This is a genomic window from Kitasatospora sp. NPDC127116 (assembly GCF_042677365.1).
Lineage (GTDB): Bacteria > Actinomycetota > Actinomycetes > Streptomycetales > Streptomycetaceae > Kitasatospora > Kitasatospora lactacystinica.
Window position 1 is genome coordinate 1 of sequence record NZ_JBHXTL010000005.1, and the last position, 55,922, is coordinate 55,922.

A 55,922-nucleotide genomic window follows, 5' to 3' on the forward strand; every position below is an offset into this window, starting at 1 on the left:
GGGCGGGTGGGGCGGTTACGGTTTGGGGGGTGGCCGGGGGCGGGGGCGGGGCGGGGGCTATGCCCAGGGCCCGGGCGCCGACGGGCGGTCCGTCCCGGGTTGCTCACCGGTTCGCGGTGGGCGCCCCCTTGCCCGACACGACCTCATTGCCGAATACGCCGACGCCGGAGACGGAGTGGGAGCCGGTGTCGGCGAAGGCCGGGGCGGCCGTCGCGGCGCCGCCCGCGACCAGTGCCGCGGTGAGCGCGACCGTCGGGGCGAGGCGACGGGCCTGGTTCAGGACACGGCTGTTCTTGCGCATGCGAATTCCCCCTTTTGGTGACCGAGTGATGCGCGGCCGGTTCCGGCTTCCGGCCGCTCACTCATCAGACGTGCGGGGGGTGTGGAGGTTGCAGGTGGACCCGGAATTCTTTCGGGATCCGCTCCCTCACCTCCTCCCGCACTGCCTGGAGCGCCGCGACCAGCGCACCGCGCCGAGCGCGATCGCCGCCACTAGCCCTTGGTGGGACTCGCCGAGCTGCCCCTGGTGGCACCGGCGGTTGACCAAGCCGTAGCCGATTCCGTGAGACATCAGCCGCTCCCCGCCGCTGGCGGACGGGCCTCCAGCGGGGGGGATGGACGCACGAGAGCTGACTCGTATGGCAGGGTTCATGGAAGTGAGCACTCCGGTGGCAGGGACGGTCGGGGCCGGGGAAGGCCGAGGTCGACGACGGGCCGGCGGCTGCGGCGGCTGGCTTCGTCTCTCTTGCCGCGCAGGAAGGTGAGGGTGAGGTCGATACCTTCGATCTCACCGATCCAGCCTTCGGCTTCAGCGCGCTGACGCCGGTCGAGGAGGTCGTGCTCAAGCTCGTTCAGGCGAGGCAGCATTCAAGTCCTCGGCGGAGGCCATCTCCGAGGTGACAAGCCTGCTGGCTCCCAAAGACGCCCGACGCTGACCGATCCGCCCGCCGCCGAGGCCGCCACCCGGCTCGTCACTGAAGCCGGCGGAACTTGGAACCGATACGCGCTCGGAGACCACACGCGGTGACAAGGCAACCGCCATTCCCGAAGGCTCGAAGATCGCGTTCGAGTCACGACGCCGATGTTCAGGAAGGTTCACCTGAACCGAGGCGAACACCAATGGACTTAACCGACAGCTTGCCGATGCAACTCAAGGAGGTGGGCTGCATCGAGGGATAGCGCCCGGGCGAGCGCGGCAACCGTCGCCGCAGATGGCGCCGGCCTGCCTCGGGCGAATGCCTCATGTACGGTGGTTCGCCCCAGACCAGAGCGCGCCGCAAGCTGCGTCTTGGTCTGTCGAACCTGGGCCAGCCTGTCGGCCAGCAAGACTCGCAGCTCGGCCAATGCTTCCTCGTCAGGTACCCGAACGGGCTCTGGCTGCTGCACTGCAGGCGTGACCTCAACATCCACAGCCCTCGCGGGCCTACCGCCCCGCAAAGCGGCCAACTGTTCCTCGACGTCGCGTCGTAGCTTTTGCCACTCGGTGATGCCTTTCTCTCCCCGCGGGTGCCATGCGGACACCATCGCGCACAGCGTGTTCATCGACGCCAATCGAGTCCCGTTGAGCGAGGCGTAGATCGCCGTCCGACTCGTTACCCACTTGCCGCTGGCCACCCTGTCGATGCTGATCTCCCGAGCCGCTTGGCTGCCTCCTGCTCGCGCTATGGCGCTCTCCTGCAGTTCGGAAAGCTGAATGGCGAACCTGCCCAGCGGGTGTGAGCGATCGATAGTGCGTCGCCGATTCGGCACGGCTCCCCCTTAACGAACGTCGGGCCAAATCCCGGGAAGTCCCACTTGGTCGCGCTTGGTTCCGGGCTTTGAACAGTCCGCTACCCAGCGTGCTGACATTGAAGCGGCCCGCCGGAAAGGCGTCCAACCAACACCGACGGGCCACTCAGGATCCAGCCTTCGAGAGGGGACCCAGATGCCCAACGCTACGCGCCCGCCAGCCACTGAGGCCAGGACCAGCATCGCCCTGCAGCTCATCGGGCAGGCCGTCCGTGGAGCCTTCACCGGCGCTTCCCGCGCCATCACCGAGCGGCTGATCAAGCTGCTCTCGGAGTAGTCATCACCTTCCCGGCTGCAGACTCTCGCCACGCAGCCGGGAAGGTTGCCGACCAACTGGCTGTTGCTGCTCGCTGAGACCATCACTCATCGTGGTTGCAGCGCTGACTTTATGGGTGGATACGCGACACCTCAACATGCGCGCCTACCAGTCTCAACCCCCGTGGTGGGGTCGGCCCGCGGCCCGGGCACGCCGTCGGCGCCTCGTCGGGGGCCACCAGGTGCTGCAGGACGTGGTCGGCGGCCGGGGACAGCCCCGCGGTCCCGCGCCCGATGAGTGTCCGGGCGGCCGGTCAGTTCCGGTCGGCGACGCCGGCCTCCAGGACGGAGACCACGGCGAACAGCGAGAAGCAGACGGCGCCGAGGCCGACCAGGACCCGGGCCGCGACCGTCACGTCCGGGTCGGCCGACTCGAACAGGAACGCCGACATGAACAGGCACAGCAGTGTGGTGCCGACCGGGACCAGCGGGGCGCGGCCGGCCGGCGGCGCGGCACGGCGCCAGCCGAGGGCGAGCAGCAGCACCGCGCTCAGCACTGTCCAGCACAGCAGACCCAGCCCGATCTGCACGTACCCGGTGGCCAGTTGACCGGGCCGGGGGTCCAGGGCGACGACGACCAGGCCCCCGGTGATGTCCATGGCGCCGAGCACGGCGGCCGGGACGAGCCACCAGACCCGCTCCCGCCGGGTGTACGTGTTCCGGATCTGCCGCAGCAGGGTGATCACCAGCCCGATCAGGGCGGTGCAGACGATCGCCTGGTCGACCACCACGTGCCCGGCCGTGAAGCGCCCGTCCGAGTCCCCGCCGCCCCCGTTGGCCAGCATGACGATCGCCCACGCCCAGGCGGCGGCGGCCGCAAGGACCGGGACCGCCACCAGCGCCCGGGCCGCGGACCGGCCGAACGGCGCGGGCGAGCGCGGCGGGGAACCCTCCGGCAGGACGGCGTTCTGCCCGATCAGCGTGAAGCGGGTGGCGACCGCGGCCACCGACGAGACGCACACGCAGACCAGGCCGATGCCGAGGACCACGCTGCCGGCCACGAAGTCGGCCACCGGCCGGTGGCTCTCCGCCAGCAGGCCCAGCCCGTAGCCGACGGCGGCCCCGGCCACCGCGAAGCCGAACGCCGGGTAGCCGATCCGGTCCAACGCGCCGAAACGGCCGATCAGTTGCCGCACGACGGTCGCCGCGACGGCGAACAGGCAGAGACAGACGGCGGCCAGGAAGACCAGCGTCAGGCCCGCGACCCGGGCGCTCGGCCCGGTGGAGTGCGCGAGGACGTAGCCGCCGAGCGCGGCCGACACCGCGCCCATGAGCAGCGGAATCGCCCGGAGCAGCACGCTCATTCCGTGGTTCACCAGGTCTCCTCGTTCCCTCGCGCTCGCCGGTTCCGGGCGGCAGTCAGTGTTCAGCCCGCCGGGTCTCCGGCCGGGACCCCGGCGGCGAGTGTCCACGGATTTCGTCCGATCGGCTCACGGCGACACCCGCCGTGCGGGACCCCGGCAGTGGCCTTGTGAGTGGGTGGGGTGGTGTCAGTCGGATGGTCAGCAGCGTGCTCATCGAGGGGAAGGAGCCGCTGAGCTCGGCTTCTTCTTGAAGAGGGCCGTGGATTTCCGCTGCTACGGGGTGACCAATCTGCTGTCATGACCCGCTGATTGTGCCTAGCACACCAGGATCGGCGGTCCACCGGTTCGTCTCCGGCGCCTGCGGCCGTGGTCCGTCCCGGCGCCGCCCGTCCTGGCTCTCCAGGGCCTTTCCGGGGCTGTCCCTGTCCCGGGGTCCCCGGCTCCGCGCGGGGCGGCTTCGACGGGCCCCGCAAGCCTCTCTGGACTCCTTCGCCCGCCCCGTGCTCCGCGAACCGCCGTCTCGTTGGTCCGGGCATGAGTGACGATTGCGGGTTCGACGGGGTGCGGGTGCACCCGGAGCTGGGTGCCGGCCCGCTGGGCTGCGCCGAGTGCGCGAAGGTGCTGCGGATGTTCCAGATCCTGGCCGGGCCCGGGGTGCTGGCCGCGCCGGGTGCCTGCCCGTCCTGCGGCACGCTCACGAGCGACGCGCATCAATCTGCGCTACACCCTTCATGACCAACCCGTTCCCAGCGCCCGCGCCCCCGGCCCGCACGGTCAGATGTTCGACGACAGTCACACGGCAGGAGCGGCGGACATAACTGCCTACTACCAGGCCACCACCCCTGCACGTCTTGTCGTCACGGGAGCACCGGGAGCGGGCAAGACCGTCCTCGCCCTGGAATTGCTGCTGGGGCTCATCGAGCATCGCGGCGACACCGACCCGGTGCCCGTGCGGATGTCCCTGGCTGCCTGGGACACCGACATTCCGCTGGAAGCCTTCCTGATCGCCCATCTCGTCCAGAACCTGGACTGGCCCCGGGACCGTGCGGCACAGCTGGTCGAGCACGGCCTGGTCCTGCCGATCCTGGACGGCCTGGACGAGATGGACTCCGGCTTGACCGGGACTGTCGGCCAGCCCGTCCGCGAAGCCGGCGGTCGACCCTCATCCGACCCACACCCCCCACGCGCCCGCGCCGCCCTCGCCGCGTTGAACGCATACGGCCGCGGCCGAACCGCAGGACCACTGGTGCTCACCTGCCGCACCACCCACTACGAAGCCCTTGTCGACGCCGCGCAGCTGCGTGACGCCGCCCGCATCAGCATCGAACCCGTCCCTCCGCAGGAAGCTCTCCGCTACCTCGCCGACCGCTCGGGCGGCACTCCCCGGTGGCAGACCCTCCTGGAGCACCTGCGCACCGATCCCACCGGCGTCCTGGCCCAGAGCTTGTCCACGCCATGGCGGCTGTCCCTGGCCGCGACCGTCTACAGCCGCGCCGGCGATCCCATCGAACTCCGAGCCCTGGTTACCCCTCAGGACGTGGACGATCACCTGCTGAACCTCCTCATACCCGCCACTCTCGCTCTCCATCCGCCGAAGCGCCGGTACACGTCCGATGACACACGCCGTTGGTTGACCAGCATCGCCCGCAGCCTCCAACGCCCCGATCCGACATCGGAAACACCGGCGGTGGAGCCACTTGCCGAGCCGCGTACCGAGATCCACATCCACGAGCTGTGGGTCATCGTTGAAGATCGCGTGATCCAATGGGAGTTTCTCCTTCTCGTACCGATGCCGCTTTTCCTCGGGGGTCTGTACGTGCAGGGCTCCCCCTTCCCGTTCCAGACTCTCCTCCTCGCCCTCTGGGGTACCACCACGGGCTTTGTCGCCTGGGGAAACGAGCACCTGCCTCGCCGCCTGAATTGGTCGGCCCTGGAAGTCCCCGAGTTTCGTCAAAATATTGTCGACACGTGCAAGGGGGCGCTTGCCGCATCGATCGGGATCGGCATCGTGACCGGCGTCATCGTTGGTCTCTCGGCTGAGGCCAAGGTCGGAGTCACGACCGGAATCGTGGTCGGACTCATGGGTGTCCTGCTTGGGCTCCTGTCCTCACTCCTCGGCGAACTTGAGGGTCCACCGGCCACTGTCGCCGGCCCGGGAGCCGTCCTCCGGTCGGACATCCTCTACAGGATCACCGTCGGGTTCGTGTGTGCGCTGCTGGCCGGGCTTGCCTTCGGGTCTCTGTTCGGACTCGTCGACGGATTCGCGGCCGGACTCCTCTGGGGGTCCCTTTTCGGACTGACCATCTTCGTCATGAGCGTGGCAACGAGCGCGTACGGGCGATATTTCATATTTCTTTTGTCCCTGCGCCTTTACATGCGGCGCGCTCTGCCATTCCGTCTCAACGCCTTCCTTGCATGGTCCTACGACGCGGGGCTGATCCGACTGTCCGGCAATGCCTACCAATTTCGCCATCGTGAATTTCAGCGCTGGCTCACCTCCCACCCATTTCGTGAGTAGGGCCAGGAACTGATGCGGCAGGTACCACTTCGCTGCTGTCCGCCGTGTCGTTGAAGCGGTGCGCGACCTTCGGGTCACCGGCCCACGAGCGAAGGTCGAGGTCGGGCCGCTGTTCTTGTGGCGGCCGGATCCGAAGGACCGCCCGGCCCGCGGCAGGTACGAGAAGGTGCCCAAGGCGGAGTTCCTGGTGATCGACGGGCAGACGCGGCTCACCGCGTTGCTGGCCGGGCTGGGTGAGCGGCCGCCCCGGTGGGGCGAGACCAGGTGGTACCGCATCGGCGGTCCCGATCTGGAGATCGGTCCGCCCAGACCCGCTGGCGAGCCGTGAATGCGCCCCACCTCGTCGCTCTCGTCCGAGCCGGAGCCCACTTCGAACGCGGCTACCTCGTGGAACGGCCGAACACGACCGCAGCATGAATCATGAACAGGGTGGCGGACCTGCCTCGAAGTTCGAGATCATCCGATCATGTCGGATGACACGCCAGGACAGGACCTCCCAGCCGGCTTCGGGTTACGGCCGTATCGGGGCGACGAGGACCACGGCCCCATGGCCGCGGTGCGGCTGGGATGCGTCGAACGGGACCGGGTCGACACCCGTTCGGTTGTGGAAGGGCTCCCGACAGCGGCCGAGATCGCCGAGGCCTCTGCCAAGCTGGACGAGCCGTCCAAGAACCAGGTCCTGGTGGTACGCGACGGGAGCGTCGTCGGCTACTCGACGATCCGGTGGTGGCAGGAGCGGGACGATACGTGGCTTTACCTGCACCGCGGTTACCTCTTGCCCGAGCATCGCGACCAGGGCATCGGGTCAGCCATGCTGAGCTGGGCCGAAGAGCGGATCGGCCAGCTCATCGAAGACCATGGCACGGCTCGGACTGCAGTGATCGGTGCGAACGCCATGGTCTCCGAGCAGGACGCCACGGCGCTTCTGCTCGCAGCCGGCTACCGACGTGTCTTCAGTCTGGTCGAGCTGGAGCTGGGCAATCTGTGGCAGTTGCCCGAACGAGGCAGCGAATGCCCGGCCGGGATACGGACGGGGCCGATCGGGACCAGCCACTACCGCGCGGCCTGGAGGACGGTCGTCGATTCGTATGCGGAAACCGGTTTCACTCAGAAGTGGACCTTCCAGGACTTTGTCGACACCGCCGACCCGGCATGCTGGAGGGCTGCCTGGAGGGGGCAGGAGATGCTCGGCGTGGCCCTCTGCTCCATCCGCAGCCACGACCACACCGTGGGCGAGGTGGAAGAGCTGAGCGTCCGAACGGACCAGCGACGCCTCGGAATCGGCCGGATCCTGCTGCTGGAAGGGCTGCGAAGCCTTCGCGAGCAGGGTGCGACGACGGCCAGGCTGTACACGGGCACAGCAAATCCCCACCGGTCCTACGATCTTTACGAGAGCGTGGGGTTCCGGAGACAGAACGAGTATGTCCGCTACCGCAAGCCGCTCGCTTGATCGACCAGCCATTGGACCGTCCGGTCGATCCACAGAATTTGACAATTCCCCGGTCAGTCGCACGTGGCGAGCAACCCTTCGATGGCGGTGCGGATGGCTTCGTCCTGGGTGAAACCCCGCCAGCCGCCGCTGCTACGAAGAGGCCACCCCGTACTGCGACCGCGGGTTTGAGGTCGTGGGCGACATCGAGAAGCGGTACATCGCGATGGGTGGCCCCGAAGGATCACTCGGCTGCCCGCTCACGCAGGAGTTGGTCAACCCCGACGGGGTTGGCCGCCGGACGCAGTTTCAGAACGGGACCATCTACTGGTCTCCTGGCAGCGGTGCGTGGCCTGTCTGGGGGGACATCGGCGACTACTGGTGCAGCCAGGGGTGCGAGGCAGGGTGGATGCGCTACCCGACGTCCTACGAGTACGTCGTCGGCAACGAGACCCGGCAGAACTTCCAGTGTTCCGTCGTCCACTGGCAGGCTCTGCCGGGCAACGCCACCAAGACCTGGAGCGACGGCGACAAATGCGTTTGACGTCCAGAGCGCGTCCGTTCGGGGCATGCCGCCGAGAATTGAGCCGTGCGCCGTCGAACACCGAGCCCGCGTCCGCAGTCCCCGACTTGACGCCTTCGCACCGTGAGGTCTCCGGAGGTCACAGCGCGGAGAAGCCGAACTTGGACGCCACTGGGTCGAGCGGGGTGTAGTAACCGGTGGAGAAGCAGGTCGTCGGGGTTGACGTGTCGTTGCACGGGATTTTGGTGTCGGTGTTTCCGGCGATGATGACGCCGACCGGTGCCATGGAGTCGCCCTGCGGGTTGGCCACGGCCGGTCCCCCGCTGTCGCCCTGGGCGACGGCGATGTCCCCGCTGCGGGACCTGACCTCGGTCGCGGCGGTGCGCCCGGACGGTGAGTGGACGCCGACGCGGGTGACCTCCAGCTCGCAGTGGAAGCCGGACACGGCACCGCTGAAGCAGGCGGACTGGCCCGGGTCCAGGCGCGCCGGTCCGTACAGCGGGCGGGAGTCGCCGCTGTTCCAGGAGCCGCTGTAGAAGCGGGCCGCGGTGCTCTTGTCGGTCGTGACGACGGCGACGTCCAGGCCGCTGTCGTAGGCGGTGACCTCCCCGACGACGCGCTGCCCGTTGTAGACGTTCCCGCCGGTCTGGCAGTGCGCGGCGGTCAGCAGGACGCGTTTGTTGCTGACCCAGCCGGGGATTCCGGTGGAGCAGTGGGAGTTGTCGGCAAGGGTGAGGTCGGTTCCGGCGTACCAGGGCGGGGCGTCACTGGTACGGCTGCCCTGGGTGGGTGTTTCGGGGGAGCCGGTGCGGGTGTGAACGGGGATACCGGCGAAGTGTTCGGCCCGGGCTTCGTAGTCGCGGGTCGGGGCGTTGGCCGGCGCGATGCGCCGGGTGGTCCTCGGCCGGTAGGTGAGCAGGAGGCCGCTGCCGTCGTTGGCGGGCGAAACGGACGACCACTCCGATGGGTCCTCGCCGACAGCGGAGACGAACCTGTCGACGGCCCGGTCCATCTCGGAACGCGAGTAGGCCGCGGACCGGTAGCGCACCTCGTAGTCGGGACTCACCGGGCCGGCGGGCTCCTGACGGGCCTGTTCACGGGTACGTGCACGCCAGGCGTCCACGGCCTCGGTGATCACGGCAGGGACCGGACCCTTCCAGTACAGGTCAAGATAGTGCTCGTCACCGTGGAACACGATTGAGGCGAAACCGTCACCGGGCACCTGGCCCGTATCGACCAGCCGGTGAACCTCGTCCGCGACCGGCCTCAAGTGCTTTTCGTGGTACTCGCGGCTCAGCAGCACCGTCGGAGCCATGCGGGTCTCCTCGGCATCACCCTCAGCCGTCCTCGCAACAGCGACCGATGCTGCGCCCAGAAGCAGGATGGCTGCCGAGTAGAGGAGTTTTGATCGGCGCATGGGGACACCATAGGGTGACCGCGCTGCTCACTCAGAGTTATCAGATCGTATGCGTAGACCCGCGGGTGAGGGGCCGGCCGTTGCTACGGTGCGGCGGTGGCCAAGGTGTTGTCGACCAGGACCTCGGGCGCGGGGTCCGCGGCGGAGCGCGCGTGGCGGTGGCCGCGTCCAGCAGCGCGGCGGAGAGCAGCAGCGCGGCTCGGCTGACGGTGTCGGCGGGATCGGGGCCGAGGTCGAGCGGCGCCCACTCGCTGCGGCGGCGCTCGGCGTGCCAGCGCACCAGCCGGTCGAGCCGCCGCCTCGTGCGGGACTTCGAACGGTCCACCAGCAGCGCGGAGGCGGTGGTCTACTGGTCGGCGGCGCAGCTCATGACCCGCCGCCTTGCCCGGCCACGGCCTTCGCGAGCGTGAACCGGCCCGGTGCCGGCTCGGCCAGCCACCCTCGCACTGTCAGCCGCTTCGCCTTCGACCGCAACGCCTCGATCTTCGCGGCCACCGGGTCCAGGCCGAAGCAGGCAGCCATCTCCTGGCACGTCGGCGGCCCCTGGCCGAGACGGTTCCGCTGCGCGAGCAGCTGCAGGATGCGCCCGTGGGTTCGGGGCGGGATGCTCATCAGCGTGCCGCGGCCGGGTTGACGGCCAGGTGGCTGATCGCTGGCTCGGAGGAGGACGACGAGTCCTGTTCAGCCTCTTGCCTTCTGCAGTCGCCGACCGGGGCCGGAGGATCGCGGACGTTCGACAAGATTCTCGACGGCGTCCAGCTCGTCGGTGCACAGCTGGGCGATGGTCTGTTCGGCGGCGTTGGAGAGGGAGACGTGCAGCGGCGCCGGCCGCTGCTGGTCGACCGGATCATTCGCCGGTCACCGCCGGCGGCGTGCACCCGGGCAAGGACCTCGCTGGCCGGATCCACTTCTGCTCGTCCGGGTCGGAGAGGTCAGACCGCCGCCAGTCGCGAACGGACTCCGGCCCGGCGACGGCCCGGTTTCGCCGGGAGGCTGGCGGATCGGTGCCCTGGTCGACCGGTAGCCGGCACACGTCGGACTGGGCGGGAACGGGGCATCCGGATGTCCATCACCACGACGTCGGGGCGCGGCAGGCGGGCGGCGGTGATGGCCTGTTCCCCGTTCTCGGCCTCGCCCACCACTTCGAAGGATGGGTCGGGGGAGAGGATCAGGGACAGGCCGCGCCGCACCAGCGGCTGGTCGTCCGCGATGAGAACCCGGATGCCCGGTGCCACCGCGCCCACCGGGCGGCCGTCGTTCGACCTCACCGGGCCGTCGCCGTTCCGTGTTGGACGGCCGCGTCGGCCGTCTCCTCCGGGGCCAGTGGCAGATCGGCCAGGACAGCGAAGCCGCCCTCCGGCCGTGGTCCGGTCCGCAGGGTGCCGCCGTGCAGGGCGACGCGCTCGCGCATGCCGATCAGGCCGTACCCGCTCCGGCCGCCGGCCGGCACCGCCTCCTGCGGTGCGGCGCCGCCCGTGCCCGCCGTATTCCCGTCGTCGCGCACCTCGACGGTGACCCGGTCCGGACCGTACGTCAGGGTGACGGTCGCGCGGGCGGGCCCGGCGTGCTTTCGGGCGTTGGTGAGGCCCTCCTGAACGATCCGGAACACGGTCAGGCCAACGGCGGGCGGCAGCGGGCGGTGCGGCCCGCGGACGCCGAAGTCGGTCGGCAGGCCGGCCACCTGGGACTCGTTCACAAGCCGGCCGAGGTCCTCGGCCCCGGGCTGGGGCGAGGGCGGGGCGGTGTCCGGTTCGTCGCCGGCCCGCAGGACGTTCAGGAGCTGGCGCATCTCCCTCAGGGCCAGTCGCCCGGAGGACTCCAGGGTGACCAGGGCGTCCCGGACCACCTCCGGGTGGGCGAGGTTGGCCCGGGCACCGCCGGCCATCAGCTGCATGGTGGTGATGTGGTGCGCCACGATGTCGTGCAACTCCCGTGCGATGCGGCGGCGTTCGTCGGCCACCGCGCGGTCGGCCAGCAGTTTGCGGTGGGCCGCGACCTCCCGCTGCCAGCGCGCCACGGCGAGGCCGGCACCGACCACGAGCAGAGTGGAGCAGGAGGTGCCGGCGAGCGCCTGCCAGGAGGGGACGCGCAGGTGGCTCTGGCTCAGCGTGGTCAGCACCGTCGTCGCCGCCGCGGCGGCCGCCGTCACCGGGGCGGGGCGGGCCCGGGCGACCGAGTACAGGCTGACCATCAAGGCGGCGCCGAAGTGGGTGCTCGCCGGTGTGGACAGGTCGATCGTGGCCTCGACGGCCAGGACCACGGCGAGCGCCGGCACCGGGTGGCGGCGCCGAACGAGCAGCGGCAGGGCCGACAGCGCGACGAGGAGCAGGCCCGGCGGGGTCACCCGGCGTACCCCGTCCATCTCGCTGAAGAGCAGGTAGTTGAGCAGGTCGAGCGTGCAGACGCCGGCGGCCACCAGCGCGTCGGTGTGGGTCCACGGCGCGTCGTCGGTCTCCGGCGGCGCGTCCGTCACCCCGCCGGGCCGCGGGCTCCCGCTCGCCGGGTGTGCCGCGTGTGCCGGGTGTGGCGCGTGTGCCGGGTGTGCCGGGTCCGCCCCGAGTGCCGCGTCCATCGCGGGGCGCTGATCACCGCCCATGTCCGTTCCCCCTCCGTGCCCGGCCCGCGCCGCGCCTCACCGATGAGCCCCGATGAGCCCGATCAGGCCCTGTTCAGACCCTGAACAGGCTCTGAACAGGCCCGATGACCCCATTCTGGCATCGGCTCACCCCTCCCCGGCATGGTCCCCACGGCCGATCACGGGGGCCTGGACCAGGACCACAGTCCCGGGTCCGGGCCCGGCCTAGGAGCAGGGGCCCGGATCGTCCGTCGCAGGGACGTCCGCGGCCCACCCCGGGTGATGGTCTGGAACCCGGCCGGGAACCCCCGGAGCCGAGACCGATCTTGCGGACGCTCGTGTCCACTGCCGGAGGAAACCGTGATCCGCGCACTGACCGGATACTCCACCAGGAACCCGTGGAAGGTGATCACCCTCTGGGTGGTGCTGGGAATCTCCCTGGCCCTGCTGAGCCCGGTGCTACTCGCCCGCGTCACCCAGTCCCAGTGCGGGGACTTCCTGCATACCGCCGCGGCAGCGGCAGGCGAACAGCACAGCGAGCGAGTGCTGCAGCGCTGCTGGCACCGGCGGGCGAAGTCGTAGGCGGCCACGGCACCGTCGTGGTTGCGGTGCTCCACCACCAGGCCAGCCTGCTCCATCACTTCGGAGGCGGGGAACGGTACGTCCGCGCCGGGCATCGCCGCCTTGCGCCCGCGCCCGCGCCCGCGCCCGCAAGGGTGGCTCGGGGGCGCCCGAACAACGCGGGAGCCGGCTGAGATTCCCGTTTCGGCGGTACAGGCACGGAGCCTCGGCCATCATCGTCCCGTCACGAACCGAGGAGGATCAGGTTGGGCGGGCTACGGGAACGCGGTCAGGCGGCAGCGGTACGCCGGTGGGTACGGCTGCGCAGATGGCACCGACGCTCGAACCGGCAGGCAGTCGACAAGCAGATGGACAGCCTGCGCGAAGCGTGCGCACAGCTCGACCTCAACCCGGCCGCTGCGCACGCTACCCCGGCCGCTGTGCGCGCCTCCCAGCAGACCCTGAAGACCTTCCCCTACGGGTGGACGGTCCTCTCTGTTGTCCTGCTCTTCGCCGCCGTGCGGTTTTTTGAGCAGTTCTTACGCACAGCAGGAGACATCGCCGTCCGGCTCGGGCTCGGCCCGCCCACCGGAATGGGGCACGCAGGCGCCAATCGCCTCGGTCCCCTCTTCGACCCGAGCTCACCCGTGAACGGCCTCGGCATCATCCTGTCCTACGTCTACCTCATCGCGGTGGCAGTCGCGGTCGGACGGATGATGAGGCGCCACCAGCCCGAATTCCACTACGCCGTCACGCTCCTGGCCATCTCCGGCATCGAAGGGTGTGCCAAAGCCCGCGCTCAAGCGCCGTCGGAGCGGGCGTCATCGCTGCGGAGGCTAGACCAAGTCTGTCGCAACCTGGAGCGGGCCCTGTTGGAACTCCACCGCACCGCCCGCTCCATCCACCGCCGTTCACCGCGTCGGGCCTCGGTCAGGGAGCACTGCGCCCTGGTCGCGGGCGCACTGCGCGTCCGGCTGGCCCGGATCGATGCCGACCCCGACACCGGCCTGGTCGAGCTGGCCCGCATGCTGTCGCTGATCGGCGAGAACTTCGCCGCCGGCCGGCTCGCCGCACTGCTGCCGGAAGCCGAACTGGAGGGCGTGACCCCGGTGTCGACCAGGCGCGCCTCCGTCGCCGAGACCGTCCGCCTCGCCCTCGCGATCGCCGTCGCGACGGCCTCGGCGGCGGCCGCCACCGTGTTGCTCCCCTCGACCGGGCTCCCCACGGCTGTGCACTCCGCGGTGGTGTTCGGCTCCGCTGTGGTGGCCGGGATGCTGGTGGCCGGTCGGTCGCGGTTCGCGCGGATCGCCGAGTACCTGCCCGGAAAGTAGAAGACGTCCGGCGGTCAGTCAGCCCGGTCCCGGCAACAGGTCGCAAGCGACGCTTGGTTGTCCGGCCCGGCCGGTTGCGTCGCTATCCGAGGGGGTCCGGCACAGAAAGGGTCCGTCATGGGCAACAGCAGGTTCACGTTCGACAAAGGCTCGGCGCGGCGGCTGGCCAAGCAAGCTGCCCGGAAGCAGGTGACCGGCTACCAGCAGCTGTTCGACGAGTCCTCCCCGCGCCCGCGGGGATAGCTCTGGACCAGGGCGACCCAGGTGGTCGAGCCCTGAGTCGGCCCCGCGCTCGCGGGGGTCAGCCGTAGAAGAACGACAGGTAGGCGGCCTCGCCGTCGGGTGTCCGGGCCGCGTGCACGTTGATCCGGCAGGAGGAGCCGACTACCTCGCAGGTCCAGTCCCCGATCCGGCCGAAGGCCAGTGATCCGCCGCTGCACGTGCCCGGGGCGACGGTGATGCGGCGGGAGGCCCTGAACGGAGTCGTCCTGCCCGGGAAGGACATCGCTGTGCCTTCCCACTCGCTACCCGCCATCCCCGCCTCGCCACGCTTCGGCACCGTCCAGCAACTCGCGGACGCACTCGATGGGACGGTCGGCTTGCCGTGCACCTCGACCGGCGGGCCAAGCACCTCCCCGATCGTCCGGGCTGTGACCGGCCCGGCCGCGTCGCGCACGATCGTCGGCAGCCGTTGGTGATCCGCCGGCAGTGTGTCCGGACCGAGGTCGGCGGCACGGGCCGGGATCAGCGGCACCGACCGGCCGCCCACCCGGGCCTCCGGCGGCGCCGGCGCGAGCGACGGATACTCCCCGAAGCCCGATCCTGCTGCGACCCGGGGTGTGCCGGCGCATCAGGAACGCGGTGGACTCGTGGTCGCGATCGTTCTTCTGATCCTGCCCCTACTGTCCGCCCCTACCGTCTACGCGGCACGAGTCCGGTTTCGAAGGCGATGATCGCCAGCTGGACGCGGTCCCGAGCCTCGAGTTTGGCGAACAGACGCGCGACATGGGTCTTCGCGGTCGCCGCGCTGATCACCAGCCGTTCGGCGATCTCCGTGTTCGACAGTCCCTGTCCGACCAGTGCCAGCACCTCGCGCTCCCGGTCGGTGATCGCCGCGAGGGGAGTCGCATCCGCGGCGGGCCCGGCGTCCGGTTCGGGGGCCGCGGGGCCGGACGTTCCGGCGAAGTCCGCGATCAGCCGTCGGGTCACGCTCGGCGCGATCAGCGCGTCGCCCGCGGCCACCACGCGGATCGCTTCCAGGATCGCGTCCAGGGCCATGCTCTTGAGCAGGAATCCGCTGGCCCCGGCGCGCAGTGCGCCGTAGACGTACTCGTCGTGGTCGAAGGTCGTCAGCACCAGCACCTTGGGCGGGTCCGGCTCGGCGGTCGCCTGTCGGGTCGCCTCGATCCCGTCCATGCCCGGCATCCGGATGTCCATCACCACGACGTCCGGCCGCAGTTCACGCACCAGGCGCACCGCCTCGCGGCCGTCGCCGGCCTGGCCGACCACCTCCAGGTCGTCGGTGTCGCCGATCAGGATCCCGAGCCCGACCAGCATCAGCGGCTGGTCGTCGACCAGTAGCACTCGCACGCTCATGCCGGGAGCCTCGCCGTCACCCGGAATCCGCCCTCCGGACGCCGGCCGGCGCTGAACTGGCCGGACAGCAAGGTCACCCGCTCGCGCATGCCGAGCAGGCCGAAGCCGCTGCCGCCGGCCCCCGCCGCGAACCTCGGTCGGCCCGGCCCGCCGAGACCGTCGTCCCCGTCGTCCACCACCTCGATCCTCACTCCTTCCGGCTCGTAACCGACCGCGACCCGGCAGGTCCGCGCCCCGGAGTGCCGCACCACGTTCGTCACCGACTCCTGGATGATCCGGAACGCCGACAGTTCGATCTCCGGCGGCAGTGGACGCCGCTCGCCCCGCCAGGTCACATGAACCCGCACCCCGGCGCCGGCCGTGCGTTCGGCGAGCTGCGGGACGTCGGCCAGGCTGCCGGCCGGCGCCAGCGGAGCGGCCTGCGGCATGGCGTCGTCGGGCTCGGCGCGGCGGAGCGCCCCGAGCATGCGCTGCAGCTCCAGCAGCGTCTCCCGGCTGGTGGTCTCGATGCCGGTCAGCGCCTGCCGCGTCTGCTCGGGCTTGGTCTCCACGACCCGCGCCGCCGCTCCCGACAGCACCGTGATGATCCCGATGCTGTGCGCGACGCTGTCGTGCAGCTCGCGGGCGATCCGCAGCCGCTCGGCCATGACGACGCGGGCCTCGGTCTGCTCCTTAAGGGCTTCGAGGTATTCACGGCGTTTGCGGTACACGCCCCCGAAGACCCACGCGACCGCGAACCACAACGCGAACTGGCCGGCCCACTGGGACGCGTCGCCGACGGTCTGCTCGTGGACGTGGAGGTCGTTGAAGAACGCGGCCGCGACGGCCGCGACGGAGCCGACGGCGGCAGCCCTGGGCTGCCGGACGGCGAGGTACCCGCCCAGGCCGACGAGCAGGACGAACACGATCGAGGGCCGCGCGCCGAAGGCGTCGCCGAGGACCGCTTCGCCCAGGACCGCCGCGAAGACCGCCGCCGGCAGACGGCGCACCAGCAGAACCGGCAGGGCGAGCACGACGCAGAGACCGAGCATCTGGAAGGGATCGAGGTCGGGGAACCGGAACAGGCCCTCGTAGTGCGCCCAATCAGTGGGCAGCATCGTCAGGGCGAGAATCAGCGCGTACAAGCAGGCGGTGGCCAGCACCACGGCCTGTGACATCAGCCAGGTCACGCGTTTCGATGTCGAGAGACGCTGGAGAAGCTGTTCCATACGAAGATCGTATTCAGTGGCGTCGGCTCTGCGCGTCGCCCCGGGGATGTACGCCGGATACGCCCCCGGGCCGATGGCCTGGGAAGGGGTGACACCCGCCGGCCGACGCGGTGGATCGTGGTCCGTTCCTAGGTTCGTGGTCATGACGAATGCACCGATGATCGATCTTCGCGACACGACGAAGAAGTACGACGACGGCCCGCCCGCACTGGCCGGCGTCACCTTGTCCGTGGCGGCCGGTGAGTGCGTGGCGATCCTCGGCCATTCCGGCAGTGGCAAGTCCACGCTGCTGAACCTGATCGCGGGTCTGGACAAGCCTTCCAGCGGCACCGTGACCGTCGACGGCACCCGCGTCGACCAGCTCGGCGAGGCCGGTTCGGCGAAGTACCGCCGGGCCTCCATCGGCATGATCTTCCAGTTCTTCAACCTGCTGGACGACCTGACCGTGTTGGACAACGTCATGGTTCCGGCGCAGCTGGCCGGGATGGGCAAGGGCGAGGCGAAGCGGCGGGCCGTCGAGCTGCTCGACTCGCTGGGCATCGACCGGCATGTCAAGGCCTATCCGCAGCGGCTGTCCGGCGGGGAACGGCAGCGGGTGGCGGTGGCCAGGGCCCTGATGAACGAGCCGGCGCTGCTGCTGGCCGACGAGCCGACCGGCGCCCTGGACTCGAGCTCGGCCGAGGACGTGCGCGAGCTGCTGCTGGACCTGAACAGCGAGGGCCGGACCATCCTGCTGGTCACCCACGACGTGCAGTTGGCCGCGAGCACCGCGCGCCGCACGATCGAGTTGGTGGACGGGGCGGTCGAGCGGGACGTCGTCAACGACGGCAGCGGCGCCGGCCCGGCCGCCCGCACACTGCTGACCCGTCCGGCGGGAGAGGTCCGATGACACTGCGAAAGCCGCCGATGCCCCGGCGCCTCTTCGAGGTCGGTTTCCGGGCCGTGGCCTGCCCGCTGCCGGCGGTGAGCCGGTGAGCGCCCTGGGCAAGGTCGTACGTTCCGGCGTGGGCCGCCGTCGGGTCCAGTCCCTCGTCATGGCCCTGACGACGTTCGCCGCGGTGACGTCCTCAGTGCTCTCCCTCGGCCTGCTGACTGTCGTGCAGGCCCCGTTCGAGCACGCTTTCCGTGCGCGGAACGGGGCGCACCTGGCGGTCCAGTTCGACGGCTCGAAGGTCACGGCCGCGCAGGCCGCCGCCACCGCGCACGCCGCCGGCGTCACCGAGGCGGCCGGGCCGTACCCGGTCGCCGCCGCCCTGGACACGACGATCGGCACGGACTGCTCCGAGAAGGATCGGGCCGGTCACGACAACGGTCCGGTCACCGTCACCACCCGGCCCGACCTGGGCAGCACCTCCGGGATGGACCAGCTGGCGCTGACCCGGGGGCGCTGGCCGACGAGCCCGGACGAGATCGCCGTGCCGTGGCAGCACTACGCCACCGACTGCTTCGGCGATTCGGTGGTGTTCTCCTCCCTGCCGGGCAAGCCGTCGTTCAAGGTCGTCGGCTTCGCCGGCTCGGTGACCGACAGCGCGACCGGCTTCGTCACCGCCGACGGTTTCGCGCGGCTCACCGCTGCCGGTGCCACGTCCGACGAGCAGATGCTCTACCGGTTCGCCGAGGCCGGGAGCGCCGCAGACATCGCCACCGACAAGCAGGCGGTGGCCGCCGCCGCGCCGGCCGGCTCGGTCGAGGCCGGACAGTCGTACCTGACCGCGGAGCAGCAGGCGACCGGCAACGCCAAGGCCTACGTGCCGTTCCTGATCGCCTTCGGGATCCTCGGGCTGTTCATGTCGGTGCTGATCATCTCGATCGTGGTCAGCGGGGCGGTGGCCTCGGGAATCCGGCGCATCGGGATTCTGAAGTCGTTGGGCTTCACCCCGTCGCAGGTGGCCCGCGCCTACACCGCGCAGGCCGTGATCCCGGCGACATTCGGCCTGGTGCTCGGCACGGTTTTCGGCAACCTCCTGGCCGTGCCGATCCTGGACGGGGCCACCAAGCAGCTCGGCGCGGCCGGTGCGGCCGGTGCCACGATCCCGTTGTGGGTCAGCGCCGCGGTGCCGCTGGGCACCCTGCTGATCGTCGGCGTCACGGCTTTGATCCCGGCACTGCGGGCCGGCCGGATGCCGACGGTGCGGGCCCTGGTGGTCGGCCGCGCCCCCAAGGCCGGGGGCGGTCGGGCGGCGCAGCGTCTGGCCTCGCGGCTGCCGCTGCCCCGGGCCGTGTCGCTGGGGCTGGCCCAGCCGTTCGCCCGGCCGGCCCGGGCCGTACTGGTCGGTGCGGCGGTGCTGTTCGGCGTGGTGAGTGTCACGTTCGCGGTGGGGCTGGAGACCGGGTTCAACAAGTACCTGGACGCCAGTACCTCGGGCTTCAACGTCGCGTCGGAGTTCGTGGAACCCACGGCCGACGTGGGCGTGCCCTGGGGTCGCTACGGCCCCGACGACCCGCGCACCCCGCACCTGGACGCCGCCGGGGTGGCCGCCGCGCTCGCCGGGATCCCGGGCACGAAGGCCGCGTTCGGCTGGGGCGACAGCGGCGCGACCATGGTCGGCGCCCCGCCCGGCGGCGAACCGCCGAAGGTGTTCACGGTCACCGGCGACTTCTCCTGGACGCACCTGGAGCTGCTGTCCGGCCGCTGGTACTCGGCGCCCGGCGAGGCCGTGGTCGGCGACAAGCTGGCCTCGGCGGTGGGGATCCACGTCGGTGACGACGTCGCGGTGGTGCAGCAGAACAGGCAACTGTCGCTGAAGGTCGTCGGTATCAACTTCGACACCAACCAGGGCGACTACACGGTCATGACGGATGCGGCCACCTTCACCGCCGCCGGTCTGACCCCGCACATCGACCTGTTCAACGTCGAGCTGGCCGACAACGTCAACGGATCGGACTGGTCCACCTCGGCCGCCGCCGCGCTGACCCCGCTGAACGCCTCGGTCCGGCCGAGCTCGGGCGGGGGCAAGAACATCATTGTGATCACCATGGGCGCCCTGGTGGCCACGCTCACGCTGATGATGATCGCGGTCGCCGCGCTCGGGGTGCTGAGCACGGTGGTGCAGGACACCCGGGAACGGGTCCATGACCTGGGGATCCTCAAGGCCCTCGGGATGACGCCCAAGCAGACCGTCGCGATGGTGCTGACCTCGGTGTCCCTCACCGGCCTGATCGCCGGGCTGATCGGGGTCCCGCTCGGGGTCGCGGTGGAGAAGGCGACGCTGACCCCGATGGGGAACGCGATCGGCCGGCACCTGCCGCCGAGCGTGTCCCACACCTACACCGCCGGGCTGCTCGTCCCCCTGCTGGCCGGCGGGATCGTGATCGCCCTGCTCGGGGCGCTGCTGCCGGCCGGCCGGGCGGCCCGGTCGCGGACCGCCACCGCGCTGCGGACCGAGTAGGACCGAGTAGGACCGAGTAGGACCGAGTAGGACCGAGCAGGACCGAGGGCGTGGCGCCCTGCGGATGCGGGCCCCGTCCAGGGTGCCGCTGTCCTGTCGGGACGGTGGAGGCGTCGCCCCGCAGGATTTCCCGGGTCGTGATCCTCCTTGCGAAGCCGAGGACACCGACGACTCTCCCTCGCTGGACCCCGCCCGGTGAACGCCCCGGCGTCGTACCTCGGAGCCCGGACGGGCAGGGCCCGGCGCCAGGGCGTTCACCGGGCGTAGTCGACCTCGGGGAAGCCGGGGGAGGGACCGTCGAGCAGCCGCCCCCGGTCGCGGAGGTGGAGGTCGAAGAAGGCTCGCGGGTAGGCGCGTTGGAACGCCTGGGCCCGGTGCCCGGGAATCGTCCCGACCTCTTCCTCCAGATCGGGCGGTGACATGCCCCGGAGAGGGGCGATCAGCGGCAGGATCAGCACATCGTCGCCGAACGAGTGGTGCGCGGCTCCCCGTACGGTCAGATGCAGGCGCCAGCCGCGCAGATGCGACCAGAACGCGCGCAGGGCGGGGTTGCTCTCCATGCCGCCCTTGCCCAGGGTGTCCACGACCAGGAACGGACGGTCGAGCCCGGCGTCCACCACCGGGCCCGCCGCGCCCCCGTCCAGGCTCGCTCCCGCCGTGATCCGCCCGTCGATGAGCATCGTCGCGGCGGTGGTGGCGCCGCCCAGGGAGTGACCGAGCATCCCGACGCGCCGCAGGTCGAGCGCCCCGCGCAGGCCTGTGGGCAGCGGGGTGCGGCAGACGCCGGGGTGGCCACCCGAGCGGAGGACGGCGAGCCGGTCCAGGACGAACCGGATGTCGGCGGTACGGACCGCGAGGGCCTTGGCGTAGTCGCTGATCCCGCCCTGCGGATTCGTCTCGACGCGTCCACCGGGGAAGGCGACCGCCGCCGCGTCGTAGGTGTGGTCGACGGTGACCACCAGGAAGCCGTGACTGGCGAGGTCTTCCACGACGCCGGTGCCGAACGACCGTGACGCGTCGGCGCCGGGGGAGTAGAGAACGACGGGCAGGGGGCCCGGTGGGCCGCCGACGGGAGCGCCCTCGTGGCCGTGGGTGTCTCCCAGTCGCACCCGGCCGGGAGGCAGGCCGAGGAGGCTCAGGTACCGGTCGGCCGCCGCCGGAGGCATCCAGGGAACGGTGGGGCGGTCCGCGCGGCCGCGGGCGGGGTACCAGAGGCTGATCATCAGCTCACGGCAGGGGCGGGAGGGCACCCAGGGGTCCGGCCGCGCGGTGTCGGCCAGGTGCAGCGCGATCGTACCCAGCGGGTACGGTCCGTTCGGGGCGGGCAGCTGGAACCGCACGGGTTCCTCCCGCTTCGGCCGCGCGACGGCCACCGGCGCGAGCGGACCCGTGATCATGGCGGCGGCCAGTGCGGCGGACGAGGACAGCAGTGTTCTCCGATTCATGGCTCCACTGTCGCGTCCGACGGGCCCGGCGGCTTCGCCCCCGGGGAGGAACCCGGTGTCAGCCCAGGAGGGTATGACGGGCATCGGCCGCGCGGATGAGTCAGCCCGCGAGATGACGTCCTCCGGGCTGACAGGTCCCGGGCCCCCGCTTGGATAGCGTGGCCGGCATGGGCGACGGGGAGTCACGGCCGCTGGTGGCCGGACGTCTGCGGGACGGACAGTGGCACGGCGTGGACACGGTCGCGGCCGTGCTCCTCGCCCTGGCGTTCGGCGCGAGCGAGACGCGCAGCGGTGGCTGGGGAGCGGGAGCGGTGGCGGCGGCGGTCTGGCTGCCGGTCGCGGTACGGCGCAGATGGTCCGTCCGGGTTCTGTACACGGTCCTGGCCGGAGCGGTCCTCGCCATGGTGTTCACCGGATGGGAGGAGTCCTGGGTCCCCGTCGGGGCCGCCCTGTACACGGTGGCGGCGCGGGAACCGCGGCGCCGGTCCGCGACGGCGCTCGGCTGCTCGCTGGTCGCCGTCGCGGCGGCCATGACCCTCGTACCGCGACCGGTCCCGGCCTCCGGGGTCGCGTCGGGCGTCGTCTTCGCCTCCTTGATGATGACGCTGCCCTGGCTGGTGGGCACCGCGCTGAGAGAGCAGCGGTCGTACGCGGAACTCGCCGCCCGGCAGGCCGTGACGGACGAGCGCCTGCGGATCGCCCGCGAGCTCCACGACGTGGTGGCCCATCATCTGACTGTCATCGCGGTACGGGCCGAGGTGGCCCGTGCGGTGGCCTCCACCAACCCGCAGGAGGCCGAGCGGACCCTCGCACTGGTCGGGACAGCGGGCCGGACGGCGCTCACCGAGATGCGCCGCATGCTCGGCGTTCTGCGGTCACCCGGTGACGGAGCCGAGTCGGGGACCGCCCCCGGTCTGGCGGACCTGCCCGCGCTCGCGGACGGCGCAGGCCCACGCGTGGAGCTGTCCGTCGACCCGGATCCACCGCTCCCCCCGGGTGTGGAACTGGCGGTCTACCGGATCGTTCAGGAAGCCCTCACCAATGTCGTCAGGCACGCGGGATCGGCGGACTGCCGGGTGAACCTCTCCCGGACGGGTCCCGAGGCGGTCGAGATCGAGGTCGTCAACGACGCGCCGTCCCGGCTCCCGCCCCGTTTCCCGCCCCGGTTCCCGCCCGGGCGTCCTGGCGGCGGGCACGGACTCGTCGGGATGCGGGAGCGGGCGGCCATGTGCGGCGGGACCCTCTCCGCCGGCCCCCTGGCGACGGGTGGATTCCGGGTGCACGCGCGGCTGCCCTGCGGATCGGAGACAGCACGGTGAACCGGCCGGTCCGGGTTCTCATCGCCGATGACCAGGCGCTGTTGCGGACGGGCTTCCGCCTGCTCATCGAGAACGCGCCGGACCTCACCGTCGCGGGCGAGGCCGTCAGCGGCGAGCAGGCCGTCGAACTCGCCCTGCGGCTGCGGCCCGACGTCGTGCTGATGGACATCCGGATGCCGGGCACGGACGGTCTGGAGGCCACCCGGCGCATCTGCGCGGACCCGGACGCCGTCGGCACCCGGGTGCTGATCCTCACCACGTTCGACCTGGACGAGTACGTGTACGCGGCACTGCGCGGCGGAGCCAGCGGATTCATCCTGAAGGACATCCTCCCCGCCGACCTGCTGACAGCCGTGCGGGTGGTCGCCGCCGGCGACGCCCTGCTCGCGCCCGCGGTCACCCGCCGTCTGATCCACGAGTTCGCCGGACGCCACGAGCCGCGCCCGCGACTCGCCCGGGAGCTGGCGGGCGTGACCCCACGGGAACGGGAAGTGCTCCGATTGGTGGCCCGGGGACTGCCCAACCGCGTGATCGCCGAGCACCTGGGGCTGAGCGTCGCGACCGTCAAGACACATGTCCGGCGGCTGCTGGCCAAGCTCCACGCCCATGACCGGGCCCAGCTGGTCGTCATCGCCTATGAGACCGGCATGGTCACCGCGGGCGGGAACCTCCCGTCCACGGGCTGACGCCCCACCGGCTGGGACGGTGCACCGCCCGAAGGGGACTGCCCCGGCGGTGGGTCGTGCCGACCCCGATCGGTCCCGGGGAGGTCTGCTCCGTGGTGTCGAGCGCGCAGTTCCAGCGCGGGAGGCTCTCGGACCGTGCGAGGTGGGCGAAGAGCACGCCGACGGTCAGGGTGCTCTCGAATTGCACGATTTCTCCTTCCCCGGCGCGGTGTCGGCCGGCCCCGCGCGGCTCCGTGTGTGGCGCTCCTCGGCGTCGGTGCGGCGCTCGACCGGTCCGGCCGCGACGACGCGTTCGACCAGCCGGCCGGGGTTGGTGCCGCTCTCGCGACGGCCCGGGCAGGGATCCGGGCACCGAATCTCCACCACGCGGAACCTGGGAGCTGATCGGCATCGAAGCCTTCGATCAGTAGGCAATTTCTTGAACGGAACGTTAAATGCAAGGCCTTGCCCCGTATTTGGGTGTAGGCTCTGAAGCACAGAGGGTGGTCCGAAGGGCCGGCATGACGATGATGCCGACGAATCACCCCGGACAGGGGGAGCATCATGATCTACCACATCGAGGTTGCGCGGGCGACGATCGACGAGCGCCTGCGGGAGGCCGAGAAGCACCGCCTCACGCGCGCGCTCCGGCTCAAGAGCCGCGCCGAGCGCACCACCCGACGCGCACACCGGGCCCTGGCAGGCCTGATCGGCCCGGCCGTATGAGCATCACCCTCTGAGCATCACCCTCGACGGGCCGCCACCGCAGCACCGGTGACGGCCCGTCCGCTGTCTGCAGAGAAAACTCCCGGTGAACCGGCCCGGTCGGCCACACACGGACGCATGCCGCAGCCTCGCCCGGTGGGCGTGAACCACAGCCTCGACCCGGAGGCCGAGAAAGCCGACCGGGAGCGGGGCCGGACAGGACCTGAAGGCCCGCAGGACACGGGACGCTCTGCCGACCGGCGAACAACTCGCCCAGGCCGCCCGGCACGCCCGGGCCGCCCGCGAACGCCTGACGGCCCTGTACGCCGTCCGCTCCTCCAGGGCGGGTTGCCAGCCCTCCAGGTCAGATCACGACCAGCGCGCGGGTCGCGGAGCTGGCTAGGCTCGCGGCCGCCATGGGGAGCTGTGCCGAAGCACGATAGGCGTCACCAAGGCAGGCTTGTTGTCACCAAGCCCAACGGGGGATCGATCGGGGCGTCACCCCGGGCGGGCGGAAGGATCGCCTCCGCGTGCAGCAACAGTGGGATCGACTGCCATGGCGCCAGCGGCTGAGCGGCAGAGGGCACACGGGATTTAGTTGCTCTAGCGGTATACAGCCGCACGCTGGTATTTGAATTAACGGATATTTGAAAGGAAGGGCCTACGCGGTCGCCATGGATCCCGCGCTCACCGCCCTCGCCGGCGACTGGGCCGCCCTGTCCCTCTTGCAGGGTTGGGTCGAGGTGCGCGTCGAACATTCGCTTCAGGCCCGGCACGGCCTGAGCATGCGGGAGTAATCGTTGCTGGAGGTGCTCAGCCGCCGGCACGACGGTCTCGGTGGGCGGCTGGCCGCATGGTCGGCAGGCCAACCCCGGCGGCCGTGTCTGTCTGCGGAATCCCCGTGCACCCCATTGTTGACGGTGCTTACATCGCGACCTATAGTCATGTGTACACCGCTTACATGACTAGTGAGGAGCCGGGCCATGTCTTCGGCGCAGAAGGACACCACCGTCAAGGTCGACCTGGGCGGCCGCACGGTCACCGTCCCCAAGGGGGGTCTGTACGACCGGTACCGGATGAACCCCGACCTGGATGAGATCGCCCGGGACCCCCGCGTCAGCGGGGTGGACTTCTTCCGGCAGCTGCCCAAGATCAAGGTCGACTCCCCGATCGGCCCCACGCTCACCCCGAACTTCTACTACAGCGTCTCGACCGCCCGGATCACCATGCTGGCGCCCTCCAGCACGATCCGGACCAGGCTGCCCGGCGAGCTCGCGCCGCTGGAGATCGCCCCGGGCCTCGGGCTGATCTCGGTCATGTTCTTCCGCTACGACGTGTGCGACATCGACTTCTACACCGAGGCCGCCGTCGGCATCGCCGTGAAGCCCGCGCGGCACGGCAAGCTCGGATTCTTCGACCTCGTCGCCGGCCTCAAGAACGAACACCTCGACTCCTACGTACTGTCCCTGCCGGTCAGCACGGAGATCGCCCAAGTCCGCGGCCACGACGGCTACGGCTTCCCCAAGTGGGTCACCGGCCTCGACGTCGACATCGACGAGCGCCGCACCACCGCCCGGGTCACCAACGACGCCGGCGGCCTCGACCTGTCGCTCCAGGCGACCACGCCGAAGCAGACCGCCCACCTGAGCGGCGACCGCGTCAGCTCGCTCACCTCCTACACGACGATCAACGGCGCATGGCACTCCACCCTGAGCCAGACCAACGTGCTGAACGCCGGCACGACGCGCCTGCCGCGTGACGTCCGCCTCCAGCTCGGCGAGGGCCGGATGTCCGACGACCTGCGCTCGCTCAAGCCGATGCGGACCATCCAGTTCGACGTGATGACCGAAGGCCAGCTCGCCCTCCACATGCCGGTCCCCACCTCGGTCCAGCGCCGGAACAAGTAGCAAGGAACCCTCGCCATGGCCACCGCACAAACCGCCAGCCCCACGGCCGCCCGCGCCCAGGGCCTGCCCGCCTCCATCACCCCGGCGCTGATCGAGCGGCTGACCGCACGGGTCTCCGCCGCACCGAACGCCGCGCGCGTCACCACCAGCGCCCCGTACTCCGGCCACCCCCTGGGCGACTTCCCCATCTCCACCCCCGACGACGTCGAGGCCGCGTTCGCCCGCGCCCGCGCTGCCCAGGCCACCTGGGCGGCCACGCCGATCGCGGAGCGCAAGAGGATCATGCTGCGCTTCCACGACCTCGTCCTCGCCCGCCAGGAGGAGGCGCTCGACCTCATGCAGGCCGAGAACGGCAAGACCCGCCGCGACGCGTTCCTCGAAGTCGTCGACATCGGGATCGTCTCCCGCTACTACGCGCGCAACGCCGCCAAGTACCTGAGCCCAAAGCGCCGCCGCGGCGCGATCCCGCTGCTCACCCACACCACCGAACTGCGCCACCCCAAGGGCGTCGTCACGGTGATCTCCCCGTGGAACTACCCCCTGAGCATGGCCGCCAGCGACGCCATCGCCGCGCTCATGGCGGGCAACGCCGTCGTCCAGAAGCCCGACACCCAGACCGCGCTCACCGCCCTGTGGTCGCTCGACCTGATGTACGAGGCGGGGCTGCCGGCCGACGTGTGGCAGATCGTGGTCGGCCGGGGCAGTGCCATCGGCGGCGCCCTGATGGCAGGCGCCGACTACATGATGTTCACCGGTTCCACCGCCAGCGGACGCCAGATCGCGAGCGACGCGGGCCGGCGCCTGATCGGGGCCTCCCTCGAACTCGGCGGCAAGAACCCGATGATCGTCCTGGACGACGCCGACATCGACAAGGCCGCCGCCGGCGCGGTCAACGCCTGCTTCCCCTCGGCCGGCCAGCTGTGCGTCTCCGTCGAGCGCCTCTACGTCGCCGAGTCCGTCCGCGACAAGTTCGTCGCCGCGTTCGTCGAGCGCACGAAGAAGCTCAGGATCGGCGCCGCGTACGACTACAGCGTCGACGTCGGCTCCCTCACCACGCCGTCCCAGCTGGGAACCGTCACCGAACACGTCGACGACGCCGTGGCCAAGGGCGCCACCGTCCTGGCCGGCGGCAGGGCCCGCCCGGACCTCGGCCCCCTGTTCTACGAGCCGACCATCCTCACCGACGTCACCCCCGAGATGACGGTGTACGACCACGAGACCTTCGGCCCGGTCGTCTCTATCTACTCCTTCCGCCACGTCGAGGAGGCGATCGCACGGGCCAACGCCACGCCGTACGGCCTCAACGCCAGCGTCTGGTCCCGCAACGGGGCGCGCGGCCGAGCAGTCGCCGCCCGCGTGCACGCCGGCACCGTCAACGTCAACGAGGCCTTCGCCGCCGCGTGGGGAAGCATCGACGCGCCGATGGGCGGCATGGGCGACTCCGGACTCGGCCGCCGCCACGGCGCCGAGGGCATCCTCAAGTACACCGAGGCCCAGACTGTCGCCCACCAGCGCATCCAGGGCTTCTACCCGCCACAGCGCGTCAGCCCCGACACCTGGGCCGCCCTGCTGACCGGCACGCTCAGGGCCATGAAGGTGTTCGGCGTCCGCTGAACAGTGTGGGGCCGCTCAGTCGCCGTGGAGCGCTGTCCTGAGGGCATCGATGGCAAGTTTGCGGGCGACGTTGGCGGCGCGGGTGTCGCGCAGGCTGTCCAGGAGCAGGAAGTCGTGGACCATGCCGGCCACGCGGACGGACGTGACGTCGACGCCGGCCTCGCGAAGCTTGTTGGCGTACTGCTCGCCCTCGTCGCGCAGGACATCGGCCTCATCGGTGATGACCAGGGTGGTGGGCAGCCCCCGCAGCAGCTCCAGTGGTGCCTGGAGTGGCGAGGCGTGCGGCTCGGCACGCTGGGCCGGGTCGGTGGTGTAGGCGTCCCAGAACCACTTCATCCCGTCGCGGGTGAGGTAGTAGCCCTCGGCGAACTGCAAGTAGGACGGGGTGTCGAAGTCGGCGTTGGTCACCGGGTAGAGCAGGACCTGGGCCTTGAGGCCGATGCCGCCGCGCTCCTTGTTCATCAGCGCGAAGACCGCGGACATGCAGCCGCCGACCGACTCCCCGGTGACCGCGATGCGCGAGGCGTCCAGGCCGTGTTCCGCACCGTGCTGGAGCACCCACTGGCCTACGGCGTAGTTCTGCTCCACCTGGGTGGGGTACCTGGCCTCCGGCGCGCGGTCGTAGACGGGGAAGACGCCCGCCGCGCCCGCGCCGACGGCGAGCTCCCGGAAGAGGCGGTCGTGGGTCTTGTCGTCACCGAAGACCCAGCCCGCGCCGTGGATGTAGAACACCACGGGCAGCGGTCCGGTGACGCCCTTGGGGCGGATGATGCGGGTTCGCACGGTGCCCCACTCGCCGGTGTCCACCTCGACCCACTCCTCGTCGACCTCGGGCCGGGGCACGCCCGGGTCGGACTGCAGGCCGAGCAGGATCTCGCGGCCCTTCTCCGGCGGGACCTCGTAGAGCCGCGGGTGCGGATCGGTCGCCTCGCACAACTCCTTCGCGGCGGGCTCCAGGTACGGCGTGAGCGGCGCAGGAAGCTCAGTCATCTTCTCTCCATGTCGCGGGCACACGTGTGCCGTGCTCGTGCGGCCTCACCGGCCGGGCCTGACGAACCCCCGGCCGAACCTCCCCTCCTCCTATCGTCGGATCCCGCGCGCGAGGCGCAACCTGTAGCCCTGGCCGCGGACCGCGGCTCTCACCGGGCGGGCGCCCACGGCGGCGCCGAAGATCGAGACAAACGGAACACGACGGCAGCCGTTCGGACGGACGGCCCCGTCATCACCCGGAAAGGCGAGAACATGACCCGTGCCCTCTTCGTCGTCACGGCGGCCGACCACTGGACGCTGAAGGACGGCACCAGGCACCCCACGGGTTACTGGGGCGAGGAACTGGCGATGCCGCACAAGATCTTCACCGAGGCCGGATGGGAGATCACCATCGCGACCCCCGGCGGGAAGCGACCCACCCTGGACAGGATCAGCATGGGCCGCACCGCCGGCCTTCCGGGCACCCTCCGCGAAGTCGCCGACTACCTCGCCACGATCCAGGACGCACTGGACGCCCCGGCCTCCCTCAGCGACGTGAATCCCGACGACTTCGACCTCGTCTTCTACCCCGGGGGACACGGCCCCATGGAAGATCTCTCCCACGACGAGGTCTCGGGAGCGCTCCTCACCAGGCAACTCGCCTCCGGCAGGCCGCTGGGTCTGCTGTGCCACGGCCCTGCCGCGCTGCTCGCGGCCAGGACCAACGACGGTTCCTGGCCCTTCGCCGGATACCGGATCACCGCGCTGTCCAACTTCGAGGAGAAGCTGAACAGCTTCGGACGCAAGGCGTCCTGGTTCCTGGAGGACCGGCTGCGCGAGAGCGGCGCGCACTACACCAAGGGAAAGCTCCCGCTCCTGCCCCACATCGAGGTCGACCGCACTCTCTACACCGGCCAGAACCCCGGCTCGGCCAAGCAGCTCGCCCACCGTATGGTGGCCGACCTGGCCCACTGACACGGGCGCGAGCCCGGTTCTTCAGGCCGGATCGCGAACGGTCCGAACAAGCGGAGCAGGGTGGCGGACCGCGGTCCGCCACCCTGCTCCGGCTTCGGATCCGTGCTTCAGCTCTTCGGCGCTTTGGACGCGGCGAGCTGGCCGGGCATCTCCTCCATGGACTTCTGGGCGGGCCGGTAGCGCACGCCCGGCGCACGACGGCTCCTGGCCCTGTCGCTGCGGAGGTCGAAGCCGATGTTGCGGCGCACGTACTCGCGCGGGAGTCCGATCACCGGCGCGAGGGCGACCGCGAGAGGCTCGGGAACCGCTCGGCGCGGCAGCCCCGGCTCGGCCCCGTGGACGGGAAGCAGCCTGCGGCTGAGGTCCACGATGTCGGTGGTCTCCGCCACGACGAGGTGGCGGCCCTCCGCCTCGGGCAGGAAGGCCGCCGTAAGGTGCGCGTACGCGGCCTCGCGGACGTCCACGACGGCCCGGGCGATGCGGGGTGCGCCGAAGCGGGCCCCGCCACTGGCCGTCTGCCCGGCGATGGCGAAGCTCTCGCTGGTGGGGTCGGGGGTGAGCGAGGGGCCGGTGTCGGTGGAGTTCCTTCGCTCAGTCGTTGACGAGGATGATCTTGCCGGTGTGTCCGCCCGCCTCCATGAGGCGGTGCGCCTCGGCGGCGTCGGCGAGCGGGAGGGCGCGGTCGACGACGAGCTTGACGGTCCCGTCCTCGATCATCGGCCAGACCCGTTCGCGCACCTCGGCGATGATCGCGGCCTTGTCGGCGGCGGGGCGGGTGCGCAGGGTGGTGCCGTGGACGGAGGCGCGCTTGAAGACCAGCTCGGCGAGGTTGAGCGGGGCTTCCAGGCCGTCCTGCAGGCCGATGACGACCAGGCGCCCGTCCGCTGCGAGGGAGCTGATGTTGCGCTGGAGGTACCGGCCGCCGATGACGTCGAGGATGACGTCGTAGGGTGCGTGCTCGGCGAAGTCCTCGGTGCGGTAGTCGACGGTGACGTCGGCGCCCAGCTCCCGGGCGCGGGCGGCCTTCTCCGGGCCGCCGACGGTGGTGACGACGCGGGCTCCGAGGGCCTTGGCGATCTGGATGGCGGCGGTGCCGATGCCGCCGGCGCCGCCGTGGACGAGGAGGCTCTCGCCGTGCTCCAGGCGAGCGGTCATGACGAGGTTGGACCACACCGTGGCGACGGCCTCGGGCAGGGCCGCCGCCTCGACGAGGCTGAGGCCCTTGGGGACGGGCAGGAGCTGGCCCGCGGGAACGGCGACCTTCTGGGCGTAGCCGCCGCCGGTGAGCAGGGCGCAGACCTCGTCGCCGATCTTCCAGCCGGTGACGCCTTCGCCGATGGCGCTGATGCGCCCCGACGCCTCCAGCCCGGGGTAGGGGGACGTGCCGGGGGCGAGGGGGTACAGGCCCCAGCGCTGCATGATGTCGGCCCGGTTGAGGGCGGTGGCGGCCACGTCGATGACGACTTCGCCCGCCGCGGGGGTCGGGTCCTCGACCTCGGTCCACTCCAGGACCTCAGGGCCGCCGAATTCCTTGATCGTTATTGCCTTCATGGTGCAAGTCCGTTCGCATGAGCCAAGAAATGTTTGCACTGCACACATTAGGACGCTAAGTATGCAGTGTCAACATCTACCCGTCGGACTCGGCCGCTGCTAGGCGTCGACCTGCTCGGCCGTCGCGGCCTTCGGCTGGGGCTGCCCAGGAGTCGCGGTGAGCAGTGCCTGGACGGCGGCTCGGACCTGGGCCGACACCGCCCCGGGGGTGGAGGTGTCCAGCTTCCCGTCCAGGTGCAGGAAGGCCAGGCCGTGGACGACGGCCCACACGGCGGTGGACAGGGCCTCGGGGTCGGAGCCGGCGAAGACGCCGTGGACGATGCCGCGGACGTACTCCCAGATGGCGGCGGTCGCCGCGACCCGCTCCTCGCTCGTCGGATCACAGGGCTCGGCGAACATCACCCGGAACAACGCCGGACGCTCCAGGGCGAACCGGACATAGGCGACCGCGACCTCGGCGAGGTCCTCGGGCGTGCGCGGTGACGGGTGCGCCGCCGCCAGGTGGTCGGCGAGCTCGGCGTAGCCCTCGGCCGCGACCGCCGAGACGAGCGCGTCGCGGTCTGCGTAGTGGCGGTAGGGGGCGGTTGCCGACACCCCCGCCCGTCGAGCCACGGCCCGCAGGGACAGCCCGGCACTCCCGTCCTCCTCCAGGAGTTCCCGGGCGGCGCGCAGGCATGCGGCGCGCAGATCGCCGTGGTGGTACGAGGCACTCACTTGTGTCATGGGTCACTCTCTCCAATGTTTGCACCGCCTACATTATTGGCTTAATGTAAGCGATGTACACATCCTAGTCGATGGAAGAGGAAGAATCAGATGGCCAGCGAACTGTTCACGCCGCTGCCCCTGGGCTCCGGGGCGGTGCTGCCCAACCGGATCGCGAAGGCGGCCATGGAGGAGAACATGGCCGGCACCGGCCAGCTCCCGGACCAGCAGCTGATCGGCCTGTACCGGCGCTGGGCCGCCGGCGGCACCGGGCTGCTGATCACCGGCAACGTCATGGTCCACGCCGAGGCCCTGACCGGCCCCGCAGGTGTCGTCCTGGACGAGGCCGCGCCCCTGGAGCCCTTCGCCGAGTGGGCGAAGGCCGGCAAGTCCGCCGGCGGGGCGATCTGGATGCAGATCAACCACCCCGGCCGCCAGGTCGCCTCCGACATGCCCGGCGTCGTCTGGGGACCGTCCGACCTCGGCGTCGACCTGGGCAAGCACAGCGGCCGCTTCGGCCGACCGAGCGCCATGACCGCCCAGCAGATCGAGGCCACCGTCAAGCGCTTCGCCGTCACGGCCGCGCGCGCCGAACAGGCCGGCTTCGACGGGGTGGAGATCCACGCCGCACACGGCTACCTGCTGTCGCAGTTCCTGTCACCGCTGGTCAACAAGCGCACCGACGCCTGGGGCGGCTCCCTGGAGAACCGGGCCAGGATGCTCCTGGACACCGTCCGCGCCGTCCGCGCCGCGGTCTCCCCGTCATTCACCGTCGCCGTGAAGCTCAACTCCGCCGACTTCCAGCGCGGCGGCTTCGACGCCGACGACGCACGCCAGGTGATCGAGTGGCTGTCCCTGCTCGACGTCGACCTGGTCGAACTCTCCGGCGGCAGCTACGAGAGCCCCGCCATGACCGGCCGAGCCACCGACACCCGCACGCAGGCCCGCGAGGCGTACTTCCTGGAGCTGGCCAAGGACCTGGTCACCACCAGCCCCGTCCCGTTGATGCTCACCGGCGGCATCACCCGGCGCACCACCGCCGAACAGGTCCTCGCCAGCGGCGTCGCACTCGTCGGCATGGGCACCGCCCTCGCCGTCACCCCCGACCTCCCCGACCACTGGTTCAACGGCCGCGAGGCCGACCGCCAGATGCGACCGGTCACCTGGAAGGACAAGCCCCTCGCCTCAGCCGCCAGCATGGCCCAGGTCCGCCGCCAACTGCGCCGCATCGCCCGCGGCAGCAGGCCCAGGCCCGGCATCCACCCGGCGATCGCCCTGCTCGGGGAGCAGCGTCAGCAGCGCCAGGCCCTGCGCCGCTATCGTGCGTGGCTGCCCACGCGCCTAAAGGCCGCAGGCCACCGACACCCGTAGCAGCCGGCACGCATCCTGGTCTCCGCTGTCCGGCGTCAGGGGCCCAAGATGCATGCGTATGTGCCTTTCCGACCGAAGCTGCCATGACGGATTTCAACCCGCGTCGGCGGGTCTGATGGCTTCGACGGGGTCAATGAGCATCAACGTGATGTCACCAGGAGCGGGCGGACAACTTCCCAGCATCGCGTCCTGGGATATGGGGAGTCGCCCCTACAGTCGGTGAAAAGCAGGGACTACTCGTCAAAGGCACTGGGCCCGCTGAGCCAGACCGTTCGACACGCGGCCGAGGATGACGGCCAAGGCGCAGGAGGAGCCCAAGACCCGGCGCCGGTGACAAGGGGGTCGTCGGCACACGCCGACAGCCTCTGCTTCGTCGCCCTTCACGTGCGGGGCGGGAGCCGGCCGCCCAGGCTGTGCGGTACGGGGATGCGCCCTCAGTTGCAGGGCCGATCAATCGCGGTGGCGAGATCGCGAGCGTACGCGTCGAGTTGTTCGGCGATCGGCCGTAGTTCCCAGGCGCGGCCGCAGCGGCGCTGGTAGCGAGTCTCCGTCAAGGATTGCAGGAGCGGGCTGCGGGCGGGAAGCGCAGCGGCGCGTGCCCGGTGAACGACGTAGGCCTGGTGGGAGTGGCTCTGGGTGATGTCCGTCCAGATCAGGACAGCGGCGGTATCGCGGCGCACTGCGTCGTCGAAGCGCCGCCCGGTGCGCTCGGGCAGGTTCTCGCTCAGGCGGCGCCAGTCGGCCTCGGAGAGAGACCAGGTATCAAGGGCCTGGCGGCGGCGGTGGTAGTCGACCAGGCATGTCTGCGCATCAAGGTGGTCGGCCAGCTTCTGGAGGCCGGCTTCCAACGCGTCAAGGGCGTCAGCGTCGGCGAGGCGGCGGCGGGCGTTGCCCATCGCCCACGCCGCCGTGCCGAACGGCACGCCAAGGCGTTCGGCGCAGTCCTGCACCGATCCGCCAGCGATCATCTTGACCAGGTGGACGGGCACGGCACGCCGCAGGGCCTCGTGTGTACCGGCGGGCGCATCGAAGTAGTGGAGCCACTCCTCGGGGAGGTACTGCGGGATGTGATGCCAGGTGAAGGCGCCGTGATGGCTGGGCGGGATCGGCGGTTGGGGCTTTCGCGGCTTCGGCTGGGGCCGTGGAAGGGAATCGGCTTCCCGGATCAACCGGCTCAACGTGGGTGAGCTGTTGTGGTTGCTGTTGAGGACGGCCTGCCAGCGGTGGGGTGACCAGCGGGCGGCCGTCAGCAGTTCCCTGATCATTGTCTCGGCCTGTGCCGCGTCGGCGGCCAGGAGCTGGTGCGCGGTGGTGAGGACTTTGGCGGCATCCCCGGGGTCCTGCGGGAGGCGGCAGTCGCCGCGCATCCGGCGCTCGCGCGGCGCCGGATCGGCGCCGGCTGCGGGTACCGGACGCAGCAGGACCGTGGCGGTGTACAGGTCGTCGAAGCAGGTGAGGGCCTTGACGTGTTGGCCGATGCTGCGGGCGTCGGGGTCGGGTTCGGTGAGCAGGGCGTGCAGGTGGCGTTGGCAGTCGAGCTGGTCGGCCGGCACGGTGGTCGGCGGTACGGGGGTGTCGAGGCGTCCGGCGCAGGCCTCCTGCCAAGCGGGGTGGCCGGTGTCGGCGGCCGGGTTGCGGCACTGCGCGGGGTGTAGGAGGCCGAGGGCGGGGCGGGCGATCAGGTGGCTTCCGAGGTTCTGGTTGACCGGCTTCTCGCAGTGCGGGCAGGTGGTCTCCAGCATCCGTTGGTGCGCGAGGCAGGCGAAGGAGACGGGCAGGTGCCAGAGCCTGCGCCATGCTCCGCCGTGCCGCTGCTGGACCGTCGTGCCGTCCGATGCCAGACACTGGGGGCAGTAGCGGCGCAGCCGGTGGGAGGCCCAGCCGGCCGGCGCCGCCCAGTGCGCCCGCTCCGACAAGTCGACCCGGCCAAGGTGCTGCTGGTAGGGGCGGTAGCGGTAGGCGAACGGCGACAGGCACAGACCGCTCACCTCGGCCGGACTCAGTCGGGTCGCGCGGCCGAACGCCGCGGCCGCCGCCTTCGGCAGGTGGACGGCCTGGTAGCCCGGGACGGCGATCTGCCGGGCGCCGACCGTGAGGCTGGTGAGCCGCAGGACGTGCTGCGGGGTGATCTCCAGGCGGTGGGCCAGACGCAGGACGAAGCCGGGCAGGCTCTCACCCGGCAGCGGGTCGAGGCTGCGCGGTAGCGGCCGGGACGCGCTCACCCGGTACTGCTCTCGGTGCCGTAGTGGCCCTGGTCGTCGAAGACCGTGTTGGCCGCACGCGCCTGGCGCCGCCGACGAGGTGGTTTCGGGATGGAGGGGACCTCGCCGGCGTGGGCGTCGAGGTCGCCGAGCCGCTAGGGGCGAATGACGGTGCCGTCCAGCAGGTCCCGGGTCAGCCGTTCCTCGCCTCCGGCCATCGCCTCCGCGCAGCCGTCTTCGATCAGGCGCCGCAGCAGGCCGATGACACCGCCGGTACGACGGAACAGGTACTCGGGCATGGTGCCGGCGGTGAGCATCCCCGGCTCGGCGCGAAGGAGTCGCAGCTGATCCTCGGTGCCGGTGAGGTGGTCGACAAACGCGCGGATCTGACCGGGGGTGGTGTAGGCGAAGGGGTCGAGGTCGACGAGGTCGAAGCGGCGCTCGGTCTGGGTGGCGGCCGACGGGTTGTGGCTTCGGCCCTGGCGGACGTCGGGGACGATCAGCTGTCCGGTGGCGGGGTCGATGGAGGAGCCGCGCAGCAGGCCGGAGCGGGGAATGTCCACACCGATCAGGACCAGGGTGACGTTCAGGTCCATGAGTTCGCGGACCAGGTCGAGGGTGTCCTGGTCGTCCTCGCGGTGCAGGCGCAGACGGGTGATGTCGTCGAGCAGCAGGGCGGTGGTGCGGTGGTCGCGCAGCGAGTCGCGCACCGCGCGGATCATGGCGTCGAGGGTCTTGGGGTGCGGTGCCCCGTAGTAGTCGAGGATGCTCGCGCACAGCGCCTTCGGGGTCGCCTTGACCGGGAGCCGGCAGTAGGCGACCGGGACGAACGCGTCGCGGGTGCCGGGTATCGGCTCGGTGTGCGGGGCGAGCTGGCGGTGGACCTCGCGCCACAGGTCCTCGAACGAGGCGGCCGCGTCGCACACCGTCTCGGTCTTGCCCTGGAATCCTCCGCCGCTGACCATCAGCCCCACCCGGGTGCCGGGCTGGAAGTTCAGCGCGTTGTTCTGCAGCCTGGTTCGCAGCGCCTTCACGACGGCCGCGCTCATCGGGGTCTCCTGCAGTCGCAGGTTGACGTGGGTGGCGGTGCGGTGCAGGTCGTACAGTGCGCGTCGGCGCGCCGGCAGTGTCCGGTACTCGTCGAGCGTGATGCGCGGTGCGGGGCTGAAGGCGTGGCGGGTGCGGAGCCACTGCTGCCAGCCCTCCAGCCGGTTGCGGTCGGGTGGCGGGCCCGCGGCGAGCAGAGGCGCGATTCCCATGGCGTCGATGGTCGGGTTCACCGGGGCGGCTCCGGGGCTTCGTCGGTGTCGGCGGGCAGCAGCAGCGGGTTGCCGTCCCAGAAGGCGGCGCTCAGCGGGCGGGCCGGGCCACCGGCCGGGGCCTGGACGGTCGCGGCTTCGCGGCGGTGGCGGCGCTCCCCGTCGACGGCCTCCTCGACCTGCCGCCGCTGCTGCGGCCACGGCACCTCCCGGACCGGCCCGGCCTGCTGGGCTGCCGGTGGACGGTCGGCGGCGGCGGTGCGGGCGGCGGCCGTCTCGCGGGCGCGGTCGATCCGCCCGCTCCGGCCTGGTTGGCCCCTCCAGCCGTCCACCGGCGCGACGTCGGCCAGCATCTCCAGCAGGACGGGCAGCAGCTCCCGGTCGGACCTGGGACGCAGACCGGCCGCCTCGGCCTTCTTCATCAGTTCGCCGGCGCGGGCGTCACCGAACGCCGGAGTGCGATCCGCGTGGGGCATCCCGGTCCAGGCGAGCGGATGCCAGTCGTGGGTGAGCGGGTCCTGGAAGAACACGAACCGGCGGTCCCGCGGGTCCCGGCGCACCACCCACGTGCCCGGGTGGGCGCCGCCGCGCGTGGAGCGTTCGCCGCGGTAGGGGCCGAGCACCTTGGGGTCGTCGTACCACAGGCCCCGGATCTTCACCCCGCGGCGGCGGTCGATGCGCACGTAGTGCGTGGGCAGGAGTTCGTAGAACAGCTCCGGCGAGGGGATGTCCATCGCGAAGCCGGTCTGCGCGAACGAGGCCGCGAACAGCGTGTTCGGACTGTGCGAGCCGTCAGGGTCCCAGCCGGGCGCGAACTCCCCCAGCGCCCGGCGCTGCCACACCGCCACCACCCACGTCGCGATCAGGTGCTCCATCTCCTCCACTGTCAGCAGCGGCCCGTCGGCCGGGTCCGCACCGCGATCCGCCACGTCCACGCCGGTGTAGCCGGGCAGCTGCTCGAACAGGAGTTGGCGGATCACCCCGAAGGCCCGCTCGCAGGCGGCCTTGTCGGTGGGCCGCAGCGCCCGGGCGGGCAGCACGTTGCAGCCCAGCACCCGCTGCACCTCCACCAGGTGGTGGTTGCGGTAGACCGCGCCGTGGTCGGTGGTCACGGTCTCCGGCGCGAAGAACGGCAGGCCCGCCACCTTGTGCCCCGCGAACTGGGCCACCACCGCTGCCGGAAGCCCCGGGTAGGGCCACTCCAGGTCCTCGCCCCACTCGGCGCGCATCGGCAGCGGCATCATCACGTCCCGCAGCAGCATCGCCACGTCCACTGCGGTGTCCGACACCAGGGTGAGGCGGAACGCGCAGACCGAGTGGGTGTAGACGTCGAGCGCGATCGTCAGGTGGACCTTCACCGGCTCGCCGAACACGCCCTCGCGCACGAACACCGGCAGCACGGTCGTGTCCAGTGCCACCACCTGGCCCGGACGGTGCACCAGGACGTGCCCGCCGTCGAACACCGTCTCCACGGTGCGCGCGTAGCGGGGCCGGGTGCCGCCCGGGCCGAACCACTCCCGCCACACCCGGCGCAGCGTGTCGTAGCCGGGAACCGGCACCCCGTCGCCGAACCGCTCGCGCACGTACCGGTGGACCATCCGCTCCTTCGTGCGCATCGACACCCGGGAGGCGTAGCGGGTCTCCTCCCGCACCGCGAACAGCGCCTCGCGCACCTGCTCGCTCACCGACGGGTGTCCGCCGCTCTCCCGCAGCCAGCGGCCGTCCGCGCATCCCGCGAGGCCGAAGCGGCGCCGGTCCCTCTCCCAGCGGATCAGTGTGCGGTACCCGACCCGCGCGAGGCCGAGCAGCTTCGCCTGCTGCGGGTCCAGGGCGGCGAGCTCCGTGACCTTCGCCAGCCTGCGCTGCGACAGCGTGGTCGTGCCGGGGTCGTAGCCGGTCCGGGGCTCGCCCGGGCCGGGCCGCAGCGGATCGCCTCCGCGGAACCCGGTGGCCACCTCCAGCAGGTGGGCCATCCTCAGCAGCGCCAGCTCACGCCGTTCGCGCGGTAGGTCACCGGTCGTGCGCACCTGGCGGCCGCGCTCGGGACCCGCCGCCGCCGTGCGCGACGAAGCCCGGCAGCCGGGGTGGTTGGCCAGGAAACGGAAGCTCACCGCCTGCCGCTCGCCGTCGGCGGCGACCAACTGCACCCGGCCCAGGTGCGGCTCGCGCCGCTCCACCGTCCACTCGCGTCCGTCCACCACCAGGCCGGCGCCCGGCGACAGGTCCAGCACCGCCGCCGTACCCCTCACCGGTCGGCCCCCGCTCGCACCGGCGACCGGTCGGTCAGCGGCCGGCGCAGGTCGACGCCGAGGCTTCGTCCCCACAGCAGGTGCAGCAGCTGGGCCCGGGCCACCGGCTCGCAGCCGCCGACCGCGGCGAGCTCACCGAACGTCAGCCCGTCCCGGGCGGCGACCAGAAGACCGGGCCGCAGCTCCAGCGGATCCGACAACGGTCTGCGCCGCGAGGAGAAGGCGTCCAGCGCGGCGAGAGCGTGTTCCTGCCAGCCACCCACCACCGTGTACCGCCAACCGCACGCCAGCGCCGCTTCCGCCGCCGCCGCGAACGCCACCAGGTCCGCCTCGCGCACCAGCGCGGCGGGCCGGACATCGATCAGCCACCAGCCCGACCGGGTCATGGCCAGAAAGTCGGGGATGTGGCTGCGGCGCCCCGCCTCGCACTCGAACCGCAACCGGAACGGCTGCGACGCCACCTCGACCAGGTCCCCGGCAAAATCCAGCGCCAGCAGGACCCGCGCCTCCTCCAGGCTCTCCGCGCCGTGGAGCCGACCGGTACTGACCAGGGCCTGGAGGTTCGGGCGGTGCCGTTGATCGCGCCGCCAGGAGAACCGGCGTACCGGCCGCCCGGAGATGACGATGCCGTCCAGGTCCCGCACCGCGCACGACACCTCACCGGCGCGAGCTCTCCACGTCGCCGACCACCGTCGCAGCCAGTTGTCCCCGAGGCGAAGAGTCGGACGCCCCGCCTCCACCGGTACCTCGACGACCAGATCGGTCCACTCGCACCGATCGGACCACACCACGGCCGACACGTCCCCGACACCCGCTTGATCGAACACGCGAGCCATGGAATCAGCCGCCCCACACCGGCCGAAGCTGATCTCCAACGAACAGCAGGTGACAGAAAAGCCCAGCAAAAGTCGCAGGTGACAGATATCGCGCCTAAGCGGTGACAAGCATCCTGCCTCACCTCACAACTTCACCGAGGTCGCCCCACGCAGCTGGTGACAACTAGCCCGCTTCGACACACCGACGTCCCGACCTCCTGGAGCCGCATCGGTACCTGGCTCACTGCCCACACCCGACGAGGCCCGGCGAGACCAGCGCCGGATGCCTCCCGCCTGGACGCGTTCGAGAAGGACCTCGGCCTGCCCCTGCCCGCCGACCTGCGGGCCTGGTGGCTGCTGCCCGACGTCACCGCGAGCCACTGGATACCTGGCGAATTCGCCCCGGTCCCGTTGGACGAGGCCCTGGAGACCCACGACATCTGGCTGCTGGTCGCAGAGCAGGAAGGCGACTCCTTCGACGAGAACGGCCAGCCCGAGGCCCGCTACCAGCGGGAGTTCATGCCGATTGCGCTGAGCCCCGGCGGCGACGGACTGATCGTCGACCTCCGGCCCGGTGACACGCACGGCGCGGTGCTCCTCTGGGATCACGAGACGTGGGACCTGGACGTTCCCCGATGGGCCTCGGTGACGTCGATGCTCCAGGACATCGCCAACGCGCTGGAGACCGGGACACCGGCCCTCCTGGACCACGCGGACCTCGCCGGCTCCGCGCAGCCCTGCACCGCGACGATCGACGGCGCCCTCGACCTCACCTGGCAACCGGCCTGGTCGGGGGACCGCCGAGGAGCTGCTGGCGGAGTCGGCGCGGTTGGAGGAGGCCGAGCGGCAGGCCTGACGGCCACCGGAGCCGGTGCCCCCTCGCCGGCCGGTCACCGCCCACCACCTCACCGCGAAACTGCGGCGGTGCGGGGCACGCAGCGCCCGTGGGGGCGGGTCCTGTCCCTTTCCCGGGGCGGGGAGGGACAGGACCCGCGGGCGCGGTCAGGGGGTGGTGAGACCGAACCAGTACTCGAAGGTGTCGAGGAGGGCGTTGAGCGTGTTCAGCGGGTCGATGGTGCCGCTGGTCACGGTGAGGGAACCGTCGGCGAGGAGCTGGTCGGGGGTGGTGGCGGCGATGGCGAGCCGGTTGAGGCCGTCACGGGTGATGTCGTAGACGGCGTCGGCGGTGGCGGGTTCGAGGGTGTCCGGGTACTGGACGAGGACGCCGTTGCGCACGCGCAGGGTATAGGCGGCGGGGTCGTCCGGGATGCCGCCGGTGACGGTGAGGCCGATGCTCAGGGGCTGCTCGGCGGCGTTCGGCCCGTTGAGACGGATGCCGAAGTAGTCGAAGAGCATCTCCAGCGGCATCGCGGCCAGGACCGGAGGGGTGATGATCTGCGGCGACGGCAGGGCGACGGGGCTGTCCGCCGGGCGGACGCGCAGTTCGTTGGCGGCGGCGAGGTAGAAGTTGCGCCAGGGACCGCTCTCGGCCTGGTAGCCGAGCTGTTCGAGGACGTCGGCCTGGAGGCCGCGGGCGCCGGTGTTCGTCGGGTCGGCGAAGACCACGTGGGTGAGCAGCTCCGCGGCGAACCGGTAGTCCTGCGCGGTCTTGGCGTTGTCGAAGGTCGTCCGGGCGATGTCCACGACCTTGTCCGCGCCGCCGAAGGCGTCGACGTACCGGGCGCCGGCCTCCTCCGGGGGCAGGGCGTGCAGGTGGGCGGCGTTGCCGTCGTACCAGCCGAGGTAGCGCTGGTAGACGGCCTTGGAGTCGTGGTTGACGGTGCCGTAGTAGCCCCGGTTGAACCACTGCCCGGCCAGCGACTGGGGTACGGCGCCGTCGAGTTCCTCGCCGATCTCCGTGATGGTCCGGCCGTGGTTGGCCAGGCGCAGCGACTGGTCGTGCAGGTAGCGGTACAGGTCGGCCTGCGAGGTGAGGAAGGACCGGACCGTCTCCGGTTCCTGCTCGCTGTTCCAGCGGGGCCAGAAGTGGGAGGCGAACAGGGAGTCGGAGCGGTCGGCGTACCAGTCGGTGGACTGGATCAGGAACTCCGACCAGGCCTTGGCGTCGCGGACCTGGGCGCCGCGCAGGCTGTAGAGGTTGTGGAGGGTGGGGGTGGCGTTCTCGGCCATGCACAGTGAGCGGATGTCGGGGAGGTAGAAGTTCAGCTCGGCCGGGGCCTCGGTGCCGGGGGTGAGCTGGAACTCGATGTTCACCGGTCCGAACGCTTGGACGATGCCGGGGGCGGCGATGTCGGAGGTGACCGTGAACGTCGGGGCGAGCAGTCCCGAGGTGCCCAGGGAGTTGGCCTTGCCGAGGCCGGCGTCCACCTGTCCCTGCGCGGAGCGCTCCAGCAGGGAGCCGTACATGAACTGGGCGCGGCGCTGCATGGCGTTGCCCGCGTAGACGTTCTCGCTGACGGCGTGCTCCAGGAAGCCGTCGGGGGCGATGATCTCGACGCCGTCGGGGAGGGTCCGGTCGTCCCAGAGGCCCAGCACGCCGCCGTAGTGGTCGAGGTGGGAGTGGGTGAAGATCACCGCGCGGATGACGCGGTCGTCGCCCCGGTGCTCGCGGTAGAGCGCGAGTGCGGCGGCGGCGGTCTCCTCGCTGATGAGAGGGTCGACGACCACGATCTCCCGGGAGGCGCCGGTGGGGTCCTCCAGAAAGGTGATGTTGGACAGGTCCATGCCCCGGACCTGGTAGACGGCGTTCTCGACGACCTCGAACAGGCCCGCGTTCATGTTCAGCACGGCGTTGCGCCACAGGCTCGGGTTGACGGTGTCCGGAGCCTGGCCGGTGAGGAACTGGAACGGCGCCAGGGACCAGGCGGGCACCGGGCCGCCGCCCTCCTTCTCGACGGTGAAGTCGGCGGGCAGCGCGGCGACCAGGCCCCGGGAGGCGAACGCGGCCTCCGCGTCGGCGCCCGGGTCGGGGACCACGACGGCGGCGTTCAGGTCCCTCGTCAGGGCGGTGGCGGGCTGGGTCTGAGCGCGATCGGGAAGAGCCACGGGCGGTGCACACCTTTCGTCGGCAGGACAGGGGCGGCCGGCACGGCGCACGGGGGCGAGGAGTGCGGGGTGAGGTGCGGGCGGTTCGACGTCGTGGCACGACGGACGAACCGGCCCCACCTCCGACCCGAAAGCACGATCCGTAACGGCGCGAACACATACGGTACGGGCGTGATGGCGGGCATCTGTAGCCCCGTTCCGGACAACCAGTCGACGAAACCGGCCGACCGCACCCAGGCCCGCGCACCGTCCGTCCGCACGGGTCCTCCGCGCGGTGGTGGCGGTCATCGGCAGAAGCGGCAACGGTCCGGCGGTGGCGGTGGCGGTGGCGGTGGCGGGTCGGGCGGCCTGGCCGAGGGCATCTCCGACGGCCGGACCGGGTGGAGGCGCTCGCGGGGATCGACCCGGACTGGAACCACGCGTGGCCGCTGGACTGGCAGCGCCACTACGCCGCCGTCGCCGACTGCGTCGAGGGCGGGGCGCAGCTCGGTGATCTGCCGCCGGGGGCGACCTTGCAAGGGCTGGATGTGGGGCGGTGGGTGGAGCGGCAGCGTCAGCACATCGTGTGGCAGGGGCTGATGGACGGGCAGCGCGAGCGCCTGGTCGTGCTCGGCGTCGAGCCGCTGGCGGCCCCGGCCGAGGAGGCGGTGCCGAAGAAGAAGCCCTCCGCAGGCGCAGCGAACCCTCAACTCCACCGCCTCACCCAACCGGCCAACCACCACCCGCAAGGCCAGGGGCAGGAAGCGGAAGGAGAGGGTTGTCGGGGTGGTGAGTTCCACTTTGACGGCCACTGACCATGGCCACTGACCTGCGCTTTCGTCAGGAAACCCCGGGCGTTGTGGCCGGGATGGTCGGCCACCGGTTGGCGCACCGGTTCTCACCGTCGGTTGCCGGACCGGTTGGAACACCCGTTGTCGGGTCGTGACCGTAGGGGCCGGTCCTGGTGAGAAAACCGGTGAAGCGTGGGCTTTCCTGCGGGTGCTCGCCGCCACCGGGGCGGCGGGCACCCGATCGTGAGGAGCCCGTGGTGGCTGTGCCGCCCGAGATCGACCACGCCGTGGTCGCCGCGCCGCTCCAGTTCCGGATGGCCACGACCGAGCAGCCGCGCACACTCCGTACCCCCGACAGCCGGCCGGAGCTGATGCGTCGGCGCCTCCATACCGCCCTGGCCGCCGACGGGAGCGCCGTCGGCGTGTCCGGGCCGCGGGCCGGGACCGGGGTCGTGGTCGTCGTCGTCGGCGGCGGCCGTGGGGCACCCGGCATTCGGCCCATCGGGCCCGCCCTCCAAGGGCGACCCCTGCCCGTCCCTGCTACGGCACCGGCCCGAAATGGCTATGCACATGGTTATGAGAATCACCTGCCGCGCCGCTCTCGGCGTCCCGTTGATGACCGCTGCCGCCCTGGTCCTGCCCGTCGGCCCGGCCACCGCAGCCACCGGAAACCTCTACCTCAACAACGAAGAGGTCTACACGGACCCCTCCGGCTGCTACCCCCTGGAGGACTCCAGCATCGTCGACAACAACACCGACACGGCCGTGACCGTCTACTCGGGTCCGGACTGCAGCGGAGAGGAGCTCGGCCGCATCAGCGCCGGTGACGACGAGATCACCACCGGCGCCCAGAGCCTCTTCATCCCCTGAATCCCTGCCCCGATCTCGCCATCGGCCCCGGGCCGGCCCGGATCGTCACTGCCCGCCGACGGGTCTCTCGAGGTGACGGGCAGCGCGCAACCAGCCTCCCGGACACGCGCGAGGCGGCCGCCCCTGCCGAAGGCGGCTACCGGCCGCCCCGCCCTGCACTGCGGCCCCGCCTGCCGACAGGCCGAACACCGCCGGCGCCGCCTCGAAGAAGAAACTCCCGGCCCTGCGCGCCGAGGCCCGCACGCTCCTGGCAAGCCCCGGCGGCGACGAACCGGCCCAACAGGTCCTGGAGGAATTCGACGGCGCCCAGGTCCCGGTGTTCGTCCGGCACGCCCGTGCCGCCCGGACCGCACGATGGCGGTGCCCGCCCCGCAAGCGAGAACTCGGCCCGGACACCGCCATGGGGTCCGGGCCGAGTCGTTTGACCGAAGTCGGCATGATCAGAAGAGGAGACAAGGGCGTCTCCGCTCCCAAGCTGCTGACCAGCAGGAACGGAGAAGCCAAGTCGGAGTTTCGGAGAGCGTGATCACCGTGCTGAGGAGAGGGCGGACGAGCGCGCCTCTTCCAATTCGGCCACGAGCTGCTCGATCCGCTGGTTGGGCGTGTTCCCCGACCCGTAGCCCGCCAGCATCGGGAACTGGTCGGTCTTGCCCGAGGCCAGGAGCAGTTCCGGGACGGTCGAGGAGAACAGGGTTCCCGAAACGACGGCGGGCCTCACCTCCTGGATCTCGGACCAGGTGTAGGAGCGCGAGTTGAGCAGGCCGGAGTACTTCAGGCCGGTGTCTCCGAATGCGACGCCGTACATCGGGGCACGGATCGTCAGTACCAGGCCCGGAACACCGCCAAGGACGATGGGGATGAGGTCGTCGACCCTGGTGGCAGTGGCCGCTACAGCGACAGCGATCAGCAAGAACACGAGCCCGACCAGGAGGTAGGCGAGCGCCCACGGATTACGTCTCTTGCGCATTTTCCATTCCACATTTCTGGTGCGCCGGGGCGCCGCCCGGGATACGGACGGCGCCCCGACAGGTTGGTTCAGTGGATCGGAGTCCACCATTGGGTCAATCTAAGGGCTGTCCCGTACAACCGTTGGCCAAGGTGAGCAGGCGGCGTCGACTGATGGTCAACCGAAGAGCAGGTCCGCATCCTGCCGATCGCTCGGCCTCGGTGATCCGACGCCTGCGGCCCTGCCCTCCCAGACCCTCCAGGCCCTCAAGGCGGTCCCGGTTGAAGCGGTGGATCCAGCACCGCACGGTCTTCTGGCTACACATCAGCTTGGCCGCGATCGCGGGCACCCTCGACCCCGCCCGACTCAGCTCGATCATCCGCGCCCGCAGCACCAGATCCGCCGGCGCCTTCCGCGCCCGCGCCAACCGGCGAACCACCGCTCCCTCGCCCGAACCGCGGCCCTGCCGCGCCCGCAGCACCACCCCGAACCACCCGTCCCTGACCATCTCCAGACCGACGGGGCGCCGCATCTCGGGACGTTGCCGTGAAGTGCGCCCGTCGTTTGGGGCGGCCTGTCGGCCTACCCGCCGAAAAAATTTCCCCGGCGGACGTCACGCCCCGGTGGTGATGGAGGCACTCCCTCGGACAGATGCGGGACGTCGAGGCGGGAAGGGCCCTAAAGTGACGGAACTTGAGGTAGGCGTTGTGATGGGGGTGATCGCACAAGCGGGTGCGATCGTGGCGCTGTGGGTACGTACGCGCGCCGCCGTGAGGCTGGAGCGGGTGCGGTCCACGTCACGCGTCGCCGTGGCCCGGGAGCTGCCCGCTGGCAGCCGATTCGTCGAGCGGGACGGCGTGGGAATCGTGATCGAGGTCGGCAGCGCAGGAGAGGACGTGACGCCGCATGGGCTGGGTCGATGACTGGTCGGCACAGGCCGCCTGCCGGACCACTGACCCTGGCGAACTGTTCGTCCAGGGCGCGGCGCAGAACCGCTCGAAAGGGGTGTGCAGCGGGTGCCCGGTCCGCACCGAGTGCCTGGCGGACGCGCTGGACAATCGGGTGGAGTTCGGGATCTGGGGTGGGATGACCGAGCGGGAGCGCCGCGCCCTGCTGCGGCGTCGACCCACCGTTGTGTCGTGGCGCCGCACCTTCGAACTCGCGCGCCGGGAGTACGAACTCAGCCTGGCGGACAATGTCGAGCGCGAGTTCGAAGTTCTCTTCCGGGCGGAGTTCGGCAATCTCGTCGGCTTCCTGGTGGCAGCGGGAGCGCGGCTGGTGGAGGCTCAAGACGCTGCCCAGATGGCCTTCGTGGAGATCCTGCGGAAGTGGTCTGCAGTCACCTCTCGGATCGCGTGGCTGCGGAGCGTTGCTTACCGCATGTGGGTGCGGCTGATCCGCAAGGACCGTATCCACATCCTCGAAGCGTCCCCGGCGCCGCCGGACACCACGGTCACCGGGGACCTGGAACTTGGCCTACAGGCCCGCCAGGTGATCGAACTACTGGCTGAGCTGCCCCCGCAGCAGCGCACTACGATGGCCCTGGTCTACGACGGCCGTTCACCGACCGAGATCGCCGGCATCCTGGAGGTGTCGGCGGCGAGTGTGCGCCAGAACCTCAAACGAGCCCGAAGCACTCTGGCCCGCCTGATCGTCGAGAGAGGAATCCTGCCATGTCCGAACCCGTCCTGACCGACGGCCCCGAGTACACCCTGACCGAGCAGATGGACACCTTCCTGAGGGTCGGCTTCGAACAGCTCAAGGCTGCTGCGGCCGCCCAGCTGGACGTCGAGCACCAACTGGCGCAGACGGTCCGCACGGTGGCTGCCATGGACCCGGCCCCCAGTGGACCTGGCGCCAGCCGACTGCTCGCGGCTGCCAGCTGATGACGGAGTACCTGTGGCGGGCGCCGACGCTCGCCCCAGGTGAGAGCTGTGGTGGCGGTGATGAACGGCTAAGGCCCGGACGCGGCCGGGCCTTAGCGCAGCGTGCCGCACCAGGCAGCAGGGGTCGGCGGCAGGCCGGTGGGTCCTGTTCAAGGCCAGGCGGACAGCAAGGGGATCTAGCCGACCCCATCCAGCGCTCGGCAAAGGTGAGCGAATTATGGCCGGTACGCCTGGTGTTCAGGCGGCCATCGCAGGAAGCGCGCGCAGGCGCTCGCGGAACTCGGCGACGGCGGGCTCGGCCGCGTAGGGCTTGAGGTAGCCGTCGAACTTGGTGAGGCGGTTGACGGCGCGGACAGAGTGGACCTTGGTTTCGAGGAGCCCGAGGCCGCGGTTGGCGGCGTCAAGGGCGCCGTCGAGGTCCTTGCCGGCGAGGCGGGCGGTGGCGAGGCGGCCGGAGCGGACGGCCTGGTCGCGGGGGACGGCGTGGTCGACGGAGGAGGCGAGCGCGCTGGTGGCGCGCTCGACCTGGCCGGCGGAAGGCACCGAGGTAATACTGCTGACCGGCTGAGCGCAGGCCGCTGGGCGCCGGTCTCCTTCACGCGGGGCGCACGGTGAGCCCGATGCCGAGGCCGGGGCCGCCCGGGCCTCCGGGGTTGACCAGGAGGGAGCCGATCCGGCGGCGGGTGTCGGTGGCCTTCAGGCGGGAAATGGCGATGGTGATGGTCCTGCCTCCGGGGTCGCGGTGGTCGAGCGGTACGGTCACGTCCGCGCAGCGCGCGCCCACGGCGTCAAGGGCGCGGCCCGTCCGGTCGTTCCCGCCCGGGCGCAGCCGCGCCACTCCAGGCGCTGCCGGTGGTAGCGGCCGGGTCCGGCGGCGGGGGCCGCGTCGACGGAGGCTGTGGCAGCCGCCGCGGCGGGGGCGGTGGCCAGGCAGGTGGTGAGGCCGGTGGCGAGGACGCGCCCCTCGGCCGAGGCGCGCCGGAGGGCGGTGCCGGTGGTGGTCATGCTGCTTTTCCCGGGGTGGCGGACCCGTCCGGTCCGGAGGGCGTCCGGGCCGCGCCGGTCGAGCCGCTCGGCGCAGCCCGCCCGAAGGCAGCGCCGTGCGGCACGAACTGGCGGTACGTCGGACGGATCAGGGCGGGCCCTTCGGCGTTCGTCCGGCGCACCACCCGCCCGCATCCGACCGCGGCGCGGACGCAGTACCGGAACGCGTCGAGGAATCCGTCGAGGCCGGCGGTGACGTCCCCGGGTACGGGCAGGTCACGACGGCCGTCCGTGTCCCGAGGCCGGTCGGGCATCCGCGTCCGGGCCGCCGGGCGATCCGCGGGGAACGGCCCGGCGATGCAACGGTATCGCCCCGAAACCAAGGGAGTTGGGACACACTCGGGGTGTGACAGCTGCCATCATCACGGGACGGGTCCCCTACGCGCTCGGACTCCACCCGCTCATGCCGGAACCGACACCGGAGTCACTGCGGAGGACCGTGGTACCGCGGAACCGGTCCGCGGGCGAAGGGCCACTCGACCTGGGAACCCCGATGACCGGCGAGGGCCGCCTCGACGGCGAACCGCGAGTCCGCGTCCGGGCGGCTGCGATCCTCACCGACGCGCGGCGCGGAGGGAATGCCTGATGGACCGGTTCGCCCTCTACTACCCGCACATCCACGTCCGCGACGACGACTGGCTCAAGTACGCAGCCCTGTACTGGCCCAAGATGGCCCGGATCCGCCCGCCGGGCTACCCGCTCCAGGACTCGCCCGCCGCCAGGGAACTCCACGCCGCGCGCTGGCTGCTCGACGTCGAACCGCCCGCCTGGGCCGCCCGCGAAGTCGCCGAGCCGTTCCTGGAACTGCTCCACGAACACGGTGCCGCCCTCCGGGAGCGCTTCGGCCTCGACCGGATCGAGACCTGGGGCCTACCGGTCGCCGAGGCCGGATTCGGCAACGCGGGCGGGTTCTCGGCGGGCCGGGAGGAGGTCGACGAGGGTGACCCGACCTGGCTCAACCCGCGTTTCGGCTACGTCCACGCCAGCCGAATCAGCGGGCACCTCCTCGACTCGGCCGTCGACCAGGGGCTCGCGCTCGCCCGCCCGGGCCGCGGCGGGATCTGGGTGGCGATGCACCCCGAGCTGGCCACCGTCCACATGCTCGCGCTGGCCGAGCAGATCGCCGCCGAGAACCGCCTGCACCCGATCACCGACCGGACGCTGCCGCACGCCGCCATGTCCGGCTGGACCTTCGAGCGGCTGGCAGCAGTGCTCCTCGGCGACCTCCCGGCCGACAGCTCCGCGGCGCGGCCGGCATCCGAGGAGGCGTTCGTGTTCCTGGCGTTCGCGACGGTGGTCCCCGCGGATCTGCGGGCCGTCCCGATCGAGAAGATCCTTGAGATCCGTGCCGAATTCGGGGCAGAACTGGACGGGTTCCGGGAGTTCACGGCCGAGCAGGTCGGGCTGCTCGGCGCCGTCGAGGACGTGCGGGACGCGGGGCTCTACCAGGAGTACCTGCACACCGAGGTCGACCGCGAGGTCCGCGCGCGGCTCGACGACCTGGACGACCGCATGCGCAGCGCCGGCCTCGAAACCGCCCGGGCCCTGGCCAATGTCAAGTCGGTCGCCCTCCCGCCGCTGGCCGCGGCCGCGGCGGAAGCGGTCGGCGTCACCCCGGCGCTGACCGTCCCCGCCGTCGTCGCCGGCTGCATCGTCGGCGCGCCCCTCCAGTGGCGCCGCAAACGCCGCGAGATCGTGCAGGAGTCGCCCGTCGGCTACCTGTTCCAGCTCAAGCGGGCCCTCGGCCCCGACACACTGATCAGTAGGCTGCGAAGGGCATGGCCGCTGTGACGGGCGACGGCGGCTCCTTCTCGGAGGCCTTTCACGAAGCGTTCCCGGGGCCCGGCACCGACTCCCGCCATGTGCTCGTCCCCGAGCCCGCCGCGGATCCGGCGGTCCTCGCCCTCGCGGACCGGCAGACCCGGCGTCTCGCCGAGTCCCTCCTGGCCGAGGCTCCGGCCGGCTGCCGGCGGATCACCGCGGTGTTCGCCCTGACGCTGCGCCGCGAGGCCTCGCATGTCCTCCATGCGACCGACCTGGCCTCCACCGACGCCGCGCCGGGCCCCGACACGCTCCGGCTGGCCCGCGAGCTGCGCCGGACCACCGCCCGGCTGCCGCGCGGGCCCTGGTGGCGGATGACGCTCGACCTGCACGTCGACGGCGGCGTCGAGGTGGACTTCGACTACGGCGACGAGCCGTTCCCCGACGATCACCTGTTCGCCCCCGAGGACTACCGGGTCGACCTCGAAGCCTTCGACTGGTCCGCGGAGAAGCTCCCCACCTGGTTGTCCGCGTTCGTCGGCCACGGCGGCAGACAGCTGCGCAGCCCGCGGAAGGCCGCCCTGCCGGCCGACTCGCACGGCGCGCGGTCCGCACGGGGTGTCCCGCCGGACGAGATGCCCGGCCTCACCGAGACCTGGGCGCGCTGGGCCGTCCTGTCGGCGGCGTTCGTCGCGGCCGGTTCCGAATGGGGGCCGCGGATGCGGCCTTCCCACGCGTGGTTCGAGAGCTCGACACGCGGCGGCTCGACACTGTGGATGCTCGCGGGCGGCCGCGCCGTCCTGTCCGGCGGCGTCTGGGACGCGCCCGGCCTGGCCGATGCCTATCGCGGCGACGCGCCGCACCCCGAGCTGTTCGCGGGGGCGCCGGAATGGGTGGCCGATCCACTGCTCGACGAACGGGCCGAGTCCGGTCTGCTGTCCTTCTGCTACTGGTGGGAGAGCGGGCGCTGGCTGCGGGGCGAATCGCCGGTGATGGAGGAACTCGCGACGGCGGTTCCCGGGGTCTGGACCGGCGGAACGGTCGCCGGCATCGTGTCGAAGCTGGCCCGGCGCGTCGCGCGGGACACCGAGTCGGCCGTGCTGCGCCTGGTCACAGCCGCCGAAGGGGAGTTCGCCGAGCGCGGCATGCTGGCCGAGGTCTTCGGGGACGGCGAGGGCGTCGACCTCGACGGCGCCTACCACCAGCTGGTGATGGCGGGCGTCGTGCGTCGCACCGACCTGCCGCAGCTGCCCCGCCACCACGCGATCGCGATCGTGGGCCGCCACATGCTCGCCCACGGACTGGACGGCCCCGACTACCGGGTCGCGGACCTCGTGGCCGACCGGGTGGACTGCGGATGGCAGGTCTACGCGCCGGTCGCCGTCGGCGAGGTCAGGTTCGGACGCGGGCTCTTCTTCGTCGCCGACGACGCGGTCCTGGAGGTCACGGACACCCAGCGCTCGTACCCGCACCAATACGCGGTGGAGTTCGCGCGCCGGTACCGCGAGCGCTGGGGGCTGTGAGCGGGTCAGGCCCGCGGTTCCGCCAGCTCCCAGTCGAGCGTCCACAGGCGTACCCGCCCGTCGCTTCCTCCCGAGACCGCGTACGCGCCGTCGGCCGTCAGAGCGAGCCGGCCCAGTTGCCCGGGCTGGGCCTCCACCGTCCGCGAGCAGGTGCCGGTCGCCAGGTCCCACAGCCGCATCTCTTCGCCGTCATGGGTCGAGACCAGAAAGCGACCGTCGGGGGTGAAGCGCATCTTCCGCGCGTTGCCGCGCTGCCCTTCGAGCACCGCGGTGCAGGCGCCGGTGGCGGTGTCCCACACGCGGACCGACAGGTCGTCGTAGCCGCCGGCGGAGGCCACCAGGCTTCCGTCGGCGCTCATCGTCACGGCCATGACCCAATGCGTGTGACCGCGCAGCACGGCACGGCAGCGGCCGGTCCCGAGGTCCCACAGGCGGACCGTCCCGTCGCTCGCGCCCGTGGCGGCGGTCCGGTCGCCCGGGCCGATCCACACGGCCCTGGGCATTCCCGTGTGGCCCTCGAGCTCGCGCAGGAGGGTGCCGGTCTCCAGGTCCCAGAGCCGGAACCGCCGGTCGTTTCCGTCGCCGCCGATGAGCGCGCGGCGCCCGTCGGCGGTGAACCGGGCCGCGTCGGGACTCATGGCCACGGGAATCATCCACCTGAGCGACTCGGGCATGGCATCCGTGCCGATGAGCCGGTCGTCGGACATCGAGTACCGTTGCGCGCCGCTGCCGGTCGACCAGGCCTTGGCCGATCCGCTGCGGCCCCAGGCCATGACGGTGCCGCCGTCGGCGCTGAGCTGCACCGCGTCGATGCCGACGAAGAAGCTGTGCTCGCGTTCCTCGTGGACGGTGATGGTCCGCAGGAGCGCGCCGGTGCCCGGGTCCCAGAGCCGGATCTCGGCGCCGTCGCTGGTGGCCATGACGTCCCCGCCCGCGCTGATGTCGAGCGAACCGACGCCCGACCGGTGCGCCGCGAAACTGCGGGCGGGCCAGACCGCACGGACGCCGGTGTGGACCAGTGACCGGCTGAGGGAGCGCCAGGCGGCCATCACGTCGGGAGCGCGCTCGTACCCGGGGACGGCGCGGGCCTCCCGGAGCGTGTCGAGCGCGGCGGCGCGGTCGCCCGCCGCCTCCCGGGCCGCCGCGGTCCCGACCAGTGCCTTCACCTTCTCCTCCAACAGGTTCAGCACGCCGTGCCTGCGGGGCCGGCTCACCTGGAACGGCGCGGCGGGAGAGCCGGGCATCCGCCACAGCCGCACGGTGTTGTCGAGCGACGCGGACAGCGCGAACCGGTCGCCGGCGCCCCAGCGGACATGGCCCGCCTCGCCTCGGTGGCCCCGGAACGTCCGCAGGCACCTGCCGGTCCCCAGGTCCCACAGGCGGACCGCACCGTCGCGGGCACCGACCAGGAGCTTCGCGGCGTCGGCGCTGAGCGCGAGCGACGTGACGGGGCCCCGCAGGGTCCGGACCCGACGCCCGGTCCGCAGGTCCCAGATGCCGACGGCATCCTGGTTGTCGGCGACCGCCGCGACGCCGTTGCCGGTGTCGAAGCACAGAGCGGGCTGGTTCACCCCCTTCCCGGCCAGCACCCGCGCGCATTCCCCGGTGCGCAGGTCCCAGAGGCGGGCGATGCAGTCCTCGTATCCGGCCACCAGGACCCAGCGTCCGTCAGGGCTGAGCTCGGCTTCCGGGAACTGCGCCAGCGGGCCGTGCAGCCGCCAGCGGACCCGGCGCCGGCGCAGGTCCCACACGACGACGTCGACGCCGTACACATCGCCCTTCCAGACGGGTTCCGTGGCGACGGCGATGCCCTCCCGCGCACTGACCGCCGCCCATCTGAAGGCCCTCGCCGCCCTGATGGCCCGCAGGCACCTGCCGTCGGACAGGTCCCAGATGCGCATGACCGCGTCGTACTCGACCGAGGCGCAGTACCGGCCGTCGGGAGTGAGCCGGACCGACCGGACCTTGGCCCCGTGGCCGCGAAGCGTGCGAAGGCACCGGCCCGTGCGCACGTCCCACACACGGACGTGTTCGTCGTGACCACCGGTCACGGCGGTCCTCCCGTCCGCGGACACGTCGATGTGGAGCAGCCGGGCGGGCTTCCCGTCGGCGGTCGGGTTCCAGCGGATCTCCTTGATCCCGATGCAGTCCGCGTCCGGCACGGTTCCGGAGCCGAGCGTGTCCAGCGCCTCGCCCACGTCCCGCACCCCGGGCTGCTCGCGGTCGATGCGTTCGAGGAGCGGCCGGGCCGTGGCGAGGTCGCCCCGTTCGAGGTGGACGAGCCCGAGCGCGTGCCGCGCGGGACCGGCGTCGTCGGCGTCGGTACGGACGGCGTCGAGGTCGGCGACCAGTTCCTCGTCGGTGATCACGCCACGGCGCCAGCGCCACAGTCCCGAGTTCAGGGTCGCCTCGGCGTGCTGCGGGTCGGCCGTCAGCGCCGCGGTGAACGAGGCGGCGGCCTCCTCCTCGCGGTCGAGGTCGAGCAGGGAGAGCGCCCGGTTGTTGAGCTCGTCGGCGCGCAGGTCGGCGGCCTTCGGCTCCAGGCGCCGGTACCGCTCCCCGGTGATCCGCAGGTGGATCGCCGCCAGTTCCCCGGCGACCACCGCCATCGACCCCGGCCGCCTCTCGGGGGCCGGGTCGAGGCAGCGCTCCAGCAGGTCGGCCAGGTCCGACGGCAGCGGAGGCAGGCCAGGCCCGTACGACTCGATCCCGTGGCGCTCCCTGATCGTGTCGTTCGCGAACGGCCCCCGGCCCCAGCGCGGCCCACCGGTGAACATCTCGAGAACCGTGACACCGAGGCTGAAGACGTCCGTCCGCCTCCCGACCGGCCGGTTCGAAAGCTGTTCCGGCGAGGCGTACGCCGGTGTCCGCCCGCCCGCCGAGACCGGAACGCTGACACCGTGCGGAAGGTCCCCGCCGTCCTCGGCGACGATCGGCCGGATGCGGGCCAGGCCGAAGTCGGTGACCTTGGCGACGATGTCGCCGCCCTGCACGTCGAGCAGTACGTTGGCGGGCTTGACGTCCCGGTGCACCAGGCCCTCGGCGTGCGCATGGCCCACGCCCCAGGCCATCTGGATCGCCAGGTCCAGAATGCGTGCCACGGCCGCCTCCGGGCCGCCCTCGTACAGGCGGCGGTCGGCGATCCAGTCGTGCAGACTGCCGTCGCCGACGTACTCGGCGAAGACGCAAGGGACGCCGTCGACCACGCGCACGTAGTGGCACCCGCAGATGTTCGGGTGCAGCCCGAGCGCGACCCACGCCTCGGCCTCGGTGACGAACCGCTCGCGCTGCTCATCGGTCGCGAACACCTCCGGCTTCGGCGTCTTGACCGCCAGGTCGATTCCCCACTGCCGGTGCAGAACGCGCAGCACCCGCCCCATCCCGCCCTCGCCCGCGACCCCCTTGACCTCGTAGCGGTCGTCGAGAACCTGCTCGATTGCCCTGTCGCCCACGTACGACACGCCCTTTCGCCGGACCGGCTGCGACTTCCCGCTCATTAGAAACCGGGCCATCCGGGTCTGTACGGCCAACCGCGGATATCCGAGCGGGAAGTGACGCCCGATGACAGGTGTGATCGCCCCGGCCGCCCCGGCCGCCCCGGCCGGCCAGCGGGCGGGGAGTGCCGCCGGGCCGAGTGACCGATCACTCCGTGATCGCCGGGACGCCCGACCGGCAGGTGGGGCGGCTGTGCTTCGGCGGCACCGAGCCGCTCCACGTGCTCGCGGACGGAAACAGCATCTCCGCGGGCGAGGAACTCGCTCGCGAACGGCCCCGGCCGGAGCGGCGCGGACGTGGCCCCCGGCTCGGCGCGGTCCGGTTCCCGCGGCGCGCAGCCGGTCGAGGGTGCGCTCCAGGCTGCTCCGGGCCGCCGCGACGGCGGCGTCCGGGTCGCCCGCGGCGACCGCCTCGACGAAGGTGCGGTGCGCGCGGTCGATGGTCTCCGTGAAGCGGTCGGCACCGCGGTCGACCGAGCCCTGAACCGTCAACGGACAGGCATCAAAGGATCAGCGGCCGACTTCACCAAAGCCGCGTCAGTCGTGCTTGGGCCAGATCGGGCCCTGGTCGGTCCAGATGACGCCCTTGTTGCGGCACAGGCAGAAGGGGTGGCCGATCGGGTCGGTGTAGACCTGCCAGCCGTAGCCGTCGGGGCCGATGAAGTCCTGCCTCAGCGTCGCGCCGAGGTCGAGGACGCGGCGCTGCTCGGACTCGATCTCGTCCACCTCGAAGTCGAGGTGGAACTGCTTGGGGTGCTCGCTGTCGGGCCACTGCGGAGCGCGGTAGTCGTCCACCCGGATGAATGCCAGCTCGATCTCGCCGAACTGGATGCCGGCCCAGTCCTCGGAGCTGCCTTCCTTGATCGGACGGCCCGTCACCTCGGAGTAGAAAGCCGCCAGCTTCATCGTGTCCGGGCAGTC

49 protein-coding genes and 5 pseudogenes (1 of these 54 running past the window's edge) are annotated in these 55,922 nt (G+C 71.4%); 27 read left to right on the forward strand and 27 right to left on the reverse strand.

All coding sequences use genetic code 11. The annotated features are described in order from the left end of the window. Nucleotides 1–103 precede the first annotated feature (103 nt). The gene (locus ACFVHV_RS03160; RefSeq protein WP_380348468.1) at nt 104–301 is read right to left on the reverse strand and encodes a hypothetical protein; all 198 of its coding nucleotides are present in this window, start codon (nt 299–301) and stop codon (nt 104–106) included. Between the two features lie 347 nt (nt 302–648). Beyond that, entirely contained in the window at nt 649–867 is a 219-nt protein-coding gene (locus tag ACFVHV_RS03165) for a recombinase (RefSeq protein ID WP_380348470.1), read from the reverse strand. A gap of 1,057 nt (nt 868–1,924) precedes the next feature. Between ACFVHV_RS03165 and ACFVHV_RS03170 the strand changes: the two genes are divergently transcribed. Further along, on the forward strand, nt 1,925–2,065 hold the full coding sequence (locus tag ACFVHV_RS03170; RefSeq protein WP_359896746.1) for a hypothetical protein: 141 nt from the start codon (nt 1,925–1,927) through the stop codon (nt 2,063–2,065). 292 nt (nt 2,066–2,357) lie between these two features. On the opposite strand, the gene ACFVHV_RS03175 is transcribed toward ACFVHV_RS03170, so the two are convergent. Further along, the gene (locus ACFVHV_RS03175) at nt 2,358–3,419 is read right to left on the reverse strand and encodes a DUF2776 family protein (RefSeq protein ID WP_359896748.1); all 1,062 of its coding nucleotides are present in this window, start codon (nt 3,417–3,419) and stop codon (nt 2,358–2,360) included. 522 nt (nt 3,420–3,941) lie between these two features. Between ACFVHV_RS03175 and ACFVHV_RS03180 the strand changes: the two genes are divergently transcribed. The 5 genes from ACFVHV_RS03180 to ACFVHV_RS03200 all read left to right on the forward strand — a co-directional run bounded on the left by ACFVHV_RS03180 (nt 3,942) and on the right by ACFVHV_RS03200 (nt 7,898). Further along, nucleotides 3,942–4,142, forward strand: coding sequence for a hypothetical protein (locus ACFVHV_RS03180; protein WP_359896749.1), 201 nt, complete (start codon nt 3,942–3,944; stop codon nt 4,140–4,142). 43 nt (nt 4,143–4,185) lie between these two features. Next, on the forward strand, nt 4,186–5,925 hold the full coding sequence (locus tag ACFVHV_RS03185; RefSeq protein ID WP_380348473.1) for an NACHT domain-containing protein: 1,740 nt from the start codon (nt 4,186–4,188) through the stop codon (nt 5,923–5,925). A gap of 58 nt (nt 5,926–5,983) precedes the next feature. Continuing rightward, the gene (locus ACFVHV_RS03190) at nt 5,984–6,253 is read left to right on the forward strand and encodes a hypothetical protein (RefSeq protein WP_359896847.1); all 270 of its coding nucleotides are present in this window, start codon (nt 5,984–5,986) and stop codon (nt 6,251–6,253) included. 138 nt (nt 6,254–6,391) lie between these two features. After that, complete coding sequence (locus tag ACFVHV_RS03195) at nt 6,392–7,375, forward strand: GNAT family N-acetyltransferase (RefSeq protein WP_380348475.1); 984 nt, start codon at nt 6,392–6,394, stop codon at nt 7,373–7,375. A gap of 175 nt (nt 7,376–7,550) precedes the next feature. Beyond that, complete coding sequence (locus ACFVHV_RS03200) at nt 7,551–7,898, forward strand: LGFP repeat-containing protein (RefSeq protein ID WP_380348477.1); 348 nt, start codon at nt 7,551–7,553, stop codon at nt 7,896–7,898. A 118-nt stretch (nt 7,899–8,016) separates the two neighbouring features. Here the strand turns inward: ACFVHV_RS03200 and ACFVHV_RS03205 are convergent, their stop codons facing one another. From ACFVHV_RS03205 to ACFVHV_RS03220, 4 genes and pseudogenes are all read right to left on the reverse strand, one after another. Next, complete coding sequence (locus ACFVHV_RS03205; protein ID WP_380348479.1) at nt 8,017–9,192, reverse strand: hypothetical protein; 1,176 nt, start codon at nt 9,190–9,192, stop codon at nt 8,017–8,019. Between the two features lie 468 nt (nt 9,193–9,660). After that, a pseudogene (locus ACFVHV_RS03210) lies at nt 9,661–9,879 on the reverse strand (hypothetical protein); the annotation flags it as partial. A gap of 347 nt (nt 9,880–10,226) precedes the next feature. Continuing rightward, nucleotides 10,227–10,562 carry a response regulator transcription factor gene (locus ACFVHV_RS03215; protein ID WP_380348481.1) on the reverse strand — a complete coding sequence of 112 codons (336 nt, stop codon included), beginning with the start codon at nt 10,560–10,562 and terminating at the stop codon, nt 10,227–10,229. Further along, nucleotides 10,559–11,767 (reverse strand): sensor histidine kinase, encoded by a 1,209-nt coding sequence (locus ACFVHV_RS03220; RefSeq protein WP_380348483.1) that lies wholly within the window; start codon nt 11,765–11,767, stop codon nt 10,559–10,561. Before ACFVHV_RS03220 ends, ACFVHV_RS03215 begins: the two co-directional genes overlap by 4 nt. Nucleotides 11,768–12,229: 462 nt before the next feature. Between ACFVHV_RS03220 and ACFVHV_RS03225 the strand changes: the two genes are divergently transcribed. From ACFVHV_RS03225 to ACFVHV_RS03235, 3 genes are all read left to right on the forward strand, one after another. Beyond that, nucleotides 12,230–12,451, forward strand: a complete 222-nt coding sequence (locus ACFVHV_RS03225; protein WP_380348485.1) for a hypothetical protein — start codon at nt 12,230–12,232, stop codon at nt 12,449–12,451. Between the two features lie 347 nt (nt 12,452–12,798). Beyond that, nucleotides 12,799–13,761 carry a hypothetical protein gene (locus ACFVHV_RS03230; protein ID WP_380348487.1) on the forward strand — a complete coding sequence of 321 codons (963 nt, stop codon included), beginning with the start codon at nt 12,799–12,801 and terminating at the stop codon, nt 13,759–13,761. Nucleotides 13,762–13,878: 117 nt separating this feature from the next. Next, a complete protein-coding gene (locus tag ACFVHV_RS03235; protein ID WP_359896763.1) occupies nt 13,879–14,004 on the forward strand; it encodes a hypothetical protein in 126 nt (41 codons plus the stop codon). 58 nt (nt 14,005–14,062) lie between these two features. On the opposite strand, the gene ACFVHV_RS03240 is transcribed toward ACFVHV_RS03235, so the two are convergent. The 3 genes from ACFVHV_RS03240 to ACFVHV_RS03250 form a co-directional block, all read right to left on the reverse strand. Further along, a complete protein-coding gene (locus tag ACFVHV_RS03240) occupies nt 14,063–14,266 on the reverse strand; it encodes a hypothetical protein (RefSeq protein ID WP_380348489.1) in 204 nt (67 codons plus the stop codon). A gap of 407 nt (nt 14,267–14,673) precedes the next feature. Next, nucleotides 14,674–15,357, reverse strand: coding sequence for a response regulator transcription factor (locus ACFVHV_RS03245; RefSeq protein ID WP_359896765.1), 684 nt, complete (start codon nt 15,355–15,357; stop codon nt 14,674–14,676). Then, nucleotides 15,354–16,565 carry a sensor histidine kinase gene (locus ACFVHV_RS03250; RefSeq protein ID WP_380348491.1) on the reverse strand — a complete coding sequence of 404 codons (1,212 nt, stop codon included), beginning with the start codon at nt 16,563–16,565 and terminating at the stop codon, nt 15,354–15,356. The genes ACFVHV_RS03245 and ACFVHV_RS03250 overlap by 4 nt, the downstream gene beginning before the upstream one ends. A gap of 142 nt (nt 16,566–16,707) precedes the next feature. Between ACFVHV_RS03250 and ACFVHV_RS03255 the strand changes: the two genes are divergently transcribed. Together ACFVHV_RS03255 and ACFVHV_RS03260 are read left to right on the forward strand one after the other, a co-directional pair. Then, entirely contained in the window at nt 16,708–17,454 is a 747-nt protein-coding gene (locus tag ACFVHV_RS03255) for an ABC transporter ATP-binding protein (RefSeq protein WP_380348493.1), read from the forward strand. Between the two features lie 145 nt (nt 17,455–17,599). Further along, nucleotides 17,600–19,954, forward strand: a complete 2,355-nt coding sequence (locus ACFVHV_RS03260) for an ABC transporter permease (protein ID WP_380348495.1) — start codon at nt 17,600–17,602, stop codon at nt 19,952–19,954. A 254-nt stretch (nt 19,955–20,208) separates the two neighbouring features. Here the strand turns inward: ACFVHV_RS03260 and ACFVHV_RS03265 are convergent, their stop codons facing one another. Next, the gene (locus tag ACFVHV_RS03265; protein WP_380348497.1) at nt 20,209–21,399 is read right to left on the reverse strand and encodes an alpha/beta hydrolase family protein; all 1,191 of its coding nucleotides are present in this window, start codon (nt 21,397–21,399) and stop codon (nt 20,209–20,211) included. 167 nt (nt 21,400–21,566) lie between these two features. Here ACFVHV_RS03265 and ACFVHV_RS03270 point away from each other — a divergent pair, with 167 nt between their 5' ends. From ACFVHV_RS03270 to ACFVHV_RS03290, 5 genes are all read left to right on the forward strand, one after another. Next, nucleotides 21,567–22,718 carry a sensor histidine kinase gene (locus tag ACFVHV_RS03270; RefSeq protein ID WP_380348499.1) on the forward strand — a complete coding sequence of 384 codons (1,152 nt, stop codon included), beginning with the start codon at nt 21,567–21,569 and terminating at the stop codon, nt 22,716–22,718. Continuing rightward, entirely contained in the window at nt 22,715–23,404 is a 690-nt protein-coding gene (locus ACFVHV_RS03275; protein ID WP_380348501.1) for a response regulator, read from the forward strand. Before ACFVHV_RS03270 ends, ACFVHV_RS03275 begins: the two co-directional genes overlap by 4 nt. Nucleotides 23,405–23,947: 543 nt before the next feature. Next, nucleotides 23,948–24,109, forward strand: coding sequence for a hypothetical protein (locus tag ACFVHV_RS03280; RefSeq protein WP_359896777.1), 162 nt, complete (start codon nt 23,948–23,950; stop codon nt 24,107–24,109). A 962-nt stretch (nt 24,110–25,071) separates the two neighbouring features. Beyond that, nucleotides 25,072–25,995: an acetoacetate decarboxylase family protein gene (locus ACFVHV_RS03285; protein ID WP_359896779.1), complete on the forward strand. Its 924-nt coding sequence runs from the start codon at nt 25,072–25,074 to the stop codon at nt 25,993–25,995. 15 nt (nt 25,996–26,010) lie between these two features. Continuing rightward, the gene (locus tag ACFVHV_RS03290) at nt 26,011–27,609 is read left to right on the forward strand and encodes a succinic semialdehyde dehydrogenase (protein ID WP_359896780.1); all 1,599 of its coding nucleotides are present in this window, start codon (nt 26,011–26,013) and stop codon (nt 27,607–27,609) included. A gap of 15 nt (nt 27,610–27,624) precedes the next feature. Here the strand turns inward: ACFVHV_RS03290 and ACFVHV_RS03295 are convergent, their stop codons facing one another. Next, complete coding sequence (locus ACFVHV_RS03295) at nt 27,625–28,599, reverse strand: alpha/beta hydrolase (protein WP_359896783.1); 975 nt, start codon at nt 28,597–28,599, stop codon at nt 27,625–27,627. 252 nt (nt 28,600–28,851) lie between these two features. Here ACFVHV_RS03295 and ACFVHV_RS03300 point away from each other — a divergent pair, with 252 nt between their 5' ends. Continuing rightward, a complete protein-coding gene (locus ACFVHV_RS03300) occupies nt 28,852–29,553 on the forward strand; it encodes a type 1 glutamine amidotransferase domain-containing protein (protein WP_359896784.1) in 702 nt (233 codons plus the stop codon). A gap of 107 nt (nt 29,554–29,660) precedes the next feature. Here the strand turns inward: ACFVHV_RS03300 and ACFVHV_RS03305 are convergent, their stop codons facing one another. The 3 genes from ACFVHV_RS03305 to ACFVHV_RS03315 all read right to left on the reverse strand — a co-directional run bounded on the left by ACFVHV_RS03305 (nt 29,661) and on the right by ACFVHV_RS03315 (nt 31,827). Then, nucleotides 29,661–30,017 carry a hypothetical protein gene (locus ACFVHV_RS03305; RefSeq protein ID WP_359896786.1) on the reverse strand — a complete coding sequence of 119 codons (357 nt, stop codon included), beginning with the start codon at nt 30,015–30,017 and terminating at the stop codon, nt 29,661–29,663. A 127-nt stretch (nt 30,018–30,144) separates the two neighbouring features. Continuing rightward, nucleotides 30,145–31,104 carry an NAD(P)H-quinone oxidoreductase gene (locus tag ACFVHV_RS03310; RefSeq protein ID WP_359896787.1) on the reverse strand — a complete coding sequence of 320 codons (960 nt, stop codon included), beginning with the start codon at nt 31,102–31,104 and terminating at the stop codon, nt 30,145–30,147. Between the two features lie 99 nt (nt 31,105–31,203). Then, entirely contained in the window at nt 31,204–31,827 is a 624-nt protein-coding gene (locus ACFVHV_RS03315; RefSeq protein WP_030394835.1) for a TetR/AcrR family transcriptional regulator, read from the reverse strand. A 90-nt stretch (nt 31,828–31,917) separates the two neighbouring features. Between ACFVHV_RS03315 and ACFVHV_RS03320 the strand changes: the two genes are divergently transcribed. Then, nucleotides 31,918–33,177 (forward strand): NADH:flavin oxidoreductase/NADH oxidase family protein, encoded by a 1,260-nt coding sequence (locus tag ACFVHV_RS03320; RefSeq protein WP_030394836.1) that lies wholly within the window; start codon nt 31,918–31,920, stop codon nt 33,175–33,177. 434 nt (nt 33,178–33,611) lie between these two features. Here the strand turns inward: ACFVHV_RS03320 and ACFVHV_RS03325 are convergent, their stop codons facing one another. The 4 genes from ACFVHV_RS03325 to ACFVHV_RS03340 form a co-directional block, all read right to left on the reverse strand. Continuing rightward, the gene (locus ACFVHV_RS03325; RefSeq protein ID WP_380348505.1) at nt 33,612–35,399 is read right to left on the reverse strand and encodes a TniQ family protein; all 1,788 of its coding nucleotides are present in this window, start codon (nt 35,397–35,399) and stop codon (nt 33,612–33,614) included. A gap of 134 nt (nt 35,400–35,533) precedes the next feature. Then, entirely contained in the window at nt 35,534–36,637 is a 1,104-nt protein-coding gene (locus ACFVHV_RS03330; RefSeq protein ID WP_380348507.1) for an AAA family ATPase, read from the reverse strand. A 17-nt stretch (nt 36,638–36,654) separates the two neighbouring features. Continuing rightward, entirely contained in the window at nt 36,655–38,886 is a 2,232-nt protein-coding gene (locus tag ACFVHV_RS03335; protein ID WP_380348509.1) for a transposase, read from the reverse strand. Next, on the reverse strand, nt 38,883–39,761 hold the full coding sequence (locus tag ACFVHV_RS03340; RefSeq protein WP_380348511.1) for a TnsA-like heteromeric transposase endonuclease subunit: 879 nt from the start codon (nt 39,759–39,761) through the stop codon (nt 38,883–38,885). The genes ACFVHV_RS03335 and ACFVHV_RS03340 overlap by 4 nt, the downstream gene beginning before the upstream one ends. Before the next feature lie 117 nt (nt 39,762–39,878). On the opposite strand from ACFVHV_RS03340, the pseudogene ACFVHV_RS03345 reads away from it, so the two are divergent. Beyond that, nucleotides 39,879–40,352, forward strand: a pseudogene (locus tag ACFVHV_RS03345) (SMI1/KNR4 family protein); the annotation flags it as partial. A 351-nt stretch (nt 40,353–40,703) separates the two neighbouring features. Here ACFVHV_RS03345 and ACFVHV_RS03350 read toward each other — a convergent pair. Next, a complete protein-coding gene (locus ACFVHV_RS03350; protein ID WP_380348513.1) occupies nt 40,704–42,707 on the reverse strand; it encodes an alkyl/aryl-sulfatase in 2,004 nt (667 codons plus the stop codon). Nucleotides 42,708–43,087: 380 nt separating this feature from the next. Here ACFVHV_RS03350 and ACFVHV_RS03355 point away from each other — a divergent pair, with 380 nt between their 5' ends. Both ACFVHV_RS03355 and ACFVHV_RS03360 read left to right on the forward strand, forming a co-directional pair. Beyond that, nucleotides 43,088–43,501, forward strand: a complete 414-nt coding sequence (locus ACFVHV_RS03355) for a helicase associated domain-containing protein (protein ID WP_359896798.1) — start codon at nt 43,088–43,090, stop codon at nt 43,499–43,501. Between the two features lie 552 nt (nt 43,502–44,053). Continuing rightward, on the forward strand, nt 44,054–44,347 hold the full coding sequence (locus ACFVHV_RS03360) for a hypothetical protein (protein ID WP_359896800.1): 294 nt from the start codon (nt 44,054–44,056) through the stop codon (nt 44,345–44,347). A gap of 526 nt (nt 44,348–44,873) precedes the next feature. Here the strand turns inward: ACFVHV_RS03360 and ACFVHV_RS03365 are convergent. Together ACFVHV_RS03365 and ACFVHV_RS03370 are read right to left on the reverse strand one after the other, a co-directional pair. Beyond that, complete coding sequence (locus ACFVHV_RS03365) at nt 44,874–45,314, reverse strand: hypothetical protein (RefSeq protein WP_380348515.1); 441 nt, start codon at nt 45,312–45,314, stop codon at nt 44,874–44,876. Between the two features lie 94 nt (nt 45,315–45,408). Next, a complete protein-coding gene (locus ACFVHV_RS03370; RefSeq protein ID WP_359896803.1) occupies nt 45,409–45,825 on the reverse strand; it encodes a helix-turn-helix domain-containing protein in 417 nt (138 codons plus the stop codon). A gap of 151 nt (nt 45,826–45,976) precedes the next feature. Here ACFVHV_RS03370 and ACFVHV_RS03375 point away from each other — a divergent pair, with 151 nt between their 5' ends. From ACFVHV_RS03375 to ACFVHV_RS03390, 4 genes and pseudogenes are all read left to right on the forward strand, one after another. After that, the gene (locus tag ACFVHV_RS03375; RefSeq protein ID WP_359896805.1) at nt 45,977–46,216 is read left to right on the forward strand and encodes a hypothetical protein; all 240 of its coding nucleotides are present in this window, start codon (nt 45,977–45,979) and stop codon (nt 46,214–46,216) included. Further along, nucleotides 46,200–46,472, forward strand: a pseudogene (locus ACFVHV_RS03380) (WhiB family transcriptional regulator); the annotation flags it as partial. The gene ACFVHV_RS03375 and the pseudogene ACFVHV_RS03380, both read left to right, overlap by 17 nt. A 111-nt stretch (nt 46,473–46,583) precedes the next feature. Further along, nucleotides 46,584–46,985, forward strand: a pseudogene (locus tag ACFVHV_RS03385) (RNA polymerase sigma factor); the annotation flags it as partial. Next, the gene (locus ACFVHV_RS03390) at nt 46,967–47,179 is read left to right on the forward strand and encodes a hypothetical protein (protein ID WP_359896806.1); all 213 of its coding nucleotides are present in this window, start codon (nt 46,967–46,969) and stop codon (nt 47,177–47,179) included. The pseudogene ACFVHV_RS03385 and the gene ACFVHV_RS03390, both read left to right, overlap by 19 nt. A 237-nt stretch (nt 47,180–47,416) precedes the next feature. Here ACFVHV_RS03390 and ACFVHV_RS03395 read toward each other — a convergent pair. The 3 genes and pseudogenes from ACFVHV_RS03395 to ACFVHV_RS03405 form a co-directional block, all read right to left on the reverse strand. Further along, nucleotides 47,417–47,713: pseudogene (locus ACFVHV_RS03395) on the reverse strand (transcriptional regulator); the annotation flags it as partial. A 61-nt stretch (nt 47,714–47,774) separates the two neighbouring features. Next, a complete protein-coding gene (locus ACFVHV_RS03400; RefSeq protein ID WP_380348518.1) occupies nt 47,775–47,942 on the reverse strand; it encodes a hypothetical protein in 168 nt (55 codons plus the stop codon). Further along, nucleotides 47,939–48,184: a hypothetical protein gene (locus ACFVHV_RS03405; protein ID WP_380348519.1), complete on the reverse strand. Its 246-nt coding sequence runs from the start codon at nt 48,182–48,184 to the stop codon at nt 47,939–47,941. Before ACFVHV_RS03405 ends, ACFVHV_RS03400 begins: the two co-directional genes overlap by 4 nt. Before the next feature lie 624 nt (nt 48,185–48,808). Between ACFVHV_RS03405 and ACFVHV_RS03410 the strand changes: the two genes are divergently transcribed. Then, on the forward strand, nt 48,809–50,014 hold the full coding sequence (locus ACFVHV_RS03410; protein WP_380348521.1) for a DUF6236 family protein: 1,206 nt from the start codon (nt 48,809–48,811) through the stop codon (nt 50,012–50,014). Beyond that, nucleotides 50,002–51,507 (forward strand): hypothetical protein, encoded by a 1,506-nt coding sequence (locus ACFVHV_RS03415; RefSeq protein WP_380348523.1) that lies wholly within the window; start codon nt 50,002–50,004, stop codon nt 51,505–51,507. Before ACFVHV_RS03410 ends, ACFVHV_RS03415 begins: the two co-directional genes overlap by 13 nt. A gap of 5 nt (nt 51,508–51,512) precedes the next feature. On the opposite strand, the gene ACFVHV_RS03420 is transcribed toward ACFVHV_RS03415, so the two are convergent. Together ACFVHV_RS03420 and ACFVHV_RS03425 are read right to left on the reverse strand one after the other, a co-directional pair. After that, nucleotides 51,513–54,959: a protein kinase gene (locus ACFVHV_RS03420; RefSeq protein WP_380348525.1), complete on the reverse strand. Its 3,447-nt coding sequence runs from the start codon at nt 54,957–54,959 to the stop codon at nt 51,513–51,515. A 579-nt stretch (nt 54,960–55,538) separates the two neighbouring features. After that, nucleotides 55,539–55,922 carry the 3' portion of a VOC family protein gene (locus ACFVHV_RS03425; RefSeq protein ID WP_380348527.1) on the reverse strand. The gene runs 27 nt beyond the window's last position, so the window shows 384 of its 411 coding nt (coding positions 28–411); the start codon falls outside the window, past its right edge — the gene reads right to left on this strand; its stop codon occupies nt 55,539–55,541.

What these genes read in the sequence shown, in the direction of transcription:
- ACFVHV_RS03160 (WP_380348468.1), bottom strand. Translation starts at nt 301, where the DNA reads ATGCGCAAGAACAGCCGTGTCCTGAACCAGGCCCGTCGCCTCGCCCCG.
- ACFVHV_RS03165 (WP_380348470.1), bottom strand. Translation starts at nt 867, where the DNA reads ATGCTGCCTCGCCTGAACGAGCTTGAGCACGACCTCCTCGACCGGCGT.
- ACFVHV_RS03170 (WP_359896746.1), top strand. Translation starts at nt 1,925, where the DNA reads ATGCCCAACGCTACGCGCCCGCCAGCCACTGAGGCCAGGACCAGCATC.
- ACFVHV_RS03180 (WP_359896749.1), top strand. Translation starts at nt 3,942, where the DNA reads ATGAGTGACGATTGCGGGTTCGACGGGGTGCGGGTGCACCCGGAGCTG.
- ACFVHV_RS03185 (WP_380348473.1), top strand. Translation starts at nt 4,186, where the DNA reads ATGTTCGACGACAGTCACACGGCAGGAGCGGCGGACATAACTGCCTAC.
- ACFVHV_RS03195 (WP_380348475.1), top strand. Translation starts at nt 6,392, where the DNA reads ATGTCGGATGACACGCCAGGACAGGACCTCCCAGCCGGCTTCGGGTTA.
- ACFVHV_RS03205 (WP_380348479.1), bottom strand. Translation starts at nt 9,192, where the DNA reads ATGGCTCCGACGGTGCTGCTGAGCCGCGAGTACCACGAAAAGCACTTG.
- ACFVHV_RS03230 (WP_380348487.1), top strand. Translation starts at nt 12,799, where the DNA reads ATGGACAGCCTGCGCGAAGCGTGCGCACAGCTCGACCTCAACCCGGCC.
- ACFVHV_RS03235 (WP_359896763.1), top strand. Translation starts at nt 13,879, where the DNA reads ATGGGCAACAGCAGGTTCACGTTCGACAAAGGCTCGGCGCGGCGGCTG.
- ACFVHV_RS03240 (WP_380348489.1), bottom strand. Translation starts at nt 14,266, where the DNA reads ATGTCCTTCCCGGGCAGGACGACTCCGTTCAGGGCCTCCCGCCGCATC.
- ACFVHV_RS03245 (WP_359896765.1), bottom strand. Translation starts at nt 15,357, where the DNA reads ATGAGCGTGCGAGTGCTACTGGTCGACGACCAGCCGCTGATGCTGGTC.
- ACFVHV_RS03250 (WP_380348491.1), bottom strand. Translation starts at nt 16,565, where the DNA reads ATGGAACAGCTTCTCCAGCGTCTCTCGACATCGAAACGCGTGACCTGG.
- ACFVHV_RS03255 (WP_380348493.1), top strand. Translation starts at nt 16,708, where the DNA reads ATGACGAATGCACCGATGATCGATCTTCGCGACACGACGAAGAAGTAC.
- ACFVHV_RS03260 (WP_380348495.1), top strand. Translation starts at nt 17,600, where the DNA reads ATGGCCCTGACGACGTTCGCCGCGGTGACGTCCTCAGTGCTCTCCCTC.
- ACFVHV_RS03265 (WP_380348497.1), bottom strand. Translation starts at nt 21,399, where the DNA reads ATGAATCGGAGAACACTGCTGTCCTCGTCCGCCGCACTGGCCGCCGCC.
- ACFVHV_RS03270 (WP_380348499.1), top strand. Translation starts at nt 21,567, where the DNA reads ATGGGCGACGGGGAGTCACGGCCGCTGGTGGCCGGACGTCTGCGGGAC.
- ACFVHV_RS03280 (WP_359896777.1), top strand. Translation starts at nt 23,948, where the DNA reads ATGATCTACCACATCGAGGTTGCGCGGGCGACGATCGACGAGCGCCTG.
- ACFVHV_RS03285 (WP_359896779.1), top strand. Translation starts at nt 25,072, where the DNA reads ATGTCTTCGGCGCAGAAGGACACCACCGTCAAGGTCGACCTGGGCGGC.
- ACFVHV_RS03290 (WP_359896780.1), top strand. Translation starts at nt 26,011, where the DNA reads ATGGCCACCGCACAAACCGCCAGCCCCACGGCCGCCCGCGCCCAGGGC.
- ACFVHV_RS03295 (WP_359896783.1), bottom strand. Translation starts at nt 28,599, where the DNA reads ATGACTGAGCTTCCTGCGCCGCTCACGCCGTACCTGGAGCCCGCCGCG.
- ACFVHV_RS03300 (WP_359896784.1), top strand. Translation starts at nt 28,852, where the DNA reads ATGACCCGTGCCCTCTTCGTCGTCACGGCGGCCGACCACTGGACGCTG.
- ACFVHV_RS03310 (WP_359896787.1), bottom strand. Translation starts at nt 31,104, where the DNA reads ATGAAGGCAATAACGATCAAGGAATTCGGCGGCCCTGAGGTCCTGGAG.
- ACFVHV_RS03315 (WP_030394835.1), bottom strand. Translation starts at nt 31,827, where the DNA reads ATGACACAAGTGAGTGCCTCGTACCACCACGGCGATCTGCGCGCCGCA.
- ACFVHV_RS03320 (WP_030394836.1), top strand. Translation starts at nt 31,918, where the DNA reads ATGGCCAGCGAACTGTTCACGCCGCTGCCCCTGGGCTCCGGGGCGGTG.
- ACFVHV_RS03330 (WP_380348507.1), bottom strand. Translation starts at nt 36,637, where the DNA reads ATGGGAATCGCGCCTCTGCTCGCCGCGGGCCCGCCACCCGACCGCAAC.
- ACFVHV_RS03360 (WP_359896800.1), top strand. Translation starts at nt 44,054, where the DNA reads ATGAGAATCACCTGCCGCGCCGCTCTCGGCGTCCCGTTGATGACCGCT.
- ACFVHV_RS03365 (WP_380348515.1), bottom strand. Translation starts at nt 45,314, where the DNA reads ATGCGCAAGAGACGTAATCCGTGGGCGCTCGCCTACCTCCTGGTCGGG.
- ACFVHV_RS03370 (WP_359896803.1), bottom strand. Translation starts at nt 45,825, where the DNA reads ATGCGGCGCCCCGTCGGTCTGGAGATGGTCAGGGACGGGTGGTTCGGG.
- ACFVHV_RS03390 (WP_359896806.1), top strand. Translation starts at nt 46,967, where the DNA reads ATGTCCGAACCCGTCCTGACCGACGGCCCCGAGTACACCCTGACCGAG.
- ACFVHV_RS03405 (WP_380348519.1), bottom strand. Translation starts at nt 48,184, where the DNA reads ATGACCACCACCGGCACCGCCCTCCGGCGCGCCTCGGCCGAGGGGCGC.
- ACFVHV_RS03410 (WP_380348521.1), top strand. Translation starts at nt 48,809, where the DNA reads ATGGACCGGTTCGCCCTCTACTACCCGCACATCCACGTCCGCGACGAC.
- ACFVHV_RS03415 (WP_380348523.1), top strand. Translation starts at nt 50,002, where the DNA reads ATGGCCGCTGTGACGGGCGACGGCGGCTCCTTCTCGGAGGCCTTTCAC.